Below are 56,632 nucleotides of genomic sequence, written 5' to 3' on the forward strand. Positions count from 1 at the left end.
CGTGGCGCCGAGGAGCGGGATGGCGATGGCGGAGCCGGTCACTCCGGCCGCGACGAGAAGAGCCGGAGCCTGGCGGGGGCGACGGTGACGACCGTTCCCGGAGAGCATGCGGGGACCTTTCGCGAGACAGCGCTGACCAAGGCGCGCAGAACCCGCGTGCCTTCGTTGATGGGTGAACGTATAGGCAGACGATCACTTGTCACAAGTTAATGCCGCGCAGATCACGTGAAGATCACAGAGGTGAGCGCATGTCACGTTTGCGGAGCGGAACGGTTGCCTCCGACCGGGGTGAACTCCACCGGTAGGGTGCGCAGGCCCCGCATGATGAGCCCGCCGCGCCACCTCAACTCCGCCGGGTCGGCGGCCAGTCGGAGGTCCGGGAGCCGGGTCAGGAGGGTGGCGAGGGCCGTCTGTCCCTCCAGCCGGGCCAGCGGGGCGCCGAGGCAGTAGTGGATGCCGTGGCCGTAGCCGAGGTGCTGGTTGTCACGCCGGCCGAGGTCGAGGACGTCGGGGTCGGCGAACCGCTCCGGGTCCCGGTCGGCGGCGGCCAGGACGACCAGGACGGGGTCCCCGGCCGCGATGTCCTGCCCGCCGATGGTCAGCGGCTCGGTGGCGAACCGCCAGGTGGCGAGCTCCACCGGCCCGTCGTAGCGCAGCAGTTCCTCGACCCCGGTCTCCAGCAGGGCGGTGTCGTGGGCGGCCAGGGACTCCTGGAGCCGGGCGCGCTGGGCGGGGTGGGTGAGCAGCGCGTAGGTGCCGTTCCCGATGAGGTTGACGGTGGTCTCGAAGCCGGCGAACAGCAGGATGAAGGCCATGGCGGCGGCCTCGTTCTCGGTGAGGTGCTCGCCGTGGTCGGAGGCGCGGATGAGACCGGAGAGGAGGTCCTCGTCCGGGGCGGGCGCGTCGGGGAGGGCTTCGCGCTTGCGGTGGATGAGATCGGCCAGATAACCACGCATCTTCTTCACGGACCGGGCGACCCCGCCGCGGGGCCCGCCCTGGTGCCGGATCATCATGCCCGCCCAGTCCCGGAAGTCGTCCTGGTCCTCGCGGGGGACGCCGAGCAGGTCGCAGATGGCGTAGATGGGCAGCGGGAAGGCGAACTCGTGGATGAGGTCGGCCTCCCCCTTCCCGGCGAACCCGTCGATGAGGTGGTCGGTCAGCTCCTGCACCCGGGGCACGAACGCGGCGACGCGGCGCGGGGTGAACGCCTTGCTGACCAGCCGCCGCAGCCGGGTGTGGTCCGGCGGGTCGATGTTCAGCAGATGCGTCATCAGCTCGGCCTTGCGCTCACCGGGGATGCCGGTCCGGCCCTTGGCGTGGGCCGGTTCGGCGTGGTGGGCCGGGTTCTTGGAGAGCCGGTTGTCGGCGAGCGTCTGCTTGGCGTCGGCGTACCGGGTGACCAGCCAGGCCTCCACCCCGCTGGGCAGCCGGGTGCGGTGCACGGGCGCGTGCTCGCGCAGCCAGGCGTACGCGGGGTAGGGGTCGCCGGCGAACTCCCAGGTGAACAGCTCGGGAGCGCCGGGAGCGGGGGCGGGGCGGTGGGGCTGGTCGGTCACGCCCCTGACCGTATCGGCCCCGGGGGGCGCCCCGTCGCTCGGGCATGATCGGCGAGAGACCCCCCTACGGGGACACGCCCTCGGTGGCCCGGACCGCGTCCCGGTAGGCCCGGGCCGCGACCCGCAGGGCGGCCTCCGGGTCGACGCCGGCCTCCGCCGCCCGCACGGCCGTGGCGAGCAGGTCGTACCCGACGCCCTCCCCCGCCGGCAGCGGCACGTCCAGGCCGGCCGTGCGGACCCGGGACGCCAGCTTCGCCGCGAGGGCCAGGCCCGGCTGGCCGAGCGGGATGCCGTCGGTCACCGACTCCCGCCGCTTCTCCTCGGCCTTCGTCCGCAGCCAGTGCTCGCGGACCTCCTCGGGGGTCGTCGCGGTCGCGTCGCCGAAGACATGGGGGTGGCGGTGGATGAGCTTGGCCACGATGCCGCCGGCGACGTCGTCGACGGAGAAGGGGGCGTCGGGGTGCTCCTCGGCGATACGGGCGTGGAAGACGACCTGGAGCAGGACGTCGCCCAGTTCCTCGCGCAGCTCGTCGCGGTCCCCGTCCTCGATCGCCTCGACCAGTTCGTACGCCTCCTCGATGCCGTACTTGGCCAGGCCCTCGTGGGTCTGCCGGGAGGACCAGGGGCACTCGGCGCGGATGCGGTCCATGACCTGGACGAGGTCGAGGAGGCGGGCGCCGGGCAGGTCGTACGAGGCGGGCAGCAGTTCCAGCTCGGGCATCCGCACCCGGCCGGTGCCGGCCAGTCGGGCCAGGCCGTCGGTGAGCGCGGGCTCGCCCTCGCCGGTGGCGACGACCACGGCGGTCCGGCCGCCGGAGCACGCCTCGACCAGCTGTTCGGCGGTCGGGGCGGCCTCGTCGACGGTGATCCCGGCCTCGCGCAGATACGGCAGCTGCGGGTGCGCGCCGTCCGCGCACAGCACCCGGTCGGCCGTGCGCAGTGCCTGCCAGGCCGGCCAGGACAGCAGGCCGGGCGCGACACGGTGGCTGGTGGTGAGCAGGACGATACGGCCGGGGGCGGCTTCGGGACTGGTTGCGTTCACGCTCCGAACGTAACCCACGCCCCGGGTGCGGCCCTTCGGCCGTCCCCGGACCGGCCGGCTACGCCGGCTGCTGCGGTGCGGTCACCTCGCGCAGCCAGGGGGCCTTGGCGTCGGTGCGGGCGCTCTTGCGGGCGTCCCAGGTGCCGTAGCGGGGGTTGAGGTCGATGTCGAGCTTCTTGGAGGCCACCGCCAGCGCGTCCCAGAAGGCGGGCTTGCCGGTGTCGGTGCCGAGCGCGGTGGCCAGCTTCTGGGCCTCCAGCTGGAGCCGGAGGTTGTCGTCGAGGCGCCGCGGCGGGACGCCGTACTGCTGGAGCCAGGACGTCTCGAGCGCCTTCGCGCCGCCGACCTGCTTCTGCAGGCCGTCCCGCATCTCCTGGACCTCCTTGCGGGTGACGCTCACGCCGTGGTCGCGGGCGGCCCGGTGCAGCACCCGGTCGAGGACCATGGTGTGCAGCACATCGCGCGGGAGGGTGCCGGACTTGGCGACGACCTGGGCGTAGGCGGCCTCGTCGGGGACGGCCGCGCGCTGGGCGTCGCGTACCTCGCTCACCCGGTTCTCCAGCTGGGCGACGGTGATCCGCTGGTCTCCGACGACGGCGGCCGCGCCCGGATGCGCGTCGCTTCCGCACGCGGTGAGCAGAGGTGCCGCGGCGAGCGCGGCGGAGAGCAGGAGCGCGGTACGACGGCGGCGGTGCAAGGAGACCTCCCGAGGGGCGCTTGTGCGACGGTGCACAAAGTCTTGCGGTGATCGATGGTAGGCAGTGGGCACGCTCTGGCCAACCCATTCGACCAACGATTCGCGCGGGCTTCGGGCACCCGTCACACGGCGCGGCACCGTCTTCGGGCGGCTAGCCGCGCACCTGGCCCAGCCACTGCAGGGTGCGGCGGACCTCCGCGGCGAGGGGGTGGGCGGGGCCGTGCAGGCGCTCGACGTCCATCAGGAGCCGGGCGAGGGTGTCGTGGGCGGCGGGCCGGTCGCCGAGGGCGAGCAGCAGGTGCCCGATGCGGCGGCGCACGTCGTGGGCGAGCACGGGGTCGCCGGAGACGTACTGGTTCTCGTAGTACGGCAGCAGCGCGCGGTACTCGGCGAGAGCGGCCGCCGGTTCGCCGAGCTGTTCCAGGCACTGGGCGACGTCGTAGCGGAAGCGCAGGGACTGCGGGTCGGCCTGGCCGGCCTCGGAGGCCCGTTCGTCGGCGAGGCGGCGCAGTTCGGGCAGGGCGCGCCGGTACTGGCCGTCGTCCATGAGCGTGGCCGCGTACTGCTTGCGCAGGGTGCGCACGACCGGTGAGTGGGTGCCGTGCTGTTCGGCCGCGACGGGCAGGATCGCGCCGAGGATGTCGACGGCCTGGGTGATCCGGCCCTCGCCGAGGAGCCGCTTGACCTCGTCTACGGCGCGCGCGACGTCGGCCTTCTCGTCGGCGGGCGGTGCCGGGGCGGCGGGTGCCGGCTGGGGCGCGGGGGTGCGGGCGCGGTCCGGCCAGGGCGCGTGGGGGCGCAGGAAGGGGCGGGTGGGGTCGAGGGGTTCCCCGGTGGGCGTGCCGCGCCCGGGCAGCAGCGGCGCCAGGGCCTCGTAGACCTCCTGGGCGGAGGCCGGGCGGTGCTGGGGGTCCTTGGCCAGCAGGCGCAGGACCAGCGCCTCCAGTGCCTCGGGGACCTCCGGGCGGGCCCGGCGCACCGGCTGCGGCGCCTCGTACAGGTGCCGGTGCAGCACGCCGAGCGCGGTCGAGCCGGAGAACGGCACGTCGCCGCTGAGCAGTTCGTGCATCAGGACGCCGAGCGCGTACAGGTCGGTGTACGGGCCGACGGCGCCGCCCATCGCCTGCTCGGGGGCCATGTAGGCGGGCGAGCCGATCGGGGAGCCGGTGTGGGTGAGGCGGGTGGTGTCGGTGTCCATGACGGAGGCCACGCCCAGGTCGAGGACGGTGACGGTGCCGTCCTGCTTCACCATCACGTTGCGCGGCTTGAGGTCGCGGTGGACGATCGGCACCGCGTGCACGGCGCTGAGCACGGCGCACAGCTGCGCGGCGACCGCGACCGCCCAGGGCCACGGGTACGGTTCCCGTTCGGCGAGGTGGGCGGAGAGGTCGACCCCGTCGACGTACTGCATGACGAGGAACAGCTCCTCGCCCTCGCTGCCGGCGTCGTGCACGGTGACCAGGCCGGGGTGGTCGACCTGCGCGGTCACCCGGCACTCCCGCACGAAGCGGCGGCGCAGCTCGTCCGCCTCCTGCCCGGCCACCTTGTCGGGGCGCAGCAGCTTCACCGCCACCCGCCGGTCGAGCCGCTGGTCGTAGGCCGTCCAGACCTGGCCCATGCCGCCCTGCCCGATGAGGGTGGACAGCTCGTAGCGGCCGGAGACGACGCCTCCCGCCGTCGCGGTCACAGCCCGCCCTCACGGCTGCCGTCGGGCCGGCCGTCCTGGCGGCGCAGATAGTCGCTGAGCTCGTCGAGTTCGGCGCGCACCTGGTCGATGCGGGCGGGCGCGGGGCGCTGCGGGGGCGGCGGCACGGGCGTGGAGTCGCCGGGGGCCGGCGGCACCGGGGTGGGGACCGGGGTCGACGGCACGGTCGTCGCGGTGTACGGCGACGGGGGCGGCGGGTAGCCGTACGCCGGGCCGGGGTGCTGCTGCGGGGCGTATCCGGCGGTGAGGTGCGCCTGGTGGAAGTGGCGGATGTCGGCGGCGAGGTAGTACGCGATCGCGGCGACGATGCCGCCCAGCAGCAGGACGAGGCCCAGCCAGCCGCCGGTGGTGTGGATCTCGTCGCCGGGCTCGGAGCCGATCAGGTACAGCCCGAAGTAGGGCACCACGATCGACGCCCCGAACAGCCACCAGTCGGCCGCCCGGCGGGTCACTATGGCCAGGCGCAGCATCATCGCCCAGGTCAGCAGGCCGAAGCTCACGACGGAGACCACGACGAACAGCACGCGCAGGAAGACCAGCGTCCCGGTGGACGGCGGCCGCTTCACCGGCTGTCGGTAGCCGTGGCCTTGCATGACTGCTCCTGATGCCTGACGAGATGGACGGACCCGGCCGGTCCTGCGCGTTCGGGGCAACCTCGGTCGCGCGACGGCCGCTTCGAGCGTATAGGTCGACACCGAGGTCCGGTCACCGGTTGTACCGGATCGTTGCCGTGCTCATCACCTGGTACGACGCCGCAGGCGGCGGAGGCCGGGCTTCCGGGCGCGTCCGTCAGAGCGGGTGGCGCATCCACACGTTGGGTTCGACGTACACCGCCAGGTCCCTCCCGGGCTCGCAGCGCACCGGCACCAGCGCCCCGGGCACCTCGACGTCCCCCGCGGTGTCGAAGGGCAGCCCGGTCCAGCCGCGCCACATCTCCAGCGAGCCGACGACGGTCATGGAGGCGGGGGCGACGGAGTCGACGGTGGCTCCGGCACGGACGTGGACGCGCATCCACGGGTCGTACGGCAGCCCGTCGGGGCGTACGCGGTGGGCGTACTCCTCGATGGGGGTGGCCGGTTCGAGGTGCTTGGCGCTGGGCCGGACCGGCGCGACGACCTCGGTGAAGCCGTGCGCGCGGGCGTTGTCGCGCATCGCGCCGAGCATCCGGGCGGACAGGCCGCCGCCCTGGGCGTGCGGGGCGACGACGACGGAGATGGCGCTGACCGTGTCGGGCCGGGTGCCGGACCGCAGGTCGGCGAAGGCCCAGGCCAGCACCTGGTCCCAGCCGCGGGCGGGCAGGGTGCCGCGGCCCTCGGCGTTCAGCGCGAACGGCACGCTGAAGGCGTGGGCGACGACCTCGCCCCGCTCGTCCTCGGCGAACAGCACGTACTCGGGGAGTTCGGCGGGGACGCGGCCGTAGTGGCTGTTCCCCACGAGGTCGTGCAGGACGACCTCCGGCCAGCTGTCCGCCATGCCCAGCACCGCGCCGGCCCGCTCGGGCCGCTCGGCCAGACTCCACACCTTCCTCTCCATGCCGGTCACGGTAGGGCGGCCGGTGAGGGGAGCAAAGCCGTTTTCCGCGGGGCGGTTTCAGCCGCCGCACTGCCGCAGCATCATCTCCTTGTCGGCCTTGGTGACCGGCAGTTCGTACTTGAGGGAGACCTGGGCGAAGCGGACCGCGTAGGAGCAGCGGATCGCCTTGCTGGGGGGCAGCCAGGCCGCGGGGCCGGAGTCGCCCTTGGAACTGTTGGTGGGGCCGTCGACCGGGAGCAGGTTCAGCGGGTCGTTGGCGATGTCCTGCCGTTTGCCCTTGGGCCAGCGCGCGGCGCCCATCTGCCAGTCGTAGGACAGCGGCATGACGTGGTCGATCTGCACGGTGGTGGCGCGGGACTTGGTCCACCCGATGGTCCGGCCCGTGTACGGGTCGTCCAGCGTCATCGACGTCACCACGCAGTTCGAGCCGGAGCGGAAGCGGACGTCCTGGCCGTCGCGCTTGAGCAGGTCGTTGCGGGTGTCGCAGCCGTTGCGGGAGAAGGGGACGCCGCCGGGCGCCGAGTCCATCCAGGCGTAGCCGAACGCGTCCCGGTCGTAGCCGGTCTTCGGGCCGCGGCCCTTCGTGGCGACCTTGCCGATGAGGGCGCGCGCCTCGGCCCGGTCGGCGTCCGAGGTGAGGGGCCCGAGGCCCGGCTTGGTGCCGTCGGGGTTGTCCAGCGGGCTCGCCGCGTGTCCGGAGCCGGCCGCCGGACCGGCGCCGGTCGCCCCGTCCGGTGCGGGCAGTTCGACGTTCTCGCAGCCTCCCAGCAGCAGTGCCGTGCCGAGCACCGCCGCGGCGGCCGCCGCCCCACCCCTCAGACGCCTCACGGTGCCGTCCCTCCCCTGGCCTGCCCCGATACCCCGTGGCTTGGGCTGTGTCTTCCCCGGTACCCCGTCGCGCACACGGTAGCCGCCCGGCGCACGGGGGCATCCGGCAGGTCAAGACCAGAAACCGGCCAAGTGCGCATAGCACGCAAGTCGGGCGTATCGTCGGTCGTGAGTCACTCGGGAAGGAGCTCTGGATGGGCATCTTCGACAGGTTCAAGAGCAACCGCCACGCGCAGGACAAGGCCAGGGACGTGTCCGACGCCGCGGAGCGAAAGGTCAACGAGAAGACGGGCGACAAGTACGGCAGCCGCGTCGACGACGCTCAGCAGCGGATGGAGCGCCAGGCCGGCATGGAGCGTGACAAGCCCGACCAGCCGTGAGGCCGTAGACCCACGCCCGGCCCGAGAGAGGCCGTCCGCGCGGACCGACGTCCCGCGGACGGCTTCGCGCTGACCCGGCCGGGAGAGGCCGGGCCCCCTCCGCGGTGGGTCAGGACCCCAGGACCGAGGTCAGGAACTCCCCGACCCAGCCCAGCAACTCCCGGCCGACCAGCGGCTTTCCGCCCACCTTCGCGGTCTTCGGACGCGGCACCAGCACCTGGCGGATCGACGGCTTGATGACGGTGCCCGGATACAGGCGCTTGAGCCGCAGCTCCTGCGACTCGCGCAACTCCACCGGCGCGAACCGGATGTTGTTGCCCTGCAGCACGACCTCGCCGACGCCGCACGCCCGGGCCAGCATCCGCAGCCCGGCCACCAGCAGCAGGTTCTCCACGGGCTCGGGCAACTTGCCGTACCGGTCGATGAGTTCCTCGCGGACGGCCTTGACGTCCTCCTCCGTGTTGGCGGAGGCGATGGCGCGGTAGGCCTGGAGGCGGAGCCCCTCGCCCGGGGCGTAGTCGTGCGGGACGTGCGCGTCGACCGGGAGCTCGATCTTGACCTCCAGCGGCGGCTCCTCCTCCACGACGCCCTCCAGCGAGGCGCGGTAGTCCGCCACCGCCTCGCCGACCATGCGGACGTACAGGTCGAAGCCGACGCCCGCGATGTGACCGGACTGCTCGCCGCCCAGCAGATTGCCGGCGCCGCGGATCTCCAGATCCTTCATGGCCACGTACATGCCCGCGCCCATCTCGGTGTGCTGGGCGATGGTGGCGAGCCGCTCGTGCGCGGTCTCCGTGAGCGGCTTCTCCGGCGGGTACAGGAAGTAGGCGTAGCCGCGCTCGCGGCCCCGGCCGACGCGGCCGCGCAGCTGGTGCAGCTGCGAGAGACCGAAGTTGTCGCCGCGCTCCACGATCAGGGTGTTGGCGTTGGAGATGTCGATGCCGGACTCGACGATCGTCGTCGAGACCAGCACGTCGAACTTCTTCTCCCAGAAGTCGACGACGACCTGCTCCAGCGCCTGCTCCGACATCTGGCCGTGGGCCGTCGCGATCCGGGCCTCGGGGACGATCTCGCGCAGCCGGGCGGCCGCCCGGTCGATCGACTCGACGCGGTTGTGGATGTAGAAGACCTGGCCCTCGCGCAGCAGCTCTCGGCGGATCGCCGCGCCGATCTGCTTCTCCTCGTACGGCCCGACGAAGGTGAGAACCGGGTGCCGCTCCTCCGGCGGGGTGGTGATCGTGGACATCTCGCGGATGCCGGTGACCGCCATCTCCAGGGTCCTCGGGATCGGGGTCGCGGACATCGTCAGGACGTCGACGTTCGCGCGCAGCTTCTTCAGCTGCTCCTTGTGCTCCACGCCGAAGCGCTGCTCCTCGTCGACGACGACCAGGCCCAGGTCCTTGAACTTGGTCTCGGAGGAGAACAGCCGATGGGTGCCGATGACGACGTCGACGGAGCCGTCGCGCAGCCCCTCCAGGACCGCCTTCGCCTCGGTGTCGGTCTGGAAGCGGGACAGCGCGCGCACGTTCACCGGGAACTGCGAGTAGCGCTCGGAGAACGTCCCGTAGTGCTGCTGCACGAGCAGGGTCGTCGGCACGAGCACGGCCACCTGCTTGCCGTCCTGGACGGCCTTGAAGGCGGCGCGCACCGCGATCTCCGTCTTGCCGTAGCCGACGTCGCCGCAGACCAGGCGGTCCATCGGGACCGACTTCTCCATGTCCTCCTTGACCTCGGCGATGGTCGTCAACTGGTCCGGGGTCTCCGCGTACGGGAAGGCGTCCTCCAGCTCGCGCTGCCAGGGGGTGTCGCCGCCGAAGGCGTGCCCCGGCGCGGCCATGCGCGCGCTGTAGAGCTTGATCAGGTCGGCGGCGATCTCCTTGACGGCCTTCTTGGCGCGCGCCTTGGTCTTGGTCCAGTCGGCGCCGCCGAGCCGGTGCAGGGTGGGCGCCTCGCCGCCGACGTACTTGGTGATCTGCTCCAGCTGGTCGGTGGGGATGTACAGCCGGTCGCCGGGCTGGCCGCGCTTGGCCGGGGCGTACTCCACGACCAGGTACTCGCGGGTGGCGCCCTGCACGGTGCGCTGCACCATCTCCAGGTAGCGGCCGACGCCGTGCTGCTCGTGGACGATGTAGTCGCCCGCCTCCAGGGTGAGCGGGTCGATGGTCTTGCGGCGGCGGGCCGGCAGACGGGCGCCGTCCCTGCCGGCCGCCTTCTGCCCGGTCAGGTCCGTCTCGGTGAGGACGGCCAGGCCGAGCGCGGGGTCCATGAAGCCGTAGTCGATGCAGCCGCAGGCGACGTGCACGACCGACGGGGAGATCTCCTCCAGGTCGGTGGTCAGACGGGCCGGCACGCCCTCGCCGCCGAGCACCTCGACGGTGCGGGCCGCCGGGCCGTGGCCCTCGGTCACGAAGACCGTGCGCCAGCCGTCGGCGAGCCAGCCCTTGGTGTCGGCGAGCGCCTTCGCGGTGTCGCCCCGGTAGGACTCGGGGGCGCGCATGCCCAGCTTGAGGGTGTCCGCGTCGAGCTCGTCGTCGGCGGCGAACGGCGACACCGACCACCACATCATGTCCAGCTCGCGCGCCCGGTCCCGGACGTCCGCGATGGACCACAGGGAGGCCGCGCCGACGTCGATGGGGGCCTCGCCGCCGCCCGCGGTGGCGGCCCAGGACGCCTGGAGGAACTCCTGCGAGGTCGCCACCAGGTCGGCCGCGCGGGTGCGGACCCGCTCCGGGTCGGCGACGACGGCCATCGCGCCCTTGGGCAGGACGTCGAGCAGCAGCTCCATGTCGTCGACCAGGACCGGCGCCAGGGACTCCATGCCCTCGACGGCGATGCCCTCGGCGATCTTGCCGAGCAGTTCGCCGAGCTCGGGGTGTTCCTCGGCGAGCACCCGCGCCCGCTCGCGCACCTCGTCGGTGAGCAGCAGCTCCCGGCAGGGCGGCGCCCACAGGCCGTGCTCGGCGACCTCCAGGGAGCGCTGGTCGGCGACCTTGAAGTAGCGGATCTCCTCGACGTCGTCGCCCCAGAACTCGATGCGCAGGGGGTGTTCCTCGGTGGGCGGGAAGACGTCGAGGATGCCGCCGCGGACCGCGAACTCGCCGCGCTTCTCGACGAGCTCCACGCGCGAGTACGCGGCGGCCGCGAGGGCGTCCACCACGTCGTTCAGATCGGCGCTCTCCCCGCTGCGCAGGGCGACCGGCTCCAGGTCGCCGAGGCCCTTGACCTGCGGCTGGAGGACGGAGCGCACGGGCGCCACCACCACGGACACCGGTCCGGTCTCCGGGTCGTCGGGCCGGGGGTGGGCGAGCCGGCGCAGCACGGCCAGGCGGCGTCCCACGGTGTCGCTGCGGGGGCTGAGGCGCTCGTGCGGCAGGGTCTCCCAGGACGGGTACTCCACGACGCCCTGCTCGGGCAGCAGCGAGCGCAGCGCCGCCGCCAGATCCTCGGCCTCCCGGCCGGTCGCCGTGACGGCGAGGACGGTGCGGCCGGTCTCGCGGGCGAGCGCCGCGATCGCGAAGGGGCGGGCCGCCGGGGGGCCGACCAGGTCGATGTGCATGCGGTTGCCGTCCGCGGCAGCCGTGATCGCTTCCGCCAGGGCGGCGTCCTTGACTACGGCGTCGAGCAGACCGTGCAGACTCATGGAGAGGGCTTTCCGTCCAAAGGGATGGGCAACACGAAGGGCCCGACACGGGGGACGGGCCGGGGGTTCCAGCGTACGTCGCCGCAGGGGCGGACGGCGGGGCCTGTGGATGACGCCGGCCACTCCGTGCGGCTCCCGTGGCACGCGGCGGCGCCGAACGCCCCGCCCGGCCCACGGGGCCCCGGTCCCCCTCCTGCCCCGGCCCCCGCGAAGGCGCGGGCGGCCCCAGGACGGGCCATGCGCGCGGCTCACAAGGGCCACGGCCCCCGCAGGCCCGACCGGCCGGGCGCCGGACCCGTGGACAGGACGCGCCCCCGGCCCCGGTCGCGCGGCCCCGGGAACGGGCGGGAGCCGGGACGGGCCACGCGCGCGGGCCCGGCGCCCCGAGCCCTCGCCCCGGACGGGCGCGGCCCCGTGCCGGCGGTCCCGGCCGCCCCCGGGGGCGGCCCCCGGTCCCCCGCCCCCGTCCACCGCCCCCGTCCACGTAAAGTCCCCCCATGCCCACCCGAGCCGCCTCCGCGACACCGGACGCCTCCCCGGACCCTGCGATACCGGGGACCGCTCCGCGTGCCGGGGAGTCGTCGCCGGCCGGGGCGGGGCGGTGGGACCCCTGGGTGCTGGCCGTCGTGCTGTTCGCCGGGTACGCCGTCGTCTCCGTGGGCCGGTACCGCCATCTGGGGCAGCGCTCGTGGGACCTCGGCATCTTCGAGCAGGTCGTGCGCTCCTACGCGCACCTCCAGGCGCCGGTGGCCGATCTGAAGGGCCCGGGGTTCAACATCCTGGGCGACCACTTCAGCCCGGTGACCGTGCTGCTCGCGCCGCTCTACCGGCTCTTCCCGTCCTCCGTCACCCTGCTCGTCGCCCAGGCCGCGCTGTTCGCGCTGTCCGCCGTCCCGGTCGCCCGGGCCGCCGCCCGGCTGCTGGGCCGGGGGCGCGGACTGGCGGTCGGCGTCTCCTACGGACTGTCCTGGGGCATCCAGCAGGCCGTCGACTTCGACTTCCACGAGATCTGCTTCGCCGTGCCGCTGCTCGCCTTCGCGCTGGAGGCGGTCCTGGGCCGGCGCCGGCGGGCCGCCCTGCTGTGGGCGCTGCCCCTGATCCTGGTGAAGGAGGACCTGGGGTTCACGCTGAGCGCGCTCGCCGTGGTCGTCGCCTGGCGGGCGCGCGGCACCTCCCCGCGCGCGGCCCGGTACGCGGCCGGGGTCGCCGTGTTCGGGGCCGTGGCCGTCGCCGTCACCCTGCTCGTGCTGATACCGGCGTTCAACGCGGCGGGCTCCTACGACTACTGGAACAAGGTGGGCGAATCAGGCGGCGGTGGGCCGCTGGACGGCCTGGACACCAAGCTGCGCACCCTCGGCTGGGTCCTGATACCGACGACCGGCCTGCTCGCCCTGCGCTCCCCGCTGCTGCTCGTGGCGCTGCCCACCGTCGGGTGGCGGTTCCTCTCCTCCTACCCGCAGTACTGGGGGACGGACTGGCACTACAGCGCCGTCCTGATGCCGATCGTCGCCCTCGCGCTCGTCGACGCCCTGCACACCGCCGGGCACAGCCCCCGCCCGTGGCTGCGGTCGTACGCCCGGCACCTGCCGGCCGCCGTCGCGGGCGCCTCCCTGGCGCTGACGACCTCGCTGCCGCTGGCCGCCGTGACCGAGACCGAGATCTACCGCAAGCCGGAGCGGGTCACCGCGATCGAGCGCCTGCTCGCCGAGGTCCCGGACGGCGCCTCCGTGGAGGCGAACATCGCCCCGATCAGCCGCCTCACCTCCCGCTGCCGGGTGTTCTGGGTCAGCAACACCCAGGGCGTCGAGCCGGACTACATCGCCCTGGACAACTCCCGCAAGCGCTACCGCGACGTCGAGGGCTACGCCCGCACCCTGCACCCCGGGGCCCGCTACACCGTCCAGGGCACGGCCTACGGGGTCGTCCTGCTGGAGCGGCAGGGCGGGCGATGAGCGGCGGCCCGGCCCGGAGGGTCGTCCCCTCCGGGCCGGGCCGGTCCCCCGCAACCCCCGTGTGCGGTGGCTACTCGGTCGCGATCGCGTTGAGCACGTTCATCCGGCCCGCCCGGAACGCCGGCACGAGGGCGGCGAACAGGCCCACGAAGGCCGATCCGATGAAGACCCCGGCGATCGTCGGCCACGGGATGTCGAGGACGCCCAGGCCCTCCAGCGCCAGCAGCCGCTGGGCGGTCGCGCCCCAGCCCATGCCCAGTCCGAGGCCCAGCAGGGCACCGAAGAGGGCGATCACCACGGACTCCATGCGGATCATGCGGCGCAGCTGCCGGCGGGACAGGCCGACGGCGCGCAGCAGGCCGATCTCCCGGGTCCGCTCGACCACCGACAGGGCCAGGGTGTTCACCACACCGAGGACCGCCACGATGATCGCCAGGGCCAGCAGGCCGTAGACCATGTTCAGGAGCTGGCCGACCTGGTCCTTCAGCTCCTCCTTGTAGTCGGTCTGGTCACGGACCTGGTACTGCGGGTACGGGTCGAGCGCCTTCTTCAGGGCCGCGTAGGCGGCGTCCTGCTTGCCGTCCTCCGCCTTGGCGAACATGATCACGTCCTGCGGGATCCGGTCCGCGGGCAGGTACGTCCGGAGCGTGTCGATGCTCAGGTACCGGGCGCCCTGGTCGATGGCGGTGTCGTCGTCGGTGATGGCGGCGACCTTCAGCTCGGCCGTCTCACCGCCCTTGAAGGCGACGGTGATCGTGTCGCCGACGTGCACGCCGTGCTTCTTCGCGTAGTCGCTGCCGACCGACATGGCGTCCTTGCCGTAGGCGGCGGACAGGGTGCCCTCCGTGGTCGTACGGCGCAGGTCCTCGGCGTACGTCGGGTCGGCGGCCGTGACCCCGGTGTCGTCGGTCCTGCCGTCCGGCGAGGTCAGGGTGGCGTCGACGCTCTTGTAGTGGGTGACGTGGGCGAGGCCGGGCGTGCGCTCCATGGCCTTCTCGGCCTGCGGCACGATCGGCTGCTGCTGGCTCATCACGATGAAGTCCGCGCCGACCGACTTGTCGAGCTCGCTCGTCGCCGAGGCGACCATCGAGGAGCCGACCACCGACAGGCACGCCACCAGGGCGAGGCCGATCATCAGGGCGGCACCGGTGGCGCCGGTGCGGCGCGGGTTGCGCAGGGCGTTGCGCTCGGCCATGCGGCCCACGGGCCCGAACGCCCGCAGCAGTACCGCGCTGATCACCCGGACCACACCGCCCGCGAGGAGCGGGCCGATGACGACGAAGCCGATCAGGGACAGCACCACACCGCCGCCCAGCATCAGCGCGCCGTCGCTCGCCTTGTCGGCGGTGGCCGCCGCGTACAGGGCGACCGCGCCCGCGCCGGTGAGCACCACTCCGACCAGGCCCCGCACCCGGCCGGCCTTGCCGTCGGCCGGGGTGCCGGCGTCGCGCAGGGCGGCCATCGGGGAGACCTTCCCGGCGCGGCGGGCCGGCAGGTAGGCGGCCAGCACGGTCACCACGACACCGAGGATCAGGCCGACCACGGGGGTCGTCGTCCTCACGGTGAGGTCGTCGGTGGACAGGCTCATGCCGGCCATCGACATCAGCTTCATCAGGCCGACGGCGATCCCGACGCCCGCGCCGACTCCGAGGACGGACCCGACGAAGCCGAGCAGCAGCGCCTCCACCAGCACCGACCGGTTGACCTGGCGGCGCGAGGAGCCGATGGCCCGCATCAGGCCGATCTCGCGGGTGCGCTGGGCGACCAGCATCGAGAAGGTGTTGATGATCAGGAAGATGCCGACCAGGAACGCGATCCCGGCGAAGCCGAGCATGGCGTACTTGATGATGTCCATGAACTCGCCGACGTCCTTGCGGTTCTCGTCGGCGTTCTCCTTGGCCGTCTGGATCTTGTACGAGCCGTCCAGGGCCTGTGCCACGTTCCGCTTGAGCCGGGTGTCGCTCACGCCGTCCGCGGCGGTGACGGAGACCTGGGTGAACCGGCCGGTGGCACCGAGCAGGGCGCGCTGGCTGGTCGCGGTGTCGAAGTAGACGACGGCCGCGCCCGGGTTGGTCACCTTCCAGGAGGCGATGCCGACGATCTTCGCGCGGATGTCGCCGGTGGCGGCGATGGTGCGCAGTTCGTCACCGAGCTTCAGGTCGTGCTTGTCGGCGGTGTCGGCGTCGACCATGACCTCGGTGGGCCCGCGCGGGGCGTGCCCGGAGGTGATCTCCATGGACCGCAGGTCGTTCTCGGTCCAGTTGCCGGCGATGGTGGGCGCCCCGGTGGACGACCCCATGTTCTTGTTGTCGGCGTCGACGACGGTCACGTTCAGCGAGGTGACCGCACCCTCCGCCTTCTTGACGCCGTCGACCGACGCGACCTGCTCGACGACCGACGCGGGCAGTGAGGCGGGCCGGCCCGTGCCGGCGCCGTCGTCCTCGTCCTCGGCGTCCTTGGGGCTGACGCTGACGTCGGAGGAGGTGACCGCGAAGAGCTTGTCGAAGGTGGTGTTCATCGTGTCGGTGAACACGAGCGTGCCGCACACGAACGCCACGGACAGCAGCACCGCCACCGCGGACAGCGCCATCCGGCCCTTGTGCGCGAAGAAGTTGCGCAGCGAGGTCTTCACGACAGTCATGACGTGCGCCCCCGGGCGTCGAAGTCCTTCATGCGGTCCAGGACCGCTTCCGCCGTCGGCTTGTGCATCTCGTCGACGATGCGTCCGTCGGCGAGGTACAGCACCCGGTCCGCGTAGGACGCGGCGACCGGGTCGTGGGTGACCATCACGATGGTCTGCCCGAGCTCGTCCACGGAACGGCGCAGGAAGCCCAGCACCTCGGCACCGGCGCGGGAGTCCAGGTTGCCGGTCGGCTCGTCACCGAAGATGATCTCCGGGCGGGCGGCGAGGGCGCGGGCGACCGCGACGCGCTGCTGCTGGCCGCCGGAGAGCTGGGTGGGCCGGTGCCTGAGCCGCTCGGACAGGCCCACGGTGTCCACGACCCGCCCGAGCCACGCCTTGTCCGGCTTGCGGCCGGCGATGTCCATCGGCAGCGTGATGTTCTCCAGGGCGTTCAGCGTGGGCAGCAGGTTGAACGCCTGGAAGATGAACCCGATGCGGTCGCGCCGCAGTCGGGTGAGCTTCTTGTCCTTCAGCCCGGTGATCTCGGTCTCGTCCAGGTAGATCTGCCCGCCGGTGACGGTGTCGAGCCCGGCGAGGCAGTGCATCAGGGTGGACTTGCCGGACCCCGAGGGGCCCATGATCGCGGTGAACTGCCCGCGGGCGATGTCCACGTCGACGTGGTCGAGGGCGACGACGCGGGTCTCCCCCGACCCGTACGCCTTCACGACCTGCCGCGCCCGCGCGGCAACGGCCGTGCTCCCTCCCGTCACCCGGCCACCACCCCTCAACGAGGCGCTGCGCGGCGCACCTTCAGAATCGCCCCCGTGCCCGGGAATGGTCACAGCCGATGTCACGGTATGTCTCCTCAGTCGGTTCAGCAGGCGCGTCACGCCATCACGTCACGGCGTCAGTCTCGGGTCGGGAAGGGGTCCGGCGCGCTGGTGCCCGGCCCCGTCTTCTGCGGGGGTAAACCCCACCCCCGCAGGTTCGGTCAGCCACCCCCCGGCGGCGTAAAGCCAGGTTAAGGACGCGGCCCCCGCCGTCTCGTCCTCCGCCGGTACCAGCCCTCCCCGAGACCTGGTACGGAGGTACCCCTAGGGGCTCTCCCCCCTGGGGTGGACGCCGCGTCAGGGTCGCTGCGCCCTTCGGCCCATCCAGCCTCCACCCTGCCGCCGCGTGAGGGTCAAGTGCGCGGCTGTCCCCGGGCGGACGGGTGCACGGGGAACACATGCGGAGGGGACCCTGGTGGGCGGCACGGGGGACGCGCCGCGCGACGGCGCACGGCACACCGGGACCGACCGGCGCGGGCGGTCGTCGCGGTGTCCTACCCCGGACGGACACACCTCGGGCAACGGCAGGGCGGGAAGCGGCCCGCGAGGTCGAAGGGCGTGTCCTTGCGGGACGGCTGGTACGTCACCCTCGGTCCCCAGGTCCGTCCGCCGTCCCGGGAGACACGCAGCGTGAGCGCGGGCCCGGGCACCTCCGTGAACGGGTCTTTCTCCTGTTCAGCCTGCTCCATGTCGTCACCTTTCACTTTCCGTGCCGTCTCCGACACAGGGTGACGTCACCGTGGGTACGCTCGGAAGGTGGCTCAGTGTGACAACGGAGTCCGCACGGAGGGGAGTCGCCGGGGTGGCCATCGAGGACAACCCGCGTTCGCGGGAGCAGTACGGCGCGGAACTGAAACGGCGCCGGGAGGCGGCCGGTCTGACGCAGGAGGAGCTGAGCCAGCGGGCGGTGATGTCGCGGACGCATATCGCGCACATCGAGGGCGGGCGCCGCAGACCGGACGTCGAGGACGCCCGGCGCCTCGATCAGGTGCTGGGTACGGACGGTTTCTTCGAGAACTTCCTGCCGGTCCTGGACGGCCGCAAGGTGGCGGAACACTTCAAAGGCGCCGCCGAGTTCGAGGGGCAGGCCACCGAGATCCGGCTGTACGCGCCGAAGTTGGTGCCCGGCATTCTCCAGACGCCCGCATACGCCCGCGAGGTGCTCAGTTCCGGCGCCAGGCAGAGGAGCGACGAGCAACGTGACGCCCTGCTTGTCACACGTCTGCAGCGCGGACGCATCCTCGACGATCCCAGCACCCCAGCCGTATGGGCCGTGTTCGACGAGGCCGTGCTGCGACGGCCGATCGGAGGGCCCGCCGTGATGGCGGAACAGCTCCGGCACGTCCTGACGCTCGCCGAGGCCCGGCGCATCCGTGTGCATGTCCTGCCCTTCTCCGCCGGCTATCACGCACTGCTGGAGGGCTTCGTCTCCCTGATGTGGTTCGAGGACCTGCCTCCCGTCGCCTACGTGGAGGGCTTGAGAAACGGCCGCGTCTGGGAACTGCCGTCCGTGGTCCGCGAATGCCAGGTGGCCTACGATCACGCGCTGGGCGACGCGTTGTCGCACCGGGCATCTCTGGCCCTCCTCAGGTCTGCCGCGGAGGATTACGAGCATGAAGCGCAACGAGCACCGCATCCCTGACGCCTCCGTCCTGACCTCGTGGCGCAAGTCGAGCCACAGCGGCGGGGACAGCGGCGACTGCCTCGAAGTCGCCGACACGGCACACCCCTCCGTCCCCGTCCGTGACAGCAAACTCCCCACCGGCCCGGCCCTCGTCTTCTCCGCGTCCGCCTGGACCGCGTTCGTCGGCACCGTGTATCGCGGGCGTATCGAAAACCGCGTACACCCCCGCAACAGCCCCGCCTCTGTCATGGAGGCATGACCCACACCGCGTCCCCGTCCCCTCGGAAGCCGTCCCGCGCTCTCGTCCCTGCCGGGACGGCCGTGCTCGGCGTGGCGGCCGTCCTGTTCCTCCTGCGGCGGCCGCTGATGATGGCCGCGCCGACCTGTATGGCCGGGCGGTGGCACGGCTGCTTCGACACGTTCAACGGCGTGGTGCTGATGACCCTGCTCACCGTTCCGTCGGCCGTCCTGGTGGCGGGGGCGCTGGCCTGGTGGCGGCGCTCCCGCGGGGTCCCGGCGGCATGGCGGCTGTCGCTGGCCGAGGTCGGCATGGTGCACGGCACGGTGCCGTTCGTCTGGCTGATCCTCATGCCCGGCGCGGCGGCGGGCCGGGTCCCCGGCCGGGTCAGCCTCGTACCGCTGCGCGACCTGGTCACGATGGGCCCGCTCGGGATCACCGGCAATCTGCTCGTCTTCGCGGCCCTCGGCTTCTTCGCACCGATGCGGTGCGCGGCGCTGGCGTCCGTGCCGCGTGTGCTGGCGCTCGGGACGGCCTGTTCGGTCGTGGTCGAGACGGCGCAGTACGTGCTGCGCCTGGACCGCGTGTCGTCGGTGGACGACGTCCTGGTGAACGCGGCCGGTGCCGCGCTCGCCGCGCTGGCGTCGCGCCGCTGGTGGCGCGTCCCGGCGCGGCCGTCCTCGCATACGCCGGCGGTACGCACCGCTGCCTAGGCTGCGGACATGCGCGTACTGATCGTGGAGGACGAGCCCTATCTGGCCGAGGCCGTCCGGGACGGCCTGCGGCTGGAGGCGATCGCCGCCGACATCGCCGGTGACGGCGACACGGCCCTGGAGATGCTGAGCGTCCACTCCTACGACATCGCGGTCCTGGACCGTGACATCCCCGGCCCGTCCGGCGACGAGGTGGCCCGGCACATCGTGGCGTCCGGCAGCGGCGTCCCGATCCTCATGCTGACCGCGGCCGACCGGATCGACGACAAGGCGTCCGGGTTCGAGCTGGGCGCCGACGACTACCTCACCAAGCCGTTCGACCTGCGGGAACTCGTCCTGCGGCTGCGGGCGCTGGACCGCAGGCGCGCGCACGCCCGGCCCCCGGTGCGGGAGATCGCGGGCCTGCGCCTGGACCCGTTCCGCCGGGAGGTGTTCCGCGACGGACGCCATGTGGCGCTGACCCGCAAGCAGTTCGCGGTGCTGGAGGTGCTGGTGTCCGCCGAGGGCGGGGTGGTCGGCGCGGAGGAACTGCTGGAGCGGGCCTGGGACGAGAACGCCGACCCGTTCACCAACGCCGTCCGCATCACCGTCTCCGCACTGCGCAAACGGCTGGGCGAGCCGTGGGTCATCGTGACCGTTCCGGGCGTCGGCTACCGCATCGACACCGGCGGCGACGCCCGTGCCTAGGCGTCCCGGCCCGAGCACCCGTCTGAAGCTCACGCTCAGCTACGCCGGTGTCGTCCTGGTCACCGGGGCGGTGCTGCTGGCCGTGGTGTGGGTGTTCCTGCTGCGCTATGTGCCGGACAACTCGCGGGGCCTGCTGGGTATCTCCCCCAACCGGTATCTGCTGTCGCGGATCTTCGGGCGCGCGGCGGCCGTGACGATGGGGGTGCTGCTGGTGGCCGGCCTCGGCGGCGGGTGGATCCTCGCCGGGCGGATGCTGGCGCCGCTCACCCGGATCACGGCCGCCGCCCGGACGGCGGGGAGCGGATCGCTGTCGCACCGTATCCGCATGGAGGGCCGCCAGGACGAGTTCCGTGAACTGGCGGACGCCTTCGACGGCATGCTGGAACGGCTGGAGTCGCACGTGGCCGAGCAGCAGCGGTTCGCCGCGAACGCCTCCCACGAGCTGCGCACCCCGCTGGCCATCTCGCAGGCCCTGCTCGACGTCGCCCGCCGGGACCCGGACGGCGACCACGACGAGGTGTTCGCCCGCCTCCAGGCCGTCAACGCCCGCGCGATCGACCTGACGGAGGCCCTGCTGCTGCTCGGCCGCAGCGACCGGGGCAACTTCGCCCGGGAGACGGTCGACCTGTCCCTGCTCGCCGAGGAGGCCGCCGAGATGCTGCTGCCCCGGGCCGAGGAGCGCGGGATCACGCTGGACGTCTCGGGCGGAGCCGCCCCGGTCGGCGGCTCGGCGGAACTGCTGCTGCGGATGGTGACGAACCTCGTCCAGAACGCGGTCGTCCACAACCTTCCCGACGGCGGCACCGTCACCGTGCGGACCGGGACGCGGGGGGACCTGGGCGAGCTGCGGGTGGAGAACACCGGCCCGCCGGTGCCGCCCGGCCTCGTGCCGACGCTGACCGAGCCGTTCCGGCGCGGCACCGAGCGCGTCCGCACCGACGGGCACGCGGGCGCCGGCCTGGGCCTGGCCATCGTGCACAGCGTCGTCCGCGCGCACGGCGGCACCCTCGATCTGGCGCCCCGTCAGGGCGGCGGCCTGCTGGTCACGGTGCGTCTGCCGGGCCCCGGGCGGACAACGGCCTGACAGGCGGCGCAAAAAGTCTGAGTTAACGCCGGTAACACCGCTGGTCAGACACGACTAGATAGCGATCCCATATACCGACCGATCAGTTTGTCGAAACTCTCGCGCTCGCCCGTACTCCGAAGTAACGTGCGTGGCTCGCCCGCCCCCCACCTCCCTGCGGTCCGCCGCACCGGACCCGAGCCACGCAAGGAGTACCGGGATGTCCTCCCCGTATGAGCCATACCCACCCCATGTGTCCCACGCGCCGCCACCGTCCTACGCCACCTACCCGTGGCAGGCCGCCTTCCCGCCCGAACCCCCCGAGCCGCCGCGCCACCGCGCCCCCGACCACCCTCCGCTCGGGCACCACAGCGACCTGCGGGTGCTGCGCACCGCCTACCGCCTCCAGCGCCGGGTGGCGACTCTCACCGCCCTGGGCTACTTCCTGCTGTTCCTGATCCTGTCCGCCTTCGCACCCGGCTTCATGAGCGACGAGGTCGCCGCCGGCCTGCCCGCCGGACTGCTCCTCGCCCTGCTCCAACTGCCGGTCACCTGGCTGGCGATCGTCCTGTACGAGCACACCGCCCGCCGCTACCTCGACCCGGTCGCCGACCGCATCCGACGGCAGGCCGAGATCGACGCCAAGCGGGACGCCGCCGGGCAGAGGGGGACCGGACGATGACCGACTTCGGCGGAGACGCCCAGGCGATGTCCCTGGTCGCCTTCTGCGCGGTGGCCACCATCACGCTGCTGCTGTGCGTGATGACCGGCCCCGACCGGGACGACCTCGACGAGTTCTACACCGGCTACAGCTCCCTGTCGCCGCTGCGCAACGGCCTCGCGATCGGCGGCGACTACATCAGCGCCGCCACCGTCCTCGGCACCACCGGCGTGGTCGCGCTGTGCGGCTACGACGGCATCGTGCTCGCCCTGAGCACGGCCCTGTCGCTGATGCTGCTGATGTTCCTGCTGGCCGAACCGCTGCGCAACGCGGGCCGGTTCACCATGGGCGACGCCCTCGCCCGCCGGATGCCCGGCCGGGCCGTACGGATGGCCGCGTGCGCGGTGACCCTGGCCGCGCTGCTGCCGCTGATGCTGGTGCAGCTCGCCGGGACCGGCCAGCTGCTCGCGTTCATCCTCGGCTTCTCCAGCGACTCCATGAAGACCGGCTGCATCATCGGCCTGGGCGTGCTGATGATCAGCTACGCGGCGATCGGCGGCATGAAGGGCACCGCCCTCATCCAGATCCTCAAGCTCGTCATGCTGCTCGGCTCGGGGTCCATCGTCGCCCTGCTCATCCTGCACCGCTTCGACTGGGACCCGGGCGCGCTGTTCGACGCGGGCGCCGCGCAGAGCGGCGTCGGCGACGCGTTCCTGAACTCCGGACTGCAGTTCGCGGGCAGCCCGTACCCGCGCCTCGACATGATCACCACGCAGCTCGCCGTCGTCCTCGGCGGCGGCGTCCTGCCGCACATCACCATGCGCATGTACACCGCGACCGGGGCCCGTCAGGTCCGCCGGTCGATGTCCTGGGCGGTGTCCAGCGTCGCCCTGTTCGTGCTGGTGATCACGGTGGTCGGGTTCGGCGCGACCGCGCTGATCGGCCGTGAGGTCATCGCCGGGGCCGACCCGCAGGGCAACACCGCCTTCCTGCTGGGCTCCCGGGCCGTGTTCGGCGCCGACGTCTCGTACGCGGAGACCCTGCTGTTCACGACGGTCACCACCGCCATCTTCCTGACGGTGCTCGCCTCGGTGGCCGGCATGATCCTCGCCTGCGCCAACTCCCTGGCGCACGACGTGTTCGCCACCCGGGCGCGGCGGCTGACCACCCGCCAGGAGATGACCGTGGCCCGGCTGTCGGCCCTGGGCGTCGGCGTCCCGGCGATCCTGCTGGCGACGCTGGCCCAGCACCGCAGCCTGCAGCCCCTGGTGACGCTGTCGTTCACCCTGGGCGCCTCCGCCATCGCCCCCGCGCTCGTCTACAGCCTCTTCTGGCGCCGGTACACCCGCACCGGACTGCTGTGGACCCTGATCGGCGGCGCCGTCGTCGTCCTGCTGCTGATGCCGGGCACCAACCTGGTCTCCGGCTCGCCCATAGCGGCGTTCCCCGAGGCCGACTTCAACTGGTTCCCGTTCACCACACCGGGTCTGGTGTCGATCCCCGCCGGGTTCGCCCTCGGCTACCTCGGGACGGTCCTGTCGGGCCGCAGCGACTCCGACGAACAGCGACGGGAGTACGAGGCCGTCGAAGGATGGATCCTCGCGGGAGCCGTCCGCCGGGGCAACTGACCGCGCACGGCCGAGGGCCCGCCGCCGGTACGCCGGCGGCGGGCCCTCACTCCAGCGCCGCCTGCCCGGTCAGCGCCGTCAGGCTGTTGCGCATCTGCCCGATGTGGGCGCGCACGTCGTCCCAGGTGTCGCTGTGCTCACGCAGCACGCGCTCCGTCTCCAGCGCGATCTCCTCGGCCCGCCGCCGGGCCGCCGCGACCAACTCCTCGGCGTGGGCCCGCGCCTCCTCCCGCAGGCGGCGCGCCGACGCCTCGGCGTCCGCGAACACCTCCGTCGCCTCGGCCAGCGCCGCCTCCGCGCGCGCCTGCCGCTCCCGCTCCGCCGCCTCCTGCGCGGCCAGCCGCTCCTCGGCCTCCCGCTCGGCCCGGACCCACACCGTGTCGCGCCGCTCCGCCTGCTCGGCCAGCGTCCCCACGGTGCGCTGCCGTGCCTCCCGCAACGCGCCCAGCGCCCCCTTGCGTTCCTCCCGCACCTCGCGGCGGGCCGTCACCCGGATCTCGTCCGCCTCGGTCCGGGCCGCGAGCAGCCGCCCCTCCGCGAACCCCTCCGCCTCGGCGGTCACCGCGTCGGCGTGCGTCCGCGCGGCCTCGCGCACCTCGTCCGCCCACGCCTGCGCCTCGTCCATCAGGCGTTGCGCCTCCCGCCGCGCCTCCCCCCGCACGGCCGCGGCCTCCTGCTCGACCAGCTCGAAGATCCGCCGCGCCCGCTCGCCGAGGCTCTCGTACGTCTGCGGGCCGAGCCGCGCCACCTCCTCCTTCAGCTGCTCCGCCTCCGCCTCCATCTCCCGGGCGAGCACGGTGAGCCGGGCGGCCCGCTCCCAGGCGGCGTCACGGTCGCGGGAGAGGGCGTCGACGAACGCGTCGACCTGGTCGGGACGGTAGCCGCGCCCTCGTACGACCATGAAGTCGTACAGCGGGACCAGTGCGCCACTCATCTCGTGACCCCTCTCCACCAAACGGACAGTAAAATGATGATTTAGCGCACATCTTGAAGTATCAGGCGTAAGTGGTCATAACGCGACACTCCGCGTACGGGTGCGGGTCGCGGGCGCGGGGAAGGGCGAACAGCGCACACGAAAGGGGCCGATCCCGGTCTCACCACCGGGATCGGCCCCTCACCACACCCGGCCGCCCTCAGCGGCAGCCGGGTGACATCACGTCACACACTCCACGACCGGACGAACGTCCGTGCGAGGTCAGAGCAGTCCGTCCCACATCTGTTCCAGCAGCACCGACCACCAGCTCTCCGGCGAAGCCAGCGCCGCCGGGTCCAGCGCGGCCAGCTGCGCCTGGAAGTCGACGGTCCAGCGGCCCGCCTGCTCCTGGTTCAGCCCGAACCGCAGCCGCCACATCCGGCCCAGCAACGCCAGGCAGCGCTGGAACTCGGGCAGCCCCGTGTTCACGAACTGCGGCGGCACGGACGCACCGCCCGGCCCGGCCTCCACCGGCACCGCCACGATGTGCGCCGTCCCGTACTGCACACACAGGGCCTTTCCGAAGTCGCTGCCCATCACCAGGTACGACCCCGCGTCCGGCGCCGGCTGCACCCCGCGCTCCTGCGCCAGCTCCGCCAGCGTCGGCACCGGCCGCCCCGGCTGGGCCTGCGACCAGAAGAACGGACCCATGTCCAGCGGCAGACCGCCCACGACCAGGCTGTGCGCCACGATCGGCGGCACACCCTGCCGGGACACCGCGGCCTGCTCGAACCGGAAGATCCCCGGCCCGAACGCCCCGGCGAGCTCGTGCGCCACCCCCTCCGGGGGGATCGGCGGCGCCGGGTGCACCTGCGGCAGCGGGGCCCGCACCGGCGCCGGCCGCGCCGGGCCGTCCGCCACCTGGTGCAACTCGCCCTGGTGCGCCAGCAGCTGACCCATGCCCTGCTGACGGCTCGCGTGGTCCGTGCCGTACGGCGCGATCGACGTGATCCGCGCCTGCGGCCACTGCTCCCGGATCATCCGCGCGCAGTACGCGCCCGGCAGCTCGCACGACTCCAGCTCGGTGTGCAGCTCCAGCACCTGGTCCGGCGGCACGTTCATGGCGCGCAGCTCGTGGAAGATCTGCCACTCCGGGTGCGGCGTGCCCGGCGCCGAACGCCGGATCAGCTGCTGCTCCGAACCGTCCTGCGCGCGGTACCGCAGGACGGCCTGGTAGCCGGGTCCGACGGTCGGCTGCCCCACCGGCTGCTGCGGATAGCCGTACGCCGGCGGCTGCCCCGGGGACGGCGCCATGGCGCCGGGGGGCATGGGCGGCTGGTGGACGCCCGGCGGCACACCGGGACCGGGAGGACCGACCGGTCCGGCGGGTCCGACCGGCCCGGGGCGCCCGGCCGGCACACCGGGGAAGCCGGGGGGCGCTTGCTGGGTGCCGGGAACACCCAGGGCGGGCGGTGGCGGAGGCACGCCGGGACCCGCGACGGGCGGGGCGGACAGCACGGTCTCCGCGTGATGCACGGCACCGGGGTCACCCGCCGGGGCACCGGGAGGCTGCGGAGCACCGGGAGCACCCGGAGGCTTCGGGGTGCCGGGCATGCCCGGGGCACCCGGGGCGCCGGGCGGCGCCGGAGGCCGCGGCGGGCCGCCCCCCTGACCGGGACCGGCGAGCATCGTGTCGGCATGGTGTACCCCACCCGGGGGCGTACCGGCCGGGACACCGGGCGCACCGGGCGCACCCGGCGGACTCGGCACACCAGGGGCACCCGGAGCACCGGGCGGAGCGGGCACGCCCGGAGCACCCGGAGCCCCGGGAGCACTCGGCACACCGGGGGCGCCGAGCGCACCCGGCGGCGGCGGAACCCCCGGCCCCGACGCACCCGCCGGCCCGTCGGGCCCGGGCGACGACACCAGTTGCGTCGCCACATACCCGCCGGCCGGGGCACCCGGAGCGCCCGGCGGCGGAGGCGGCGTCGAGCCACCCGGCCCGCGCGGCGGCGCCTTGCTCGTCGCCGCGTCCGCGATGTCGCCCGCGCCCGGCGCGGGCCGCCCCGGCACACCCGGCGGCTGCGGATACCCGTACGACGGCGGCGCCGGCGGAGGCGGGGGCGCACCCACACCCTGCGGATACCCGTACGACGGCACACCCGACGCGTCCGGACCGTCCGCCGCCGGCTCGATCGCCGTGCCCGGCAGCCCGCCGCCCGCCGCCATCAGCGCCGTCTCGGCATTCGGCGGCGCCGCGGTGTCGTCACCGCTCAGCGGCGGCGCGAACACCGTCTCCGGCAGCGGCACCGAACGGTCCTCGCCCGCGTCGGCATTGGTGTCCGTACCGGCCCACGGAGTCGCCCCCTCGGGCACCGCGTCCCGCGGCTCGTCCGCCACCGCCACCGGCACCGCGTCCCGCGGCTCCTCGTCCGCCGGCTGCCGGCGATCCGGCACACCCATCCGGTCCGCCGCCTCCTGCAACCACTCCGGCGGCGTCAGCAGGAACGACGTCTGGTTCAGATCCACCCGCGCCGCCGGCGCAGGCGCCGGCTCCGCGACCGCGTCGCCCCGGCCGTACTCCTCCTCATAACGGCGGATCACCTCACCCACCGGCAGCGACGGCCACAAGGTGGCCTCCCCGCTGTCCCGGGCGATCACCAGCCGCTGCGCACCGCCGTCCGACCGCGGCCCGTCCGCACGGTCCTCACCCCACACCACGAAGCCCAGCCCGAACTCCCGGACCCGCACCTCACGATGCTGGTACGACGGCACATCGCCGTTGATCCACTCCTCGGCGCGCTCCTGCGCCTGCGCGAACGTCACCATCGCGAAGCTCACTCCCCCGCAGCCGCGGCCTCGACAGGCACCGCACGCGCGAACCCACCGTCCACCATCAGATTCGCCACCGTCTCCAACTCCGGCGGAGAACCCGCCAGCCGGGACAGGAACACGTCGAAGTCCTCACCGCACGGCAGCAGCAGCCGCTCCACCCGCTCGGCCACCGACCACGACGGATCCACGTCCCGCGCGTCGTCGTACGCCGAGAACCACACCGAACCCAGCCGCTCGCCCTTCACCTTCACGGCCAGCAGCCCGCCCTGCACGAACCCCACACACAGATAGTCCTTGGTGAGATGGTCCCGCAGGCACTTGTTCGCATAGACCAGGTCGTTGACCGCCGCCTCGTCCCGCACCGTGAAGAACGGCTGGTCGATCAGCAGCCCCAACTCCGCGTCCAGCGCCGTCCCCACCGGGGCACACCCGCCCGCCGCCTTCAGGAACGAACGGTACGCACCCGGCAACCGGTACCCGAGATCCTCCTCGACCCCCTGCGCCTGCGCCTCCGTCACCGCCACACCGGACTTCGGCAGCCGGAAGTGCGCCGGACGCGTCTCCTGCAACGGCCGCGTCCCACGCTTCCCCTGGTCCACACCCGACGTCGCGATACCGCCGTGATGCCGCAACAGAGCCTTCACCTCGACCGGAACCAACTCCAGCCGCCGCGACCCCGCCACGTGATGCCACGTCCAGCCGTGCGGCGTCGCCACCGCCGGCACCGTGTCCCACAACGCGTGCCCCGACGCCGCCAGCGCCGCGTTCGCCGACACGTAGTCCGTCAGCCGCAACTCGTCGACGCCGAAACCCTCCGGCGGCTCCGCGATCTCCGCAGCCGCCCGCGCGTACGGCGAGAAATCGGGATAACCCCGCTCGTCCACCCGCACCCCTCTCGGGTGCCGGGCCGCCCGCACCGGATCCGGAAAATGCACGACCTGCCCGGCGTAGGCCGCGTTCGGCGGCGCGGCGTGCCCCCCGGCCTGGCGGCCGGGAGGATCCCCCAGCCCGAGCCGACCTGTCGTCATGGCGGTAGCCCCCTGCGGCGTTCTGATCCGGCCCGCCATGACCACACACGGTCACAACGCCCCGAATCGACTGACTCGTCTGCGTCCACGCGTCACCGCATGGAAAGCGGTGGCGACAGCCTATGCGGTACGACGACAACGGTCACCGGCACAGGTGACACCCCCTACCACCACAGTGACAAGGCGTCACCCCACCGTGACAGCAGGCCCCGACACGGGCGTGTCGCATCGCCCCAGCTTCCGCACCCGCCACGGCATTTGGCACTCTGTGACGTCCGAGAGCATGCACGGGGGATGCTCAGGAGGGGATGATGACGATGAACGCGACACAGACCGACCCGCACTCAGGCAGGTCCGGCGACCCCCGCATCGGCTGGAGCGCCGACGGCACCCCGCACGCACCCGCCCTCCTCCACCGCCGCGACGGCATACTCCCCACCGTCGCCGCCGCCCTCTCCGTCCGCGGCGCCACCCTCACCGGCACCGCCGCCCGCGGCGACCAGCCCCCCGCCCTGCACCACCTCGTCCAGGACTTCCTCGACACCCTCACCAGCACCGAACGCGACCGCTTCACCGGACGCTGCGCCGAGACCATCCTCATCTCCCGGCACATCACCGCCGCCGACACCGCCCGCAGCAAACGCGCCGCCCGCAAACCCATGACCAACGGCGAAGCCCGCAAAGCACTCAGACAAGCCAAACTCACCACCCGCCGCATCCGCGAGGACGGCGACCCCCTGCACGGCAGCTTCGTCACCCCCTGCCGCGCCTGCACCGCCCTCAGCGCCCACTTCGGCGTCCGCATCGTCGACCCCACCCCGCCCGCCGACTGACCCCCCACCCGCACCACCGCACACCGCCGCGCGCGCCCGGACACCCGCCCCCCACCCGGCCCCGGCACACTCGACGAACGAAGAGCCGATGCACACCGACCGCACCTCGACCACCCGCTTCCCCGTACCCGTCGACGCCGCCCTGCGCGCCGCCGGCTGGCAACCCGGACGCTGGGACATCAAACAAGCCGAGATCTGGGCCGACACCCTGCGCGACCACACCTCACCCGCGGGCCACCGGCACACCGTCTTCCCCGCCGCCGTCGAAGCCTGGGCCGAATTCGGCGGCCTCCACATCACCCCCGGCGGCCCCGGACGCCAGATCGCCCCCGCCACCCTCCACCTCGACCCCCTGCACGGCCTCCACCTGGCCCGCACCCTCGGCGACCTCGGCCGCGCCCTCGACACCGACGTCAGCCCCCTCGGCATCGAGACCGACACCGACTCCCTGCTCGCCATCGACACCGAAGGCCGTGTCTACGCCCTCGACCACACCGGCGACTGGTACCTCGGAGGCGACATCGACCAGGCCCTCGCCGGCCTCGTCACCGGCCTCGAACCCGCCCGCCTCATCGCCCCCTGACCCAGGCCGACGACCCCGGTCAGACCGCCGGAATCACCGCCGACACCCGAAAACCCCCCGCGTCCGTCGGGCCCGACACGAACACCCCGCCCAGCGCAGACACCCGCTCCTTCATCCCCACCAGACCGTTGCCCCCCGACGGCAGCCGCGCCGACGACGCCGACCCCGCCTCCGGCGGCGGCTCGTTCTCCACCTGCATCGCGATCTCCGACACCCGATGCGCCAGCCGCACATACGTCTTCGCACCCGCCGCGTGCTTGTGGACGTTCGTCAACGCCTCCTGCACCACCCGGTACGCCGTCTGCTCCACCTCCGGCGCGTACACCCGCGACTCCCCCTCCACCGACAGATCCACGGCCATCCCCGCCGCCGCCGACTGCCCCACCAGCTCGTCCAGCTCCGACAACCACGGCCCCTCGGCGACCGGCTCCCGCGCCCGCCCCCGATCCGCCGCCACCGCCGCAACCACCCCCACCGCCGCCAGCGGAACCACCGCACCCCGCGACGCACCCCCGGACGCCACACCACTGCGCAGCACCCCGAGCATCTCCCGCAGCTCCGTCAACGCCTGCCGGCCCATGTCCCCCACCAGCGCGGCATTGCGCACGGCCTTCTCCGGGTCCTTCCGCGCCACCGCCTGCAACGCCGCCGCGTGCACCACCATCAGACTCACCCGATGCGCGACCACGTCGTGCATCTCACGCGCGATCCGCGTCCGCTCCTCGTTGCGCGCCCACTCGGCCCGCTCCTCCGCCCGCTCCGCGAGCAGCTGAAGCTCCCGCTCCAGACTGTCCGCCCGCTCCCGCAAGCTCTCCATCAGCCGGCGCCGAGCCCCCACGTACAGCCCCAGCAGCAACGACGGCGCCGTCAGCCCGATCGCCGTCGTCACCGACGCGAACGGCACCACCCAGTCGCCGACCGTCAGACTCCCCCGCGCCACGTCCTGGCGCACCCACACGAACGTCACGATCAGCGTGCCGACGAACGACATCCCCGCCAGCGACGCGATGATCCGGCGCGGCAACTCCGAAGCGGCCAGCGTGTACAGGCCGACGATGCTCAGCAGGAAACCCATCTGCGCCGGCAGCACCGCGATCGACACCAGCACCACGGCGATCGGCCAGCGGCGCCGCAGCAGCAGCACGGAACCCGCCAGCGCCCCGAACACCACCCCGACCGGCACCGGCAGCCCCGCGTCCCGCGCGAAGCCGACCCCCTCGAACGCGCACTCCACCGCCGACGCGACAGCCAGCGTCACGTCCAGCGCGGCACCACGCGCTCTGCTCCACCACCATGGCCCTGCCCCCGGCGGCGACTCCCCGGCGTGCTCTTCCCCCGTCCTGGTCATGCCTCCAGCCTACGGGCGCACACCCCCCGATTTCCGTCGACTTTCACGGACCGTCCACGACCACACCGAGTGACCACCCCGGCACGGAACGCCCCGGATTCCCCCGAACTGCTGAACCACCCCGCCCAGCCCCCCGGAACCCCAGATTCCCCCCGGACGCTGTGCCCATGGCACATGCATCCGGCAAGCACGCGGACTTCGAGGACCTCCGGGACCAGGCCGTGGCGCTGCGACGACAGGGCCGCAGCCTTCGGCAGATCCGCGACGAACTGAAGATCTTCAACAACGACCTCCTCAACCAACTGGTGAAGGGCGAGCCCCCACCGGCGTGGACCAGGCGCCCGAACGCCAAGGACGACCTCCGCGACCGCGCCCGCGAGCTGCGCCTACGGGGCTGGACCTACGACCGGATCCAGCTCGAACTCGGCTGCTCGAAGAGCTCGATCTCCCTCTGGGTGCGGGACCTCCCCAAACCGGACCGCACGAGGACCCCGGAGGAGGCACGGGAGATCTCCCGGAGGGGGTGGGAGGCGAAGCTGCGCATCCGTGACGAGGAGCGGCGGCGGACCAAGGAGGCCGCTCGCCAGGCCGTCGCCGCGCTGTCGGCGCGGGAGCTCTTCCTCGTCGGCGTGGGCCTCTACTGGGCCGAGGGCACCAAGGACAAGCCGTACGACCGGCGCGAGAAGGTGACCTTCTGCAACAGCGACCCCGGCATGATCCAGGTGTACCTCGCGTGGCTCGACCTCCTCGGCGTCGAGCGCGAGCGTCTGCGCTTCCACGTCCTGATCCACGAGAACGCGGACGTCGCGGGCGCCGAGGAGTACTGGGCCGGCCTCGTCGGTGCGGACCGCTCCGCCTTCCACAAGACGACCCTCAAGAAACACAACCCGAAGACGGTCCGCAAGAACGTGGGCGACTCCTATCGGGGTTGCCTGGTGATCAAAGTCCTGCGGGGTGCCGAGTTGTACCGTCGCATCGAAGGCTCTTGGTACGGCATAGTGTTGGCAGCCACCCAGCCGATCGACGAGATGTCCGATTAGCCGGGCTTTCCCCCGTGGTGTAATTGGCAACACACGTCACTTTGGATGATGTATTTCAGGTTCGAGTCCTGACGGGGGAGCAGCGTTCGGGTCCTGACCCCTCCGGGGTCGGGGCCCGCTCTCATGTCGCCCCGGAAACGCCCCGGTATCCTGCGGATGTCACCCCTCCCCCATCACAGCCGAAGGGCATCCCGTGAGCGCCATTCGCCCGGCAGCCGTCGTCGTTCTCGCAGCGGGTGAGGGCACCCGTATGAAGTCGGCCACACCCAAGGTCCTCCACGAGCTCTGCGGACGCAGCCTCGTAGGGCATGTCCTGGCCGCTTCCCGTGAGTTGGACCCCGAGCACCTCGTCGTCGTGGTCGGCCACGCCCGCGAGAAGGTCACCGCGCATCTCGCCGAGATCGACCCCGGTGTGCGCACGGCCGTGCAGGCGCAGCAGAACGGCACGGGTCACGCGGTGCGGATGGCTCTGGAGGAGTTGCGCGGTCCGGTGGAGGGCACGGTGGTGGTCGTCTGTGGCGACACGCCGCTGCTGACGGGCGCGACGCTGTCGGCGCTGGCGGCGGCGCACGCGGCGGACGGCAACGCGGTGACCGTGCTGACGGCGGAGGTGCCGGACGCGACGGGGTACGGCCGGATCGTGCGGGACGCGTCGGGCGCGGTGACGGCGATCGTGGAGCACAAGGACGCGTCGGAGTCGCAGCGGGCGATCCGGGAGATCAATTCCGGGGTGTTCGCGTTCGACGGGCAGTTGCTGGCGGACGCGCTGGGCAAGGTGCGCACGGACAACAGTCAGGGTGAGGAGTACCTGACGGACGTGCTGGGCATTCTGCGGGAGGCCGGGCACCGGGTGGGTGCGTCGGTGGCGGCGGATCACCGTGAGATCGCGGGGATCAACAATCGCGTGCAGCTGGCGGAGGCGCGGCGGATCCTGAACGACCGGTTGCTGACGGCGGCGATGCTGGCGGGGGTGACGGTGGTGGATCCGGCGTCGACGTGGGTCGACGTGGCGGTGACGTTCGAGCAGGACGCGGTGGTGCTGCCGGGTACGCAGCTGCTGGGTGCGACGCATCTGGGTGAGGGTGCGGAGGTCGGGCCGAACTGCCGGCTGCGGGACACGCGGGTGGGGGCGGGGGCCCGGGTGGACAACACGGTGGCGGATGGTGCCGTGGTGGGTGCGGGCGCGTCGGTGGGGCCGTTCGCGTATTTGCGTCCGGGTACCCGTCTGGGTGCGAAGGGCAAGATCGGTACGTACGTGGAGACGAAGAACGCGTCGATCGGTGAGGGGACGAAGGTTCCGCATCTGTCGTACGTGGGGGACGCGACGATCGGCGAGTACACGAACATCGGCGCGGCGAGTGTGTTCGTGAACTACGACGGTCAGGACAAGCACCACACGACGGTGGGGTCGCACTGCCGCACTGGTTCGGACAACATGTTTGTGGCTCCTGTCACGATCGGGGATGGTGCGTACACCGCCGCGGGGTCCGTGATCACGAAGGATGTGCCGCCCGGTTCGCTGGCCGTGGCCCGTGGCCAGCAACGGAATATCGAGGGTTGGGTGGCTCGTAAGCGTCCGGGGAGTGCGGCGGCGCGGGCGGCTGAGGAGGCGTCCGGGCAGGGCGGAAGCGAAGGCTGACCGGAAACGGGCGCGTCGGACACGGCGTACCGTGATAGGTGCACACCCAGCTGAGACACCTCTGAGGAGACAGTGCTGTGACCGGGATCAAGACGACCGGCGAGAAGAAGATGATGTTCTTCTCCGGCCGCGCCCACCCCGAGCTTGCCGAGGAGGTCGCCCAGCAGTTGGGTGTCGGGGTTGTCCCCACGAAGGCCTTCGACTTCGCGAACGGCGAGATCTATGTGCGGTATCAGGAGTCGGCGCGCGGCGCGGACTGTTTCCTGATCCAGAGCCACACGGCGCCGATCAACAAGTGGATCATGGAGCAGTTGATCATGATCGACGCGTTGAAGCGTGCGTCGGCCCGCTCGATCACCGTGATCGTGCCCTTCTACGGCTATGCCCGTCAGGACAAGAAGCACCGTGGCCGTGAACCGATCTCGGCCCGTCTGATCGCGGACCTGATGAAGACGGCCGGCGCGCACCGCATCCTGACCATGGATCTGCACACGGACCAGATCCAGGGCTTCTTCGACGGCCCGGTGGATCACCTGTTCGCGCTGCCGCTGCTGGCGGACTACGTGGGCCGGAAGGTCGACAAGGACAAGCTGACGGTCGTCTCGCCGGACGCGGGCCGGGTGCGGGTCGCGGACCGCTGGTGCGACCGGCTGGGCGCGCCGCTGGCGATCGTGCACAAGCGGCGTGACAAGGACGTGGCGAACCAGGTGACCGTCCACGAGGTCGTGGGTGAGGTCAAGGGCCGCGTGTGCGTGCTGGTCGACGACATGATCGACACGGGTGGCACGATCTGCGCCGCGGCGGACGCGCTCTTCGCGCACGGCGCGGAGGACGTCATCGTCACCGCGACGCACGGTGTGCTGTCGGGTCCGGCGGCGGACCGGTTGAAGAACTCGCGGGTGAGCGAGTTCGTGTTCACCAACACGCTGCCCACTCCGGGTGAGCTGGCGGCGGATCTGGACAAGCTGACGGTGCTGTCGATCGCGCCGACGATCGCGAGCGCGGTGCGTGAGGTGTTCGAGGACGGTTCGGTGACGAGCCTGTTCGACGAGCAGTAGGACGAGCTGTAGAGATCGTTTTGGGAACGGCCTCCGGGTCCGAGTAGACTGCTGCAGTTGCTCGGCGAGGGAGGCCGTTTCCCGTTGCGGGATGCGGTGGTCCGTTATCGACGCGCTCTTCGTAGCAGGCCGTTCGTGGCCGGGTGACCCCGTCCGTTCTACTTCTACGAGGAGTGATCGTCATGTCCGAGGTGAAGATCTCCGCCGAGTTCCGTACCGAGTTCGGCAAGGGTGCGGCCCGTCGTATCCGTCGTGACAACAAGGTTCCGGGTGTGCTGTACGGGCACGGTTCCGACCCGCTGCACCTGACGCTTCCGGGCCACGACCTGCTGCTGGCGCTGCGTACGCCGAACGTCCTGATCGCGCTGGACATCGACGGCAAGACCAACGAGCTGGCCATCCCGAAGGCCGTGCAGCGCGACCCGCTGAAGGGCTTCCTGGAGCACGTCGACCTGCAGCTGGTCAAGCGCGGCGAGACCGTCACGGTCGAGATCCCCGTGCACGCCGAGGGCGAGCTGGCCCCGGGCGGCAACCTGCTCGAGCACGTGCTGAACGCCCTTCCGGTCGAGGCCGAGGCCACGCACATCCCCGAGTCGGTCACCGTGTCGGTGGAGGGCCTCGCGGCCGGCGCCTCGATCCTCGCCAAGGACATCGAGCTGCCCAAGGGCACCAAGCTGGCCGTCGAGGACGACACCGTCGTGCTGCAGGTCCTGGCCGCGCAGGCCGAGGAGTCCGCCGAGGGCGCCGAGGCCGAGGGCGAGGACGTCGCCGAGGCCTGATCCTCGAGTCGTGGCGGGAGCCGTTCCGGTTCCGCCGTCGTGTTCGCCGGCCGCCGTCCCTCCGGGGGCGGCGGCCGGCGCGTATCAATGGAGACGTGGACGTGACGACCGATCCGAGTGCGCCGTGGCTGATCGCCGGTCTCGGTAATCCGGGGCCCGAGTACGCCAGGAACCGGCACAACGTGGGGTTCATGGTGGTGGATCTGCTGGCGGAGCGGATCGGGGGCAAGTTCAAGCGGGCCGGGAAGGCGCAGGCGCAGGTCGTCGAGGGGCGCATCGGCCCGCCCGGTCCGGCGAACCGGCGGGTGGTGCTGGTGAAGCCGATGTCGTACATGAACCTGTCGGGTGGCCCGGTGAACGCGCTGCGCGACTTCTACAAGGTGCCGCTGGGCAACATCGTCGCCGTGCACGACGAACTGGACATCGACTACGGCACGCTGCGGCTGAAGCTCGGCGGCGGGGACAACGGGCACAACGGCCTGAAGTCGATGACAAAAGCCATGGGTTCCGACTATCACCGGGTGCGGTTCGGCGTGGGGCGTCCGCCGGGCCGGATGCCGGTGGCGGACTTCGTGCTGAGGGACTTCTCGGCGGCGGAGCGCAAGGAGCTGGACTATTTCGTGGACCGGGCGGCGGACGCGGTGGAGTGTCTGGTGACCGAGGGTCTGGAGCGGGCGCAAAGCACGTACAACTCGTGACGTGTCGGTCCGTACAGCCGACCCGAAGTTGACCGTTCGCAGGGGCATGGCCAAAGATCGCGGCCATGCCTTCTGCCGTTGTCTCCAGTCAGGGCGCCGTCTCCGCGCTGCGGTTCGGGCGGATCGTGGTGATGGGGGCGGTGGTGCTGCTGATCCTGGTCGCGGGTGTGTGGGGGTCGTGGGGCAGTGCCCAGCACGTGATGCTCGCCAAGGGCCGTGAGCACGGCACGATCGAGGTGGTCCGGTGCGGCGCGGACACGTGCGGCGGGCCGTACACGCCGGTGTCGGCGGGGTCGCGGGCGCGCGCTTCGGCGGTGATCGAGAAGAGCGTCGCGGTGCGCAAGGGGGAGACGTACGCGGTGGTGGTGAAGCCGGGGACGGACGAGGTGGTGCGTTCGGGTCCGGCGGGTGTGCTCTACGCGTGGGTGCCGCTGGGGGGCGCGCTGCTGCTGGCGTCGGTGGTCGCGGCGGGCGGTCTGCGCCGGGCCCGGCTGGCCTGGCTCCTGGCGGGCACGGGCGTGGCCCTGCTGACGGGGGCGTACGTGATCGTGTGAGGCGGCCGCGGGCCTGACCCGCGCGGTGTGATGGCAGTGCCCCCGTGCCGGTGCCGGCGCGGGGGCACTGCCGTCGTGCGGGTCAGCCGGTGTTGCGCAGGCCGGCGGCGACGCCGTTGACGGTGAGGAGCAGGGCGCGGGCGAGCAGCGGGTCGGGGTCGGCGCCGCTGGCGGCGGCGTCGCGCTGGCGCTTGAGCAGGGCGACCTGCAGGTAGGAGATCGGGTCGAGGTAGGCGTCGCGGATGGCGAACGTCTGCCTGAGGACGGGCTGGGCGTCGAGGAGTTCGCTCTCGCCGGTGACCCGCAGGACCTCGCGGACGGTGAGTTCGTGCTCGGCCTCGATGGTGGCGAAGATGTGCTGGAGCTCCTCGGGGACGAGGGTCTCGACGTAGTGGCGGGCGATGCGCAGGTCGGTCTTCGCGAGGGTCATCTCGACGTTGGAGATGAAGTTGCGGAAGAAGTGCCACTGCCCGTGCATCTCGTCGAGCACGGTGTCCAGGCCGGCCTCGCGCAGTGCCTTCAGGCCGCTGCCGACACCGAACCAGCCGGGGACGATCTGCCGGGACTGGGTCCAGCCGAACACCCAGGGGATGGCGCGCAGCCCGTCGAGGGAGACGCCGGAGCCGGGGCGGCGGGAGGGCCGCGAGCCGAGGTGCAGGTCGGCGAGCTGGTCGACGGGGGTGGACGCGACGAAGTACGTCGGCAGGTCGGGGTCCTCGACGAGCTTGCGGTACGCGGTGTGCGCGGCGTCGGAGACGACGTCCATCGCGGCGTCCCAGCGGGCGAGCGCCTCGGTGGACTGGCGCGGCGCGGTGTGCAGCGCGGAGGCCTGGAGGGTGGCGGCGACGGTCAGTTCCAGGTTCTCGCGGGCCAGCGAGGGGACGAGGTACTTGTCGGAGATGACCTCGCCCTGTTCGGTGACCTTGATGGCGCCTTCGAGGGTGCCCCAGGGCTGGGCGAGGATCGCGTCGTGGGAGGGGCCGCCGCCGCGGCCGACGGTGCCGCCGCGGCCGTGGAAGAGGCGCAGCCGGACGCCGTAGCGGTGGGCGACGTCGCGCAGCCGGCGCTGGGCGCGGTGGATCTCCCACTGGCTGGTGGTGATGCCGCCGAACTTGGAGGAGTCGGAGTAGCCGAGCATGACCTCCTGGACGTCGCCGCGCAGCGCGACGAGGCGCCGGTAGGACGGGTCGGAGAGCATGTCCTCCAGGATGGTGTCGGCGGCCTTGAGCTCGTCCGTGGTCTCCAGGAGGGGGACGATGCCGATCTTGGCCCAGCCGGCGTGCAGGTCGAGCAGGCCGGCCTCGCGGGCGAGGACGGTGGCGGCGAAGACGTCGTCGGCGCCCTGGCACATGGAGATGATGTAGGACTCGATGACCTCGGGTCCGAAGACCTCCAGGGCCCGCTTGACGGTCTGGAAGACGCCGAGGGTCTTCTCGGCGGCGGCGTCGACGGGTGCCGGGGTGGGGGCGAGGGGCCGCCGGGAGCGCAGTTCCTTGGCGAGGAGCTTGGTGCGGTAGTCGCGGGGCATGTCGGCGTAGCGCCAGGACTCCTCGCCGAGCCGGTCGAAGAGCTGGCCCAGGGCGTGGTGGTGGGCGTCGGCGTGTTCGCGGACGTCCATGGTGGCGAGTTGGAGGCCGAAGGCGGCGAGGGTGCGGATGGTGCGGTCCAGGCGTCCGTCGGCGAAGAGGCCACCGCGGTGTTCGCGCAGGGAGCTCTGGATCAGGGTGAGGTCGGAGAGCAGTTCGCCGGTGCCGAGGTAGTCGCGGCCGGCCTCGTGCGGGGTGTTGCGGGCCAGGCGGGTCTTGGTGTTCTCCAGCTTCTGGCGGATGCAGGTGGCCTTGAGCCGGTAGGGCTCTTCGGCGTTGAGGCGCTTGTAGCGGGGGCTGATCTCGGGGAGGGCGTCGAGGTCGGCCTGGAGGGAGGCGAGGAGTTCGTCGGTGGCGCCGGTGTAGCGGATGGAGTTCGACAGGAAGCCGCGCAGCTCGTCGATCATCTCCAGGGCGTCGTTGATGCCGTGTTCGTGCTGGAGGATGAGGATGTCCCAGGTCACCTGGGGGGTGACGTTGGGGTTGCCGTCGCGGTCGCCGCCGATCCAGGTGCCGAAGGTGAGGGGACGGGTGTCGTCGGGGAGCTTGTGCCCGACGCGTTCCAGTTCGGCGGTGAGGTCCTCGAGGACGTCGCCGACGGCGCCGGCGTGCAGTTCGTCGAGGTAGTAGATGGCGTTGCGGGCCTCGTCGGCGGGCTCGGGGCGGACGACGCGCAGTTCGTCGGTCTGCCAGACGAGGTCGATGTTCTCGGCCAGTCGGGTGTCGTTGCGGCGGCGGTCGCCTTCGAGGACGGGCGTCTCCAGGAGGGCGGCGATGCGCCGCAGCTTGTTGAGGACGGAGCGGCGGGCGGCCTCGGTGGGGTGTGCGGTGAAGACGGGGCGCACGTTGAGGTTCTGGATGGTCTGCCGCAGGTGCTCGGGGTCGGCGTCCTTGAGCCGGTCGGCGGTGCGGGCGAGCAGGCCGCCCTCGGCGGCGCGCCGGGCGCGCAGTTCGCGGCCGCGGTGGACCTGTTCGGTGACGTTGGCCAGGTGGAAGTAGGTGGAGAAGGCGCGGACCAGCTTGGCCGCGGTGTCGAGTTCGGTGCCGCGCAGCAGTTCGGCGGCGGCCTCGCCGTCCTCCCGGGTGAGGCGGCGGACCTTCTCGACGAGTTCCAGCAGCTCCGGGCCTTCTTGGCGGACGAGTGTCTCGCCGAGGAGGTCACCCAGCCGGCGGATGTCGGCACGCAGCTCGGCGCTGGCGGTCTCCTGGGACACGGTCTGGTCGTCGGCACTGCTCACAGGTGCGGCTCCTTGCAGTGTTGAAGCTCGTCTGGGAGGGGAACCCGGCGCCGGGGGCCGTGCGGCGGGACCGCCGCTTACGGCTCCTGACATCCGGGAAGAAATCAGAGCGGACCGCGCTGTCCGACCGAGACAAGGATAGGTGTCCACAGGGAGGCGCTGTCTCACGGGCTCTTGCCGCAGGGCGGCGCACTGCCATACTTACGACGCCGTAGGTTACGGAACCGTAGGCACCGCCCCGACGGAGCCTGCCCGACCGTGACACGGCATCTGTCACAACCCTCGACCCCACAGGGGACGCCCATGACCACGAGCTCCGATGTGATCCAAGACGCCCCGAAGGCGAACGACGACACCCCGACTCCCAGCGCCACGCTCGGCGGCGAGAAGAAACGGTCGATCGAGCAGATCGCGCTTCTGCTCTTCATCATCCTGCCGTTCCTCGCGCTCCTCGCGGCGGTTCCGCTGGCCTGGGGCTGGGGGGTGAGCTGGCTCGACCTCGGCCTGCTGGTCTTCTTCTACTTCCTGGGCTGCCACGGCATCACGATCGGCTTCCACCGCTACTTCACGCACGGTTCGTTCAAGGCCAAGCGGCCGCTGCGGATCGCTCTGGCCGTCGCGGGGTCGATGGCCGTGGAGGGCCCGGTCGTGCGCTGGGTGGCGGACCACCGCAAGCACCACAAGTTCTCGGACGCCGAGGGCGACCCGCATTCGCCGTGGCGGTTCGGTGAGACCCTGCCGGCCCTGATGAAGGGCCTGTGGTGGGCGCACATCGGGTGGATGTTCGACGAGGAGCAGACGCCGCAGGAGAAGTACGCGCCGGACCTGATCAAGGACCCCGCGATCCGCGCCGTCTCCCGTCACTTCGTGTCCTTCACGGTCCTGTCGCTGGCGCTGCCCGCCGTGATCGGCGGTCTGGTGACGATGTCCTGGTGGGGCGCGTTCACCGGCTTCTTCTGGGGCTCCCTCGTCCGGGTGGCCCTGCTGCACCACGTGACCTGGTCGATCAACTCCATCTGCCACGCCGTGGGCAAGCGCCCGTTCAAGTCCCGGGACCGCTCGGGCAACGTGTGGTGGCTGGCCGTCCTGTCGTGCGGCGAGTCCTGGCACAACCTGCACCACGCCGACCCGACGTCCGCCCGGCACGGTGTGGAGCGCTGGCAGATCGACTCCTCGGCCCGCTTCATCCGCATCTTCGAGAAGTTCGGCTGGGCCTACGACGTGCGCTGGCCGTCACGCTCGCGTATCGATTCCCGACGGAACACCGGGGAAGACGGCGCACACCGCCGGAAGGAACCCGCGAAGGCGGCATGATTGACGCCGTGGCGACCGACTCCAGCAGCACCTCCAGCAACGACAAGCCGCGGCGGGCGCGCCGTACCCGGATGACCGGTGCGGAGCGCCGCCAGCAGTTGCTGGAGATCGGTCGCACCCTGTTCGCGGCGAAGGGGTTCGAGGGCACGTCCGTGGAGGAGATCGCGGCGAAGGCCGGGGTGTCCAAGCCGGTGGTGTACGAGCACTTCGGCGGCAAGGAGGGCCTGTACGCGGTCGTCGTGGACCGCGAGATGCGGCGGCTGCTGGACATGGTGACCAGCTCGCTGACCGCGGGGCATCCGAGGGAGCTGTGCGAGCAGGCGGCGTTCGCGCTGCTGGACTACATCGAGGAGTACACGGACGGCTTCCGCATCCTGGTCCGCGACTCCCCCATCCCCCAGTCGACGGGGTCGTTCGCCTCGCTGATCTCCGACATCGCCACCCAGGTGGAGGACATCCTCGGCCGCGAGTTCAAGAGCCGCGGCTTCGACCCGAAGCTGGCGCCGCTGTACGCGCAGGCGCTGGTGGGGATGGTCGCCCTGACCGGGCAGTGGTGGCTGGACGTGCGCCGGCCGAAGAAGGCGGAGGTGGCGGCGCACCTGGTGAACCTGGCGTGGCACGGGCTGGACGGGCTGGAGGCCCGGCCGCATCTGATCGGGCGCCGCAAGAGCTGACGCCGACGCGCACCGGCACGAAGAGGCGGGGTGCCGGTGCGGCACCCCGCCTGTTCGTGTCCACGCCGTTGTTCCGGCGCGCTCAGTGCTTGAAGGTGTCCTTGCCCTTCTCCTTCGCCTGGCGCGCGTCGCCCTTCACTTGATCGGCCTTGCCCTCGGCGGTCATGCGCTCGTTGCCGGTCATCCGGCCCATGGCTTCCTTGGCCTTGCCCTTGGCCTGTTCCTTCGTGGCCCGGGCCTTCTCTTCCTTCGCCATGTTCCTCACTCCTGCAAGGTTCGACGTCGCTGCCAGGGACCGGGTTTCCCGGGAGCCACGGATCAAACAGAGCGGGATGCGGGACCGCCCGCGCGGGTGGGGACGGGGCTGGTCGTCACTGCTCCCTGCGGGCGACCGCGAAGATGCGGCGGAACGGGAACGCGGTGCCGTGCGGACCGGGCGGGTAGGCCTCGCGCAGCGCGGCCCGGTACGCGTCCAGGAAGGCGTCCCGGCGGCCGGGGTCGTCGGCGAGCGCGGTGAGGACGGGGCGCAGGCCGGTGCCCTTCACCCAGTCCAGGACGGGGTCCTCGCCGGGCAGCAGGTGCAGGTACGTCGTCTCCCACACGTCCGCCGTACAGTCCAGGGCGGTCAGGCGGGCCAGGTAGTCCCGTGGGTCGAGCACGGCGTCGGAGTGGCTCAGGACGTCCGCCAGGCCGTGGCGGGCGGCGAGGTCGCGCATCAGGCGGTGGCTGGGGGCGTCGAAGTTGCCGGGGACCTGGAAGGCGAAGGTGCCGCCGGGGCGCAGGCCGGCCACCCAGGAGCCGAAGCGGTCGGCGTGGCCCGGCACCCACTGCAGGGTGGCGCCGCTGACGATCAGGTCGTACGGCTCCTCGGGCGTCCAGGTGCCCACGTCGGCGTGGGCGAAGTCCAGGCGGCCGCCGCCCGCGGTGGGGCCCTCGTGCAAGGTGTGGGCGCGGTCCAGCATCTCGGCGGAGTTGTCGAGGCCGGTGATGTGGGCGGTGGGCCAGCGTGCGGCGAGCAGGGCGGTGACGTTGCCGGGGCCGCAGCCGAGGTCGGCGATACCGGGCCGGTCGCCGGGGAGCGGGGGGACGCGGGCCAGGAGGTCGGTGAAGGGGCGGGCGCGGTGATCGGCGTGACGCAGGTACTGGGCGGGGTCCCAGGTGGGGGTGGCGGCTGCGGACATGGCGGGGCCTCCTGTCTTCCGGGTTCCAGCCTGCACCCCGCTTTATCTTGACGTCAAGAGACTTCATGTCGACACAACCACTACACTGATCGTCATGGAGGACGAGGTCGATCGGCTGGTCGCGGCGTGGCGCCGGGAGCGCCCGGACCTCGACGTGGAGCCACTCGAGGTGCTCAGCCGCGTGAGCAGGCTGGCCCGGCATCTGGACCGTGCGCGCCGGCTGGCGTTTTCCGAGCACAGTCTGGAGCCCTGGGAGTTCGACGTGCTGACCGCGCTGCGGCGCGCGGGCGATCCCTATCAGCTCTCTCCGGGGCAGTTGCTGACGCAGACGCTGGTCACCTCGGGCACGATGACGAACCGCATCGACCGGCTGGCCAAGAAGGGCCTGGTGGAGCGGCTACCCGACCCGAGCGACCGGCGCGGGGTGCTGGTGCGGCTCACGGCCGAGGGGCGCGATCGGGCCGACCAGGCGCTGGCGGGGCTGCTCGCGCAGGAGCGGGCGATTCTGGGAGAGCTGTCGGGTGGGCAGCGGGCCGAGCTTGCGGGGTTGCTGCGCAGGCTGACCGCGCCGTTCGACAACATTCCGGGGTAGTGCCGGGGCCGGCGTGTCCGGCCCTTTCCCGCCCACTTTCGGTGCCGGGCGGCGGCCGATCGCGGGTGCGGCGCCGTCGTGGCTTGTCGCGCGGTTCCCCGCGCCCCGGCGGGCGTGGTCCCCGCCCGGAGTCTTTCAGGCGCTGGTCGTGGCCTCCGGGAGGATGCGGGCCGGGGGGTCCAGGTCCACCGGGCCCACTCCTGCCCGGCGGGCCAGGGCCACCGCGGCCAGGGTGGAGTGGACGCCCAGCTTGCCCAGGACGTTCTGCATATGGGTGCGGACCGTGTGCGGGGAGAGGAACAGGCGCTCGGCGACGGCCTTGCGGCCCAGGCCCGCCACCATGCAGCGCAGCACCTCCCGCTCGCGCGGGGTCAGCGACTCCACGAGCCGTTCGCTCTCCGTGCGGTGCTTGCGGGCCGCCGTCAGCTCGCGCAGCACCCCCGTGAGCAGGGCGGGCGGCAGATGCGTCTCGTCGCGCAGCACCCCGCGGATCACGGTGAGCAGCCGGGACAGTGAGCAGTCCTTGGCGACCCAGCCGGACGCCCCGGCCTGGAGGGCGAGTGCGGCCCGGCGCGGGTCGTCCTTCTCGGCGAGGACGACGGTCCGTACGGCGGGCTGCGCGGAGCGGACGCCCGCGACCAGCGAGATGCCGTCGACCAGTCCGTCCTCGCCCACCTCCTGGACGGGCGGGGCGGGGCGTATGCCCGGCAGGCCGCCGCCCAGGTCGGCGTCGACGAGCAGCACGTCGAAGCGGCGCCCCTCGGCGGCCGCGCGCTCCAGGCAGCGCAGCGCGGCCGGACCGCTGCCCGCGGCGGAGACCTCGACATCGGGCTCGGCCGCCAGCGCGGCGGCGAGCGACTCGGCGAAGATGCGATGGTCGTCGACGACCAGGACTCGGATGCGAACCACGAAACCCCCTTCCCCAAGCTCTCGAAGAGCAGGGGATACCCCGTCGTCATGAGGACGACACCGGGAGACGAACACGGTCGCGGGCGCGACGCCCGAAGCACGTAGGGCACGCACGGCCGCCGCCGTGCAGGAACTGCTACCCCCCACTTCGGGCGTCGAACCCGACTGTCTCGCCCCCTGATCAGCACCGGCCCCCACCGGTGCTGCTCATCAGAGTACGGGCGGGGGGCAGGAGCGGAAGCGAATTTGCAGAACTGGTTCGCCGACGCGTTTATGGTGAGCCGCATGTTTCGTCTGGAGACAGAAGTCGACACTTTCCGGCGGGATCTGCTCCGGCGGAGACTGCGGGACACCAACACCGCGGCCTCTCCGGTGCTGCGCGCCCTGCGCGGAACCCCAGGTGAACGCGAACTTCCGCTCCATGTGTGGGCCTTGGACGACGCGGGTGCCGTGGCCGGGGGGCTGGTCGGCCACACCTGGGCCACCTGGCTGCACGTCACGTACCTGTGGGTGGACGAACGCCACCGCGGCGCCCGGCTCGGTTCGCATCTGCTCGCACACGCGGAGCGCGTCGCCCGCGACGAGCGGGGCTGTGCTTCCGTGCGCCTGGAGACGTGGGACTTCCAGGCGCCGGAGTTCTACCGGAAGAGGGGGTACGACGTGGTGTGCGTGATCCCCGACTATCCGCCGGGGATCACCGAGTACACGCTCACCAAGCGGCTGCGCTGAGCGCTCAGCGCAGCCGCCGCGCGCCCGCCGCCGGGACGGCCTCGAACACGCGCGGCGCGGTGAAGCCGGCCGCGGCGAAGGCGTCCTCGACGGCCTTGGTGACCGCCTCGACGTCCCCGGCCTCGCTCAGCACGATCGCCGAGCCGCCGAAGCCGCCGCCGGTCATCCGGGCGCCCAGCGCCCCGGCGGTCAGGGCCGCCTCGACGACGAGGTCGAGTTCGGGGCAGGAGACGCGGAAGTCGTCGCGCAGCGAGGCGTGGCCCTCGGTCAGGACCGGGCCGATGGCCCGGGTCTCGCCGGACTCCAGCAGGGCGACGACCCGCTCGACGCGCTCGTCCTCGGTGACGACGTGCCGCACCAGGCGGCGCACCTCCTCGTCGTCGCCGATCCGGGCGAGGGCCGCGTCCAGTTCGCCGTAGGGGACATCCCGCAGGGCGTCGACGCCGAGGATCGCGGCGCCCTTCTCGCAGCCGGCGCGGCGCTTGCCGTACTCGCCCTCGCTGTGGGAGTGCTTGACCTGGGTGTCGACCACGAGCAGCCGCATGCCCTCCGCGGCCAGGTCGAAGGGGATCTGCCGCTGGGAGAGGTCGCGGGTGTCCAGGAAGAGGGCGTTGCCGGCCTCGCAGCAGGCGGACGCCGTCTGGTCCATGATGCCGACGGGGGCGCCCACGTAGACGTTCTCCGCGCGCTGGCACAGGCGGGCCAGCTGCCAGCCCTTCAGGCCCAGGTCGTACAGGTCGTTCAGGGCGAGCGCGACGACGACCTCCAGGGCCGCCGAGGAGGACAGGCCCGCGCCCGCCGGGACCGTGGACGCGAGGTGGACGTCGGCGCCGCCGACGGCGTGGCCGGCGTGCCGCAGCGCCCAGACGACTCCGGCGGGGTAGGCGGTCCAGGCGCGGTCGGTCTCGGGTGCGAGGTCGGCGACGCGCAGCTCCACGACACCGCCGCGCACGTCCTCGGAGTGCAGGCGCAGCACGCCGTCGTCGCGGCGGGCGACCGCGGCGACCGCGGTGTGCGGCAGCGCGAACGGCATGACGAAGCCGTCGTTGTAGTCGGTGTGCTCGCCGATGAGGTTGACCCGCCCGGGCGCGGCCCACACTCCCTCGGGCTCGGACCCGTACAGCTCCCGGAACCGCTGCGCGACCGCGGCCGCCGTGTCGACGCTCATCCCCTGATCCTGACCTTCCCTGCCGAACCGGCCTCGGTGGCCGGTGAGTTGACCGGCCGCTCAGCCGTAGAACCTAACGGGTGCGCTGGGCGAACTCCCACGCGTCCGCGACGATGCCCGCGAGGTCGGTGCGGGACGGGTTCCAGCCGAGCCGCTCGCGGGCGGTGGCGGCGGAGGCGACGAGGACGGCCGGGTCGCCGGCCCGGCGCGGGGCCACCACTTCGGGCACCGGGTGCCCGGTGACCTGACGGACCGTCTCGATGACCTCGCGGACGGAGAATCCGTTGCCGTTGCCGAGGTTGCAGATGAGGTGCTCGCCCGGCACGGCGGCCTTCAGGGCGAGGAGATGGGCCTCGGCGAGGTCGGCGACGTGGATGTAGTCACGGACGCAGGTGCCGTCCGGCGTCGGGTAGTCGTCGCCGAACACGGAGATCGACTCGCGCCGGCCCTGGGCGACCTGGAGGACCAGCGGGATCAGGTGCGACTCGGGGTCGTGGCGCTCGCCGTGCTCCCCGTAGGCGCCGGCGACGTTGAAGTAGCGCAGCGACACCGCGGCGAGGCCGTGGGCCGCCGCCTCGCCGGTGATCATGTGGTCGACGGCCAGTTTGGAGGCGCCGTAGGGGTTGGTGGGCAGCGTGGGCGCCGACTCGACGATCGGCGCCTCGGCCGGCTCGCCGTAGGTGGCCGCCGTGGAGGAGAAGACGAGGGTGCGCACGCCCGCCTCGCGCATGGCGCCGAGCAGGGCCATGGAGCCGCCGACGTTGTTCTCCCAGTACTTCTCGGGCTTCACGACGGACTCGCCGACCTGGGAGGAGGCGGCGAAGTGCAGGACGGCGTCGAAGGAGGCGTCCAGCCACTTGGCGGCGTCGCGGATGTCGCCCTCGACGAACGTGGCGCCGGCGGGCACGCCCTCGCGGAAGCCGGTGGAGAGGTTGTCGAGGACGACGACCTCGTTCCCGGCCTCGAGCAGATGCCGCGCGACCACGCTGCCGACGTAGCCCGCGCCCCCGGTGACCAGAAACTTCCCGCTCATCTAACTCGCTACCTCTCGCAGTCGCTCAGCCGCGCGCTCCGGCGGCACGTCGTTGATGAACACGTTCATGCCGGATTCCGAACCCGCGAGGAACTTCAGCTTGCCGGACGTACGGCGGATGGTGAAAAGCTCGAGGTGCAGCGCGAAGTCGTCGCGGACGACACCGTCGAACTCCGCCGATCGGCCGAACGGCGCCTGGTGCCAGGCGGAGATGTACGGCGTCGGTGGCTCACCCTCGCCGAAGATCCGGTCGAAGCGCCTCAACAGTTCCAGATAGACCTGGGGGAACTCCGTGCGCGCCGCCTCGTCGAGGGCGAGCAGGTCGGGCACCCGGCGCTTGGGGTACAGGTGAACCTCGTACGGCCAGTGCGCGGCGTACGGCACGAAGGCCGCCCAGTGTTCACTCTCCAGGACGACCCGCTCCCCGGCGAGTTCGCGCTCCAGGACGGCGTCGAAGAGGTTGCCGCCACCGGTGGCGGCCTTGTGCCGCGCGAGGGAACGCAGCATGAGGGCGGTGCGGGGCGTGGTGAAGGGGTAGGCGTAGATCTGCCCGTGCGGATGCCCGAGGGTGACACCGATCTCGGCGCCGCGGTTCTCGAAGCAGAACACCTGCTTGACGGCGGGCAGCGACGACAGTTCCGAGGTGCGGTCGGTCCACGCGTCCAGGACGAGGCGGGCCTGCTCCTCGGTCAGATCGGCGAAGGAGGCATCGTGGTCGGAGGTGAAGCAGACGACCTCGCAGCGCCCGGAGTCACCGGCGAGCGACGGGAAGCGGTTCTCGAAGACGGCGACGTCGTAGGAGGAGTCGGGGATCTCGCTGAGCCGGCCATCGCGGGAGGGGCAGAGCGGGCATTCGTCGGCCGGCGGGTGGTAGGTGCGGCCCTGCCGGTGGGAGGCGATGGCGACGGCGTCCCCGAGGAGGTCGTCGTGGCGGATCTCGGACGTGGTGACGGTGGGCTCCAGCGGGCGGCGGTCGGCCGCCTGGCGCAGGGTGTCGTCGCGCAGGTCGTAGTAGATGAGCTCCCGACCGTCCGCCAGCCGGGTCGAGGTCTTCTTCACGCGGGACTCCCTTCGAGCCACTCAGGTCTTCCGGGACGCTCCGGCACTTCTCCGAGCCTTCATCCAACAGAACCAAACATAGCAGAACACAACCCATCAGGCTCGGTCAACATCACGATCAAACAAAAAACGTCACTCGAAGTGTTCAGTTACTGAACACGGCGGCGTAGGTTCCGCTCTGGATCGGTTCGCAAAACGAAGCGAGTACACATGGAAACCCCCACGTATCCCCCCACCTACCTCGCCGCAGAGCTCCGGCTCCCCACGAACTGGGTCGACTACACGCTGCTGGGCATCTACTTCGTCGTCGTGCTCGGCATCGGGTTCGCCGCCCGCCGCTCGGTCAAGACCAGCCTGGACTTCTTCCTGTCCGGGCGCTCCCTGCCGGCCTGGGTGACCGGCCTGGCGTTCGTCTCCGCCAACCTGGCCGCCACCGAGATCCTCGGCATGGCCGCCAACAGCGCCCAGTACGGCGCCTACACCGTCCACTGGTACTGGATCGGCGCCATCCCGGCCATGGTCTTCCTCGGCCTGGTGATGATGCCCTTCTACTACGGCAGCAAGGTGCGTTCCGTGCCGGAGTTCCTGCTGCTGCGCTTCGACCGGGGGGCCCATCTGCTCAGTTCGATCCTGTTCGCCTTCGCCGCCATTTTGATCGCCGGGGTGAACCTGTACGCCCTCGCGATCGTGGTCGAGGCCCTGCTGGGCTGGCCGGAGTGGGTGGCGATCGTGGTCGCCGGCTTCTTCGTGCTGGCGTACATCACCCTGGGCGGTCTGTCCTCGGCGATCTACAACGAGGTCCTGCAGTTCTTCGTGATCCTGGCCGCGCTCATCCCGATCACGGTGCTCGCCCTGAAGAAGGTCGGCGGCTGGGACGGCCTGACCGCCACCCTGACCAGGACCCACGGCGAGGACTTCGTCACCGCCTGGGGCGGCACCGGCATCGGCGACCCCAACCCGCTCGGCGCCAACTGGCTGACGATCGTCCTCGGCCTCGGCTTCGTGCTGTCGTTCGGCTACTGGACGACGAACTTCGCCGAGGTCCAGCGCGCCCTGTCCGCGAAGAACCTCTCGGCGGCCCAGCGCACCCCGCTGATCGCGGCCTACCCCAAGATCTTCATCGTCTTCCTGGTGATGATCCCCGGCCTGGCGGCCGCCGCCCTGGTCCCCGGCTTCGGCACCGAGAAGTCCGGATACCAGTACAACGACGCCATCCCCTTCCTCATGGAGGGACTGCTGCCCAACGGTGTGCTCGGCATCGCGGTCACCGGTCTGCTGGCCGCGTTCATGGCCGGCATGGCGGCCAACGTGTCGTCCTTCAACACGGTGTTCACCACGGACATCTGGCAGAAGTACGTGGTCAAGGACCGCGAGGACTCCTACTACGTGCGCTTCGGGCGGCTCATCACGGCCGTCGGCGTCATGGCCTCCGTCGGCACGGCCTTCCTGGCGTCGTCGTTCTCGAACATCATGAGCTACCTGCAGACGCTGTTCTCCTTCTTCAACGTGCCGATGTTCGTGGTCTTCATCATCGGCATGTTCTGGAAGCGGGCCTCGATGAAGTCGGGCTTCTGGGGGCTGCTGGCCGGCACCACGGCGGCGATGGTCAACTACTTCGTCCTCTACAAGCAGGGCATCATCTCCATCCCCACCGACCAGGGAGCGAACTTCGTCTCCGCCATCGCGGGCTTCGTGGCCGGCGCGGTCGTCATGGTGGCCGTCTCCCTGTTCACCGCGCCGAAGCCCGCGCACGAACTGCAGGGCCTGGTCTACGGCACCCGCTCCCCCGGCATGTCGGAGCCGCCCGCCGAGGGCGACGACGCCTGGTACCGCAAGCCCGCCCTGCTGGGCTGGGGCGCCGTGATCCTGGCGGCCGTCTGCTACATCCCGTTCTCGTTCTGACCAGGAAGGTCCTGACCGACCATGACCGACCATCCCGAGCACTCCGACCGCCCGCGCCACCCCGGCTTCTCCGAGGAGGACGTGCAGCGCGAGGTCACCGAGCTTCAGGAGAAGTCCGAGACGGCCGCCCGGCTCTTCGACATCCGGCGCATCATCGGCGGACTCTTCGTCGTCTACGGCGTGATCGTCACGATCGTCGGCATCACCGACGACGACGCCGCGATCGACAAGGCGGAGGGCGTCAACATCAACCTGTGGACCGGCCTGGCCATGCTGCTGCTCGGCCTGTTCTTCCTGGCCTGGCTGAAGCTGCGGCCCACCGCGCCGCCGCCCCCGCCGGTCGCGCCGGGCGACGAACCGTCCGAATGACCCCGCCGGGGGCGAGCGGCATCCGCCCTCGCCCCCGCCGTCCTCCGCCCCCGGGAAGTGCCCGCCCGATCGTGCCGGGCTCCCGCCTGATCGAGAGGAGACCCCCTACGGCTCCGACGGCGCGTGGGGGCGGGGCAGCGGGCCCGCCCGGTCGAGCAGGCCGGTGCGGGCCGCCAGCGCCGCCGCCTCCAGACGCGATCCGACACCCAGCTTCATCAGCACCCGCTGGACATGGGTGCGGGCCGTCGACGGCGCGATGCCCATGCCGGCGGCGATGAGCCGGGTGTCCTCGCCGTCGGCGACCCGCACCAGCACCTCCACCTCCCGCGGGGTGAGCATCTGGAGCAGCCGCTGCCCCTCGTCGTCCGGCTGGGCCGCCGGGTTGAGCAGCTCGCTGAACGCGCCCTGCAGCAGCTGCGGCGCCACCGCCGCCTCACCGGCCCGCGCCTTCATGATCGCCCGCTCGACCCCCTCGATGCGCTCGTCGTGCCGTACGTAGCCGGAGGCGCCGGCCGCGAACGCCGCCGCGATCCCGCGCGGGCTCGGCACCGGCCCGAGGACCAGCACCGCCACCTGCGGCCGCTCCCGCTTGATCCGCACCACCGGGTCGAACATGCCCGGCTCCGCGGGTGTCGCCGTCCCCAGCAGACACACCTCGGGCGCCCGCGCGATCACCAGCTCGGCCGCCCCCGCGGCCGGAGCGGCCGCGGCCAGCACCCGATGCCCCCTCAGTTTCAGAGCCGAGGCCAGCGCCTCGGCGAGCAACCGGTGGTCGTCGACCACCATCAGCCGCACTCCCATCGAGCAACCCCCCAGTCCCCCCAATGGATCTCCCGCCATGCCCGGATCCGGTCACACCGGTCCGGACGCCCCACTATGGATGCCCACTGGTCCGCGCGGACAGAAGCCCCCTCCCGGCTCCCCTGCCCTTCATGCCCCCGGAAGCTACACGCTTGTTCGACGTCGCGCTCCCCCTACAAGCGATAAGTGCCCCGGAACGGCGGATTTTCCGGCTTTCCCCGCACGCCGGGGCGCGCAGGCAGTAAGCCGGCGGCCCCGCTCCTGACCAGGAACGGGGCCGCCGGGCGCGGAAGGGGCGCGCGCGTCAGCTCTTCGCGCCGAACGCGATCACATGCCACCGCTGCTCGCCCGAACTCCCCAGGGAGCTGGCGAACCTGGACGACATGTACAGGTGGCCCTGGGAGTAGAGGAGCTCGGCGTAGTCCGGGGACATCCGCGTCTCCACGTCCCGGACCGTGCGCGCGGCCGGGTTCTCCAGCAGCTTGGTCTCCTTGAAGCTGCCGCCGTCGATGCTGACGATCTGCCCGCCCTTGTCGTACGGGGGACGCTTGTAGGCGATCACGTCGCCGCCGTCCATGCGCAGCGGCGTGATCGTGTAGCGGTCGCCGGCGTCGGCGCGCTGCCCGGTCTGCTTGCCGCTGGCCAGGTCGAAGGCGACGATCTCGTTGGTGCGGCCGTACTCGCCGCCTCCGGAGTGCTCCTTGGTGGCCGCGTACAGCCGGTCGTTGCCGACGACGACGCCGGTGCACGCCTCGATGGTGGTGACGCCGGAGCAGCGGGCCGAGAACTTGTCGGCGGGCAGCGGGACGCGGATGCGCAGCTTGCCCGTCCTGTTGTCGATGGAGAAGGCGTCCGAGATGCCGATGGCGTCGGACTCGCCGACCTCGGCGGCCACCACGAGCGGGTCGGTGGAGATGACACTGGCGTACTCGACGCCCTCGGCCATCTTGTACTCGGAGATCACCTTCCCGCTCTTCGGGTCGATGGTCTGGATGTGCAGCTGCGGCTGGTCGTAGCTGCCGCACTTGCGCACGGCGACCAGCTTGGGCCCGCCGGCGTACCCCAGGTCGTAGCAGCCGTCGTCGGCCTTCGGCGTCCACAGCTGCCTGCCGGACTCGAGGTCGAAGGCGGCGCCGCCGCTGGTACCGCCCGCGGCGACGGTGCCGCCGCTGACGGTGAGGTTGTCGAAGCGGAGCTCACGGCTCCCGGCCTTGGCGGTCTTCGTCCACAGCTTCTTGCCGGCGTCGAGGTCGATCGCCGCGACCTGGCTGCAGCCGTAGGACGGCTTGTCCTTCGTCGGCTTCGCGGGCTGGAAGGCGATCGCCGTCAGGTGGTCGTCGGTGACGTGCCTGCTGGCCTGGCAGACCGGTCCGGGCAGCGGGATCGTCCACAGCTCGGTGCCCTTGTCCGGGTCGTAGCCGACGATCTCGGAGACGCCGCTCTTGACGTACGCCTTGTCGGTCAGCCACGAGCCGGCGACCACGACGCTGGTGTCCTCGCCGACCTTGGGCGACGGGATCTTGAACAGCACGTCGGAGTTGGCGTCGGAGGGCACCTTCTCTGTGCCGTCGGGGGTGTCCCCGCCGCCGCCCTGCCCGTCGTCGCCTCCGCCGCCGGTGCCGCCGCTGGAGCTGGCCGTCTCGTCCTTGCCGCCGTCGTCACCGTTCTTGAACAGGTACACCCCGCCGACGACCAGCGCGATCACCACGACCACCGCGGCCACGACCACCGCGATCCGCGAGCCGTTCGAGCCGCCGCCGGTCCCCGTGACGGGCTGCGTCGGATAGGGCTGCGGCTGCTGCGGATAGCCGTAACCGGGCTGCTGGCCGTACGGGTTGGGCGTCGGGTACGGCTGGGGCTGCTGCTGGGCGTACGGGTTGGGCTGCTGGCCCGGATAGCCGTACGGCTGTGCCGGCGGCTGGGGCTGCTGCGGTGCCTGCGGGTAGCCGTAGCCGGGCTGCTGCGGCGGACCGGCCGGCGGGGTGGGCGGCCCCTGCGGCGGCTGGTACTGCTGGGGCGGCTGGTCCTGGGGCGGGCCGAAGCCGCCCTGCGGGGGCTGGTTCGGCGGCGGGGGCGGCGGCTGGGTCATGGCGGGGGCACCTCGGGGAGGGGGCGGGAGCGCGGCGGACACGGCGGAGGCGCGGGTGACGGGCACCCGCGCCGAACTCACTTGCCGTAGGCGAGGATCAGCTTCTCCTTGGCGTCGTCCTGGCCGCTGAGGCGGGTGCTCGACAGGTAGAAGCGGCCGTCGACCCAGTCGTACGCCTTGGAGAAGAAGCCGTTCTCGATCCGCGCGGCGCTCACGGGGTTCTGCAGGAGCTTCGCCGGCTCGTGGCTGCCGCCGGACAGCGGGATCGCCACGACCTGGCCGCCGGCGTCGTAGGACGGCGTCACGTACGCGACGAGCTTGCCGTCCTCGACCTTGACCGGGAGCATCGTCTCCTCGGCGGGGGACTTGACGCGCCACTTCTCCTTGCCGCTGTCCAGGCTGATCGCGACGATCTCGTTGGCGGCGGCGGTGGACTTGGTCGGCATGTACAGCGTGTCGTCGTCGGCGACCACTCCGCCGCAGCCCTGCAGGGCGCGCTCCAGGATGGCCCAGCCGCACTCGGCGCCGATCTCCAGGTCGACGGAGACCTGCGAGCGGCGCTTGCCGCCGGAGTCGAACGTGGAGATGTTCCACGTCTTCTTGTCCTTGTTGGTGCTGTAGACGACCAGCGGGTCGACCGAGAAGACGCGGGCGACCCGCCAGCCCCCGTCGATCTCGCGCGTCCACTTGGCCTTGCCCGTCGCCGGGTCGAGGACCTGGATCTCGTCGTGCTCGCCGGAGCCGCCGGCGTCGCAGGACGCCACGCCGACCAGGGCGTCGCCGCCCGCGAAGGCGTCGGGGAAGCACTTGTCGCCGTAGCGCTGCTTGTCCCACATCTTCTTGCCGGTGCCGACGTCGTAGGCGGTGCCGGACTGCGAGCGGCCCACCATCAGCGTCTTGCCGGTGATGGACATCTCGACCTTGAGGGTGGTGTCGAACAGGCCGCCCTCGGCGACCGTGCCCTTCCAGCCCTTCGCGCCGGTGTTCAGGTCGATCTGCTGGAGCTGGTTGCACTTGGCGCGGTCGCTGCTGCCGCTCATGTAGGCCACGACGACCTTGTCGTCGGAGGACTTCTGCGCGGTGACCGAGCAGATCTTCTCCGGGAAGGTGATCGGGTCCCAGGCGGCCTCGCCGTCGGCGACGCGGTAGCCGAAGACCTGCTTGTACGCCGCCTTCACCGCGGTCTTGTCGGTGATCCACATGCCGGGGGCGTCGGCGCCCGAACCGGGGGCGTCGGGGGCCGGCTGGTACCAGAGCACCTTCGCCTCGCCGGCCTGCCGCCCGCCGTTGAGGTTCTCCGGGTCGGCGCCGCCGCCACCGCCGCCGTCGTCGTCGCCGGTCGGCGACGCGGAGCCCTTCGGGTCGTCGGTCTTCTGCGCGACCGGCTTCTTCGGGTCGTCGTCGCCGCCGCCGGTCACCGCGTACACGGTGCCGCCGATCACCGCGAGCGCGGCGACGGCCGCGACGACGGCGAGGGCGGGCTTGCCCTTGAACGGGTTGCGCGAGCCGCCGGGCGGGGTGCCGGGCACTCCGGGGTACTGCGGCTGGCCCGGGTAGCCGTAACCCGGCTGCGGCTGGCCGTACGGGCCGGGCTGCTGGGGCGGCTGGCCGTACGGGCCCGGCTGCTGGGGCGGCTGGCCGTACGGGCCGGACGCGTAGGGGCCCGGCTGCTGCGGGGGCTGCTGCGGGTAGCCGTAACCGGGCTGGGGCGGACCCGCCGGCGGCTGCGGCGGGCCCTGCGGCGGCGGAGGCGTCTGGGGGGCGCCCTGCGGCGGAGGCGGGGGCTGCGGGGCACCGTCCGGCTGCGGCGGCTGCGGGGCGCCGAAGCCGCCCTGCCGCGGGTCCTGCGGTGCGCCGAAACCGCCCTGCGGCGGCTGGTTGGGCGGCTGGCTCATGAGCGGTCCCCCTTGGTGGGCCGGTGCGGTGCCACGTCCTGTGCCGTCGCGATCTCGCCACACCGGCGTTTCTCACACTGTCCTCAGCGGCCCTTTCTATCACCCGTCACCGACGGCGGACCGGTCCGCGCCCGCCCCTGTACCCAAGGGAGGACCGGCCTGTGATGCCCTCGTTATGACCCTTCACGGGCTCTTCACGTGCGGGAGCCGACGGCTACGCGTCCTCGGCCAGTTCGAGCCAGCGCAGTTCGAGTTCGTCCCGCTGGGTGGCCAGATCGCGCAGTTCCGCGTCGAGTTCGGCGACCTTGGCGAAGTCGGTGGCCTGCTCGGCGATCGCGGCGTGCAGCTTGGTCTCGCGCTCGGAGAGCTTGTCGAGCTGCCGCTCGATCCGCTGCAACTCCTTCTTGGCGGCCCGCAGATCGGCGGCGCTGCGCTCCGGTACGGCCTTCTCGGCGGCCGGGGCGGACGCGGCAGCGAGCTGGGCCGCCTCCATGCGGTGGCGGCGCTCCAGGTACTCGTCGACGCCGCGGGGCAGCATCCGCAGGGTGGCGTCGCCGAGGAGGGCGAAGACCCGGTCGGTGGTGCGTTCGAGGAAGAACCGGTCGTGGGAGATGACGATCATCGAGCCGGGCCAGCCGTCGAGGAGGTCCTCCAGCTGGGTCAGGGTCTCGATGTCGAGGTCGTTGGTGGGCTCGTCGAGGAAGAGGACGTTGGGCTCGTCCATCAGCAGGCGGAGGAGCTGGAGGCGGCGGCGCTCGCCACCCGACAGGTCCCCGACCGGCGTCCACTGCTTCTCCTTGGAGAAGCCGAACGTCTCGCACAGCTGACCGGCGGTCATCTCGCGGCCCTTGCCGAGGTCGACGCGGTCGCGCACCTGCTGGACGGCCTCCAGGACCCGCAGGTTCGGGTCGAGCTCGGCGACCTCCTGGGAGAGGTAGGCGAGCTTGACCGTCTTGCCGACGGCGACCCGGCCGCCCGCCGGCTGCGTCTCGCCCTCGGTACGGGCGGCCTGGGCCATGGCCCGCAGCAGGGAGGTCTTGCCGGCGCCGTTGACCCCGACGAGGCCGATGCGGTCGCCGGGGCCGAGCTGCCAGGTGACGTGCTTGAGGAGGACCTTGGGTCCGGCCTGGACGGTGACGTCCTCCAGGTCGAAGACGGTCTTGCCGAGCCGCGAGGAGGCGAACTTCATCAGCTCGCTGCTGTCGCGGGGCGGCGGCACGTCCTTGATGAGCTCGTTGGCCGCCTCGACGCGGAAGCGCGGCTTGGAGGTGCGGGCGGGGGCGCCGCGGCGCAGCCAGGCCAGCTCCTTGCGGACCAGGTTCTGCCGCTTGACCTCCTCGGTGGCGGCGATGCGCTCCCGCTCGGCGCGCGCGAAGACGTAGTCG

At 72.1% G+C, this 56,632-nt stretch carries 50 protein-coding genes and 1 tRNA gene (2 of these 51 only partly in view); 24 read left to right on the forward strand and 27 right to left on the reverse strand.

The window, feature by feature from the left end:
- The 8 genes from ACFRAC_RS12360 to ACFRAC_RS12395 all read right to left on the reverse strand — a co-directional run.
- A protein-coding gene (locus tag ACFRAC_RS12360) for a transglycosylase family protein (RefSeq protein WP_382923832.1) crosses the window boundary here: on the reverse strand, positions 1–108 show its beginning. 891 nt of this gene lie to the left of the window's left edge; 108 of the gene's 999 nt are visible here — the first part of the coding sequence; its start codon is at positions 106–108; its stop codon lies beyond the left edge, outside the window.
- Positions 109–251: 143 nt separating this feature from the next.
- Positions 252–1,556: a cytochrome P450 gene (locus ACFRAC_RS12365; protein WP_382923833.1), complete on the reverse strand. Its 1,305-nt coding sequence runs from the start codon at positions 1,554–1,556 to the stop codon at positions 252–254.
- A gap of 64 nt (positions 1,557–1,620) precedes the next feature.
- Positions 1,621–2,598: a nucleoside triphosphate pyrophosphohydrolase gene (locus ACFRAC_RS12370; protein WP_382923834.1), complete on the reverse strand. Its 978-nt coding sequence runs from the start codon at positions 2,596–2,598 to the stop codon at positions 1,621–1,623.
- A gap of 58 nt (positions 2,599–2,656) precedes the next feature.
- Positions 2,657–3,295 carry a SurA N-terminal domain-containing protein gene (locus tag ACFRAC_RS12375; RefSeq protein ID WP_382923835.1) on the reverse strand — a complete coding sequence of 213 codons (639 nt, stop codon included), beginning with the start codon at positions 3,293–3,295 and terminating at the stop codon, positions 2,657–2,659.
- A gap of 151 nt (positions 3,296–3,446) precedes the next feature.
- Complete coding sequence (locus ACFRAC_RS12380; protein WP_382923978.1) at positions 3,447–4,940, reverse strand: protein kinase; 1,494 nt, start codon at positions 4,938–4,940, stop codon at positions 3,447–3,449.
- Positions 4,941–4,978: 38 nt separating this feature from the next.
- The gene (locus ACFRAC_RS12385; protein ID WP_382923836.1) at positions 4,979–5,593 is read right to left on the reverse strand and encodes a hypothetical protein; all 615 of its coding nucleotides are present in this window, start codon (positions 5,591–5,593) and stop codon (positions 4,979–4,981) included.
- A 196-nt stretch (positions 5,594–5,789) separates the two neighbouring features.
- On the reverse strand, positions 5,790–6,533 hold the full coding sequence (locus ACFRAC_RS12390; protein WP_382923837.1) for an N-acetyltransferase: 744 nt from the start codon (positions 6,531–6,533) through the stop codon (positions 5,790–5,792).
- A 57-nt stretch (positions 6,534–6,590) separates the two neighbouring features.
- Positions 6,591–7,361, reverse strand: coding sequence for an HNH endonuclease family protein (locus ACFRAC_RS12395; RefSeq protein WP_382923838.1), 771 nt, complete (start codon positions 7,359–7,361; stop codon positions 6,591–6,593).
- A 194-nt stretch (positions 7,362–7,555) separates the two neighbouring features.
- Between ACFRAC_RS12395 and ACFRAC_RS12400 the strand changes: the two genes are divergently transcribed.
- Positions 7,556–7,741 (forward strand): Rv0909 family putative TA system antitoxin, encoded by a 186-nt coding sequence (locus tag ACFRAC_RS12400; RefSeq protein ID WP_382923839.1) that lies wholly within the window; start codon positions 7,556–7,558, stop codon positions 7,739–7,741.
- A gap of 109 nt (positions 7,742–7,850) precedes the next feature.
- On the opposite strand, the gene mfd is transcribed toward ACFRAC_RS12400, so the two are convergent.
- A complete protein-coding gene (mfd, locus tag ACFRAC_RS12405) occupies positions 7,851–11,381 on the reverse strand; it encodes a transcription-repair coupling factor (protein ID WP_382923840.1) in 3,531 nt (1,176 codons plus the stop codon).
- A gap of 497 nt (positions 11,382–11,878) precedes the next feature.
- Between mfd and ACFRAC_RS12410 the strand changes: the two genes are divergently transcribed.
- Positions 11,879–13,333: a DUF2079 domain-containing protein gene (locus ACFRAC_RS12410; protein ID WP_382923841.1), complete on the forward strand. Its 1,455-nt coding sequence runs from the start codon at positions 11,879–11,881 to the stop codon at positions 13,331–13,333.
- Between the two features lie 70 nt (positions 13,334–13,403).
- Here ACFRAC_RS12410 and ACFRAC_RS12415 read toward each other — a convergent pair whose 3' ends face one another.
- The 3 genes from ACFRAC_RS12415 to ACFRAC_RS12425 form a co-directional block, all read right to left on the reverse strand.
- Positions 13,404–15,974: an ABC transporter permease gene (locus ACFRAC_RS12415; RefSeq protein WP_382923842.1), complete on the reverse strand. Its 2,571-nt coding sequence runs from the start codon at positions 15,972–15,974 to the stop codon at positions 13,404–13,406.
- Entirely contained in the window at positions 15,971–16,810 is an 840-nt protein-coding gene (locus ACFRAC_RS12420; RefSeq protein WP_382923843.1) for an ABC transporter ATP-binding protein, read from the reverse strand. Before ACFRAC_RS12420 ends, ACFRAC_RS12415 begins: the two co-directional genes overlap by 4 nt.
- A 470-nt stretch (positions 16,811–17,280) precedes the next feature.
- Positions 17,281–17,475 carry a hypothetical protein gene (locus ACFRAC_RS12425; protein ID WP_382923844.1) on the reverse strand — a complete coding sequence of 65 codons (195 nt, stop codon included), beginning with the start codon at positions 17,473–17,475 and terminating at the stop codon, positions 17,281–17,283.
- 113 nt (positions 17,476–17,588) lie between these two features.
- Here ACFRAC_RS12425 and ACFRAC_RS12430 point away from each other — a divergent pair, with 113 nt between their 5' ends.
- The 7 genes from ACFRAC_RS12430 (at position 17,589) to ACFRAC_RS12460 (ending at position 23,400) form a co-directional block, all read left to right on the forward strand.
- Complete coding sequence (locus ACFRAC_RS12430; RefSeq protein WP_382923845.1) at positions 17,589–18,428, forward strand: Scr1 family TA system antitoxin-like transcriptional regulator; 840 nt, start codon at positions 17,589–17,591, stop codon at positions 18,426–18,428.
- Positions 18,400–18,669, forward strand: coding sequence for a DUF397 domain-containing protein (locus ACFRAC_RS12435; protein ID WP_382923846.1), 270 nt, complete (start codon positions 18,400–18,402; stop codon positions 18,667–18,669). The genes ACFRAC_RS12430 and ACFRAC_RS12435 overlap by 29 nt, the downstream gene beginning before the upstream one ends.
- Positions 18,666–19,361: a VanZ family protein gene (locus ACFRAC_RS12440; protein WP_382923847.1), complete on the forward strand. Its 696-nt coding sequence runs from the start codon at positions 18,666–18,668 to the stop codon at positions 19,359–19,361. The genes ACFRAC_RS12435 and ACFRAC_RS12440 overlap by 4 nt, the downstream gene beginning before the upstream one ends.
- 9 nt (positions 19,362–19,370) lie before the next feature.
- Complete coding sequence (locus ACFRAC_RS12445; RefSeq protein ID WP_382923848.1) at positions 19,371–20,048, forward strand: response regulator transcription factor; 678 nt, start codon at positions 19,371–19,373, stop codon at positions 20,046–20,048.
- Complete coding sequence (locus ACFRAC_RS12450) at positions 20,041–21,132, forward strand: sensor histidine kinase (protein WP_382923849.1); 1,092 nt, start codon at positions 20,041–20,043, stop codon at positions 21,130–21,132. The genes ACFRAC_RS12445 and ACFRAC_RS12450 overlap by 8 nt, the downstream gene beginning before the upstream one ends.
- Before the next feature lie 199 nt (positions 21,133–21,331).
- Entirely contained in the window at positions 21,332–21,793 is a 462-nt protein-coding gene (locus tag ACFRAC_RS12455) for a DUF485 domain-containing protein (RefSeq protein ID WP_382923850.1), read from the forward strand.
- The gene (locus ACFRAC_RS12460; protein ID WP_382923851.1) at positions 21,790–23,400 is read left to right on the forward strand and encodes a cation acetate symporter; all 1,611 of its coding nucleotides are present in this window, start codon (positions 21,790–21,792) and stop codon (positions 23,398–23,400) included. Before ACFRAC_RS12455 ends, ACFRAC_RS12460 begins: the two co-directional genes overlap by 4 nt.
- A 46-nt stretch (positions 23,401–23,446) precedes the next feature.
- Here the strand turns inward: ACFRAC_RS12460 and ACFRAC_RS12465 are convergent, their stop codons facing one another.
- From ACFRAC_RS12465 to ACFRAC_RS12475, 3 genes are all read right to left on the reverse strand, one after another.
- Positions 23,447–24,334 (reverse strand): cellulose-binding protein, encoded by an 888-nt coding sequence (locus ACFRAC_RS12465; RefSeq protein WP_382923852.1) that lies wholly within the window; start codon positions 24,332–24,334, stop codon positions 23,447–23,449.
- A 261-nt stretch (positions 24,335–24,595) separates the two neighbouring features.
- Positions 24,596–27,142 (reverse strand): SUKH-4 family immunity protein, encoded by a 2,547-nt coding sequence (locus tag ACFRAC_RS12470; RefSeq protein ID WP_382923853.1) that lies wholly within the window; start codon positions 27,140–27,142, stop codon positions 24,596–24,598.
- Between the two features lie 8 nt (positions 27,143–27,150).
- Entirely contained in the window at positions 27,151–28,176 is a 1,026-nt protein-coding gene (locus ACFRAC_RS12475) for an SMI1/KNR4 family protein (protein WP_382923979.1), read from the reverse strand.
- Positions 28,177–28,493: 317 nt separating this feature from the next.
- On the opposite strand from ACFRAC_RS12475, the gene ACFRAC_RS12480 reads away from it, so the two are divergent.
- Both ACFRAC_RS12480 and ACFRAC_RS12485 read left to right on the forward strand, forming a co-directional pair.
- The gene (locus tag ACFRAC_RS12480) at positions 28,494–29,009 is read left to right on the forward strand and encodes a YwqJ-related putative deaminase (RefSeq protein ID WP_382923854.1); all 516 of its coding nucleotides are present in this window, start codon (positions 28,494–28,496) and stop codon (positions 29,007–29,009) included.
- Between the two features lie 88 nt (positions 29,010–29,097).
- Positions 29,098–29,592, forward strand: a complete 495-nt coding sequence (locus ACFRAC_RS12485) for an SUKH-3 domain-containing protein (RefSeq protein ID WP_382923855.1) — start codon at positions 29,098–29,100, stop codon at positions 29,590–29,592.
- Between the two features lie 19 nt (positions 29,593–29,611).
- On the opposite strand, the gene ACFRAC_RS12490 is transcribed toward ACFRAC_RS12485, so the two are convergent.
- A complete protein-coding gene (locus ACFRAC_RS12490) occupies positions 29,612–30,940 on the reverse strand; it encodes a sensor histidine kinase (protein WP_382923856.1) in 1,329 nt (442 codons plus the stop codon).
- A gap of 167 nt (positions 30,941–31,107) precedes the next feature.
- On the opposite strand from ACFRAC_RS12490, the gene ACFRAC_RS12495 reads away from it, so the two are divergent.
- The 7 genes from ACFRAC_RS12495 to ACFRAC_RS12525 all read left to right on the forward strand — a co-directional run bounded on the left by ACFRAC_RS12495 (position 31,108) and on the right by ACFRAC_RS12525 (position 36,708).
- On the forward strand, positions 31,108–31,980 hold the full coding sequence (locus tag ACFRAC_RS12495) for a hypothetical protein (protein ID WP_382923857.1): 873 nt from the start codon (positions 31,108–31,110) through the stop codon (positions 31,978–31,980).
- 8 nt (positions 31,981–31,988) lie between these two features.
- Positions 31,989–32,060 (forward strand) — tRNA-Gln (locus ACFRAC_RS12500).
- Positions 32,061–32,173: 113 nt separating this feature from the next.
- Positions 32,174–33,619: a bifunctional UDP-N-acetylglucosamine diphosphorylase/glucosamine-1-phosphate N-acetyltransferase GlmU gene (glmU, locus tag ACFRAC_RS12505; RefSeq protein ID WP_382923858.1), complete on the forward strand. Its 1,446-nt coding sequence runs from the start codon at positions 32,174–32,176 to the stop codon at positions 33,617–33,619.
- 77 nt (positions 33,620–33,696) lie between these two features.
- The gene (locus tag ACFRAC_RS12510) at positions 33,697–34,677 is read left to right on the forward strand and encodes a ribose-phosphate diphosphokinase (RefSeq protein ID WP_382923859.1); all 981 of its coding nucleotides are present in this window, start codon (positions 33,697–33,699) and stop codon (positions 34,675–34,677) included.
- A 182-nt stretch (positions 34,678–34,859) separates the two neighbouring features.
- A complete protein-coding gene (locus ACFRAC_RS12515) occupies positions 34,860–35,456 on the forward strand; it encodes a 50S ribosomal protein L25/general stress protein Ctc (RefSeq protein WP_382923860.1) in 597 nt (198 codons plus the stop codon).
- Between the two features lie 95 nt (positions 35,457–35,551).
- Positions 35,552–36,154, forward strand: coding sequence for an aminoacyl-tRNA hydrolase (gene pth / locus ACFRAC_RS12520; RefSeq protein WP_382923861.1), 603 nt, complete (start codon positions 35,552–35,554; stop codon positions 36,152–36,154).
- 65 nt (positions 36,155–36,219) lie between these two features.
- Positions 36,220–36,708, forward strand: coding sequence for a hypothetical protein (locus tag ACFRAC_RS12525; protein WP_382923862.1), 489 nt, complete (start codon positions 36,220–36,222; stop codon positions 36,706–36,708).
- Positions 36,709–36,790: 82 nt separating this feature from the next.
- Here the strand turns inward: ACFRAC_RS12525 and ppc are convergent, their stop codons facing one another.
- Complete coding sequence (ppc, locus tag ACFRAC_RS12530) at positions 36,791–39,532, reverse strand: phosphoenolpyruvate carboxylase (protein ID WP_382923863.1); 2,742 nt, start codon at positions 39,530–39,532, stop codon at positions 36,791–36,793.
- A 303-nt stretch (positions 39,533–39,835) separates the two neighbouring features.
- On the opposite strand from ppc, the gene ACFRAC_RS12535 reads away from it, so the two are divergent.
- On the forward strand, positions 39,836–40,846 hold the full coding sequence (locus tag ACFRAC_RS12535; protein ID WP_382923864.1) for an acyl-CoA desaturase: 1,011 nt from the start codon (positions 39,836–39,838) through the stop codon (positions 40,844–40,846).
- Entirely contained in the window at positions 40,843–41,520 is a 678-nt protein-coding gene (locus tag ACFRAC_RS12540) for a TetR/AcrR family transcriptional regulator (RefSeq protein ID WP_361340858.1), read from the forward strand. Before ACFRAC_RS12535 ends, ACFRAC_RS12540 begins: the two co-directional genes overlap by 4 nt.
- An 82-nt stretch (positions 41,521–41,602) precedes the next feature.
- Here the strand turns inward: ACFRAC_RS12540 and ACFRAC_RS12545 are convergent, their stop codons facing one another.
- Positions 41,603–41,776 (reverse strand): CsbD family protein, encoded by a 174-nt coding sequence (locus tag ACFRAC_RS12545; protein WP_382923865.1) that lies wholly within the window; start codon positions 41,774–41,776, stop codon positions 41,603–41,605.
- Between the two features lie 115 nt (positions 41,777–41,891).
- Complete coding sequence (locus ACFRAC_RS12550; protein WP_382923866.1) at positions 41,892–42,701, reverse strand: trans-aconitate 2-methyltransferase; 810 nt, start codon at positions 42,699–42,701, stop codon at positions 41,892–41,894.
- A 94-nt stretch (positions 42,702–42,795) separates the two neighbouring features.
- Between ACFRAC_RS12550 and tamR the strand changes: the two genes are divergently transcribed.
- Positions 42,796–43,293 carry a MarR family transcriptional regulator TamR gene (tamR, locus tag ACFRAC_RS12555; RefSeq protein WP_151784448.1) on the forward strand — a complete coding sequence of 166 codons (498 nt, stop codon included), beginning with the start codon at positions 42,796–42,798 and terminating at the stop codon, positions 43,291–43,293.
- A 135-nt stretch (positions 43,294–43,428) separates the two neighbouring features.
- Here the strand turns inward: tamR and ACFRAC_RS12560 are convergent, their stop codons facing one another.
- Complete coding sequence (locus tag ACFRAC_RS12560; RefSeq protein WP_382923867.1) at positions 43,429–44,202, reverse strand: LuxR C-terminal-related transcriptional regulator; 774 nt, start codon at positions 44,200–44,202, stop codon at positions 43,429–43,431.
- Positions 44,203–44,475: 273 nt separating this feature from the next.
- Here ACFRAC_RS12560 and ACFRAC_RS12565 point away from each other — a divergent pair, with 273 nt between their 5' ends.
- Positions 44,476–44,931: a GNAT family N-acetyltransferase gene (locus tag ACFRAC_RS12565; protein WP_382923868.1), complete on the forward strand. Its 456-nt coding sequence runs from the start codon at positions 44,476–44,478 to the stop codon at positions 44,929–44,931.
- Between the two features lie 4 nt (positions 44,932–44,935).
- On the opposite strand, the gene galK is transcribed toward ACFRAC_RS12565, so the two are convergent.
- From galK to galT, 3 genes are all read right to left on the reverse strand, one after another.
- A complete protein-coding gene (gene galK, locus ACFRAC_RS12570; RefSeq protein ID WP_382923869.1) occupies positions 44,936–46,099 on the reverse strand; it encodes a galactokinase in 1,164 nt (387 codons plus the stop codon).
- Positions 46,100–46,172: 73 nt separating this feature from the next.
- Entirely contained in the window at positions 46,173–47,132 is a 960-nt protein-coding gene (galE, locus tag ACFRAC_RS12575) for a UDP-glucose 4-epimerase GalE (protein WP_382923870.1), read from the reverse strand.
- Positions 47,133–48,191, reverse strand: coding sequence for a galactose-1-phosphate uridylyltransferase (gene galT, locus ACFRAC_RS12580; protein WP_382923871.1), 1,059 nt, complete (start codon positions 48,189–48,191; stop codon positions 47,133–47,135).
- A gap of 210 nt (positions 48,192–48,401) precedes the next feature.
- Between galT and ACFRAC_RS12585 the strand changes: the two genes are divergently transcribed.
- Positions 48,402–50,093, forward strand: a complete 1,692-nt coding sequence (locus ACFRAC_RS12585; RefSeq protein WP_382923872.1) for a sodium:solute symporter family protein — start codon at positions 48,402–48,404, stop codon at positions 50,091–50,093.
- Positions 50,094–50,114: 21 nt separating this feature from the next.
- The gene (locus ACFRAC_RS12590) at positions 50,115–50,462 is read left to right on the forward strand and encodes a hypothetical protein (protein ID WP_382923873.1); all 348 of its coding nucleotides are present in this window, start codon (positions 50,115–50,117) and stop codon (positions 50,460–50,462) included.
- A gap of 105 nt (positions 50,463–50,567) precedes the next feature.
- On the opposite strand, the gene ACFRAC_RS12595 is transcribed toward ACFRAC_RS12590, so the two are convergent.
- The 4 genes from ACFRAC_RS12595 to ACFRAC_RS12610 form a co-directional block, all read right to left on the reverse strand.
- Entirely contained in the window at positions 50,568–51,263 is a 696-nt protein-coding gene (locus tag ACFRAC_RS12595; protein ID WP_382923874.1) for a LuxR C-terminal-related transcriptional regulator, read from the reverse strand.
- A 304-nt stretch (positions 51,264–51,567) separates the two neighbouring features.
- Positions 51,568–53,352 carry a PQQ-binding-like beta-propeller repeat protein gene (locus tag ACFRAC_RS12600; RefSeq protein WP_382923875.1) on the reverse strand — a complete coding sequence of 595 codons (1,785 nt, stop codon included), beginning with the start codon at positions 53,350–53,352 and terminating at the stop codon, positions 51,568–51,570.
- A gap of 77 nt (positions 53,353–53,429) precedes the next feature.
- Positions 53,430–55,247, reverse strand: coding sequence for a PQQ-binding-like beta-propeller repeat protein (locus ACFRAC_RS12605; RefSeq protein ID WP_382923876.1), 1,818 nt, complete (start codon positions 55,245–55,247; stop codon positions 53,430–53,432).
- 214 nt (positions 55,248–55,461) lie between these two features.
- Positions 55,462–56,632, reverse strand: the 3' portion of a protein-coding gene (locus tag ACFRAC_RS12610; protein WP_382923877.1) for an ABC-F family ATP-binding cassette domain-containing protein. Its footprint extends 638 nt past the window's final position; 1,171 of the gene's 1,809 nt are visible here — the last part of the coding sequence; the start codon falls outside the window, past its right edge — the gene reads right to left on this strand; it ends in the stop codon at positions 55,462–55,464.

It is taken from the genome of Streptomyces sp. NPDC056628 (assembly GCF_042792555.1).
Classification (GTDB): domain Bacteria; phylum Actinomycetota; class Actinomycetes; order Streptomycetales; family Streptomycetaceae; genus Streptomyces.

What these genes read in the sequence shown, in the direction of transcription:
- ACFRAC_RS12495 (WP_382923857.1), top strand. Translation starts at nt 31,108, where the DNA reads ATGGCACATGCATCCGGCAAGCACGCGGACTTCGAGGACCTCCGGGAC.
- ACFRAC_RS12435 (WP_382923846.1), top strand. Translation starts at nt 18,400, where the DNA reads ATGAAGCGCAACGAGCACCGCATCCCTGACGCCTCCGTCCTGACCTCG.
- galK (WP_382923869.1), bottom strand. Translation starts at nt 46,099, where the DNA reads ATGAGCGTCGACACGGCGGCCGCGGTCGCGCAGCGGTTCCGGGAGCTG.
- tamR (WP_151784448.1), top strand. Translation starts at nt 42,796, where the DNA reads ATGGAGGACGAGGTCGATCGGCTGGTCGCGGCGTGGCGCCGGGAGCGC.
- ACFRAC_RS12390 (WP_382923837.1), bottom strand. Translation starts at nt 6,533, where the DNA reads ATGGAGAGGAAGGTGTGGAGTCTGGCCGAGCGGCCCGAGCGGGCCGGC.
- ACFRAC_RS12385 (WP_382923836.1), bottom strand. Translation starts at nt 5,593, where the DNA reads ATGCAAGGCCACGGCTACCGACAGCCGGTGAAGCGGCCGCCGTCCACC.
- ACFRAC_RS12410 (WP_382923841.1), top strand. Translation starts at nt 11,879, where the DNA reads ATGCCCACCCGAGCCGCCTCCGCGACACCGGACGCCTCCCCGGACCCT.
- ACFRAC_RS12565 (WP_382923868.1), top strand. Translation starts at nt 44,476, where the DNA reads ATGGTGAGCCGCATGTTTCGTCTGGAGACAGAAGTCGACACTTTCCGG.
- galE (WP_382923870.1), bottom strand. Translation starts at nt 47,132, where the DNA reads ATGAGCGGGAAGTTTCTGGTCACCGGGGGCGCGGGCTACGTCGGCAGC.
- ACFRAC_RS12465 (WP_382923852.1), bottom strand. Translation starts at nt 24,334, where the DNA reads ATGAGTGGCGCACTGGTCCCGCTGTACGACTTCATGGTCGTACGAGGG.
- ACFRAC_RS12540 (WP_361340858.1), top strand. Translation starts at nt 40,843, where the DNA reads ATGATTGACGCCGTGGCGACCGACTCCAGCAGCACCTCCAGCAACGAC.
- ACFRAC_RS12600 (WP_382923875.1), bottom strand. Translation starts at nt 53,352, where the DNA reads ATGACCCAGCCGCCGCCCCCGCCGCCGAACCAGCCCCCGCAGGGCGGC.
- ACFRAC_RS12470 (WP_382923853.1), bottom strand. Translation starts at nt 27,142, where the DNA reads ATGGTGACGTTCGCGCAGGCGCAGGAGCGCGCCGAGGAGTGGATCAAC.
- ACFRAC_RS12415 (WP_382923842.1), bottom strand. Translation starts at nt 15,974, where the DNA reads ATGACTGTCGTGAAGACCTCGCTGCGCAACTTCTTCGCGCACAAGGGC.
- ACFRAC_RS12480 (WP_382923854.1), top strand. Translation starts at nt 28,494, where the DNA reads ATGAACGCGACACAGACCGACCCGCACTCAGGCAGGTCCGGCGACCCC.
- ACFRAC_RS12440 (WP_382923847.1), top strand. Translation starts at nt 18,666, where the DNA reads ATGACCCACACCGCGTCCCCGTCCCCTCGGAAGCCGTCCCGCGCTCTC.
- ACFRAC_RS12595 (WP_382923874.1), bottom strand. Translation starts at nt 51,263, where the DNA reads ATGGGAGTGCGGCTGATGGTGGTCGACGACCACCGGTTGCTCGCCGAG.
- ACFRAC_RS12475 (WP_382923979.1), bottom strand. Translation starts at nt 28,176, where the DNA reads ATGACGACAGGTCGGCTCGGGCTGGGGGATCCTCCCGGCCGCCAGGCC.
- ACFRAC_RS12605 (WP_382923876.1), bottom strand. Translation starts at nt 55,247, where the DNA reads ATGAGCCAGCCGCCCAACCAGCCGCCGCAGGGCGGTTTCGGCGCACCG.
- ACFRAC_RS12515 (WP_382923860.1), top strand. Translation starts at nt 34,860, where the DNA reads ATGTCCGAGGTGAAGATCTCCGCCGAGTTCCGTACCGAGTTCGGCAAG.
- ACFRAC_RS12445 (WP_382923848.1), top strand. Translation starts at nt 19,371, where the DNA reads ATGCGCGTACTGATCGTGGAGGACGAGCCCTATCTGGCCGAGGCCGTC.
- ACFRAC_RS12490 (WP_382923856.1), bottom strand. Translation starts at nt 30,940, where the DNA reads ATGACCAGGACGGGGGAAGAGCACGCCGGGGAGTCGCCGCCGGGGGCA.
- ACFRAC_RS12590 (WP_382923873.1), top strand. Translation starts at nt 50,115, where the DNA reads ATGACCGACCATCCCGAGCACTCCGACCGCCCGCGCCACCCCGGCTTC.
- ACFRAC_RS12400 (WP_382923839.1), top strand. Translation starts at nt 7,556, where the DNA reads ATGGGCATCTTCGACAGGTTCAAGAGCAACCGCCACGCGCAGGACAAG.
- ACFRAC_RS12425 (WP_382923844.1), bottom strand. Translation starts at nt 17,475, where the DNA reads ATGGAGCAGGCTGAACAGGAGAAAGACCCGTTCACGGAGGTGCCCGGG.
- ACFRAC_RS12535 (WP_382923864.1), top strand. Translation starts at nt 39,836, where the DNA reads ATGACCACGAGCTCCGATGTGATCCAAGACGCCCCGAAGGCGAACGAC.
- ACFRAC_RS12585 (WP_382923872.1), top strand. Translation starts at nt 48,402, where the DNA reads ATGGAAACCCCCACGTATCCCCCCACCTACCTCGCCGCAGAGCTCCGG.
- mfd (WP_382923840.1), bottom strand. Translation starts at nt 11,381, where the DNA reads ATGAGTCTGCACGGTCTGCTCGACGCCGTAGTCAAGGACGCCGCCCTG.
- ACFRAC_RS12460 (WP_382923851.1), top strand. Translation starts at nt 21,790, where the DNA reads ATGACCGACTTCGGCGGAGACGCCCAGGCGATGTCCCTGGTCGCCTTC.
- ACFRAC_RS12545 (WP_382923865.1), bottom strand. Translation starts at nt 41,776, where the DNA reads ATGGCGAAGGAAGAGAAGGCCCGGGCCACGAAGGAACAGGCCAAGGGC.
- ACFRAC_RS12525 (WP_382923862.1), top strand. Translation starts at nt 36,220, where the DNA reads ATGCCTTCTGCCGTTGTCTCCAGTCAGGGCGCCGTCTCCGCGCTGCGG.
- ACFRAC_RS12455 (WP_382923850.1), top strand. Translation starts at nt 21,332, where the DNA reads ATGTCCTCCCCGTATGAGCCATACCCACCCCATGTGTCCCACGCGCCG.
- ACFRAC_RS12550 (WP_382923866.1), bottom strand. Translation starts at nt 42,701, where the DNA reads ATGTCCGCAGCCGCCACCCCCACCTGGGACCCCGCCCAGTACCTGCGT.
- ACFRAC_RS12485 (WP_382923855.1), top strand. Translation starts at nt 29,098, where the DNA reads ATGCACACCGACCGCACCTCGACCACCCGCTTCCCCGTACCCGTCGAC.